Source organism: Campylobacter sp. P255 (assembly GCF_003627915.1).
Lineage (GTDB): Bacteria > Campylobacterota > Campylobacteria > Campylobacterales > Campylobacteraceae > Campylobacter_D.
In genome coordinates this window covers 57,672-115,342 of the sequence record NZ_NREN01000004.1, presented here as the reverse complement: position 1 = coordinate 115,342, position 57,671 = coordinate 57,672, and the positions used below count along the sequence as shown (strand labels likewise).

55 protein-coding genes, 1 tRNA gene, 1 other RNA gene and 1 pseudogene (2 of these 58 cut by a window edge) are annotated in these 57,671 nt (G+C 30.8%); 20 read left to right on the top strand and 38 right to left on the bottom strand.

The window, feature by feature from the left end:
• On the top strand, positions 1 to 1,911 hold the 3' portion of the coding sequence (locus tag CKA54_RS03290; protein WP_120759955.1) for an MMPL family transporter. The gene continues 540 nt to the left of window position 1, outside the view; the window shows 1,911 of its 2,451 coding nt (coding positions 541–2,451); its start codon lies beyond the left edge, outside the window; the stop codon is at positions 1,909 to 1,911.
• Positions 1,912 to 1,946: 35 nt separating this feature from the next.
• Here CKA54_RS03290 and rdgB read toward each other — a convergent pair whose 3' ends face one another.
• Entirely contained in the window at positions 1,947 to 2,564 is a 618-nt protein-coding gene (rdgB, locus tag CKA54_RS03285; RefSeq protein ID WP_043020138.1) for an RdgB/HAM1 family non-canonical purine NTP pyrophosphatase, read from the bottom strand.
• 76 nt (positions 2,565 to 2,640) lie between these two features.
• Here rdgB and CKA54_RS03280 point away from each other — a divergent pair, with 76 nt between their 5' ends.
• On the top strand, positions 2,641 to 3,942 hold the full coding sequence (locus tag CKA54_RS03280) for an MFS transporter (protein ID WP_120759954.1): 1,302 nt from the start codon (positions 2,641 to 2,643) through the stop codon (positions 3,940 to 3,942).
• 7 nt (positions 3,943 to 3,949) lie between these two features.
• Here the strand turns inward: CKA54_RS03280 and CKA54_RS03275 are convergent, their stop codons facing one another.
• Together CKA54_RS03275 and ruvB are read right to left on the bottom strand one after the other, a co-directional pair.
• On the bottom strand, positions 3,950 to 4,993 hold the full coding sequence (locus tag CKA54_RS03275) for an AI-2E family transporter (RefSeq protein ID WP_120759952.1): 1,044 nt from the start codon (positions 4,991 to 4,993) through the stop codon (positions 3,950 to 3,952).
• Entirely contained in the window at positions 4,983 to 5,993 is a 1,011-nt protein-coding gene (gene ruvB, locus CKA54_RS03270) for a Holliday junction branch migration DNA helicase RuvB (RefSeq protein WP_120759950.1), read from the bottom strand. The genes CKA54_RS03275 and ruvB overlap by 11 nt, the downstream gene beginning before the upstream one ends.
• Before the next feature lie 87 nt (positions 5,994 to 6,080).
• Between ruvB and CKA54_RS03265 the strand changes: the two genes are divergently transcribed.
• Together CKA54_RS03265 and ssrA are read left to right on the top strand one after the other, a co-directional pair.
• Positions 6,081 to 6,491, top strand: a complete 411-nt coding sequence (locus CKA54_RS03265; RefSeq protein ID WP_120759948.1) for a histidine phosphotransferase — start codon at positions 6,081 to 6,083, stop codon at positions 6,489 to 6,491.
• Position 6,492: 1 nt separating this feature from the next.
• Positions 6,493 to 6,851: a transfer-messenger RNA gene (gene ssrA, locus CKA54_RS03260) on the top strand.
• Positions 6,852 to 6,976: 125 nt separating this feature from the next.
• Here ssrA and CKA54_RS03255 read toward each other — a convergent pair.
• A complete protein-coding gene (locus tag CKA54_RS03255; RefSeq protein ID WP_120759946.1) occupies positions 6,977 to 7,960 on the bottom strand; it encodes a DUF3800 domain-containing protein in 984 nt (327 codons plus the stop codon).
• Between the two features lie 103 nt (positions 7,961 to 8,063).
• On the opposite strand from CKA54_RS03255, the gene CKA54_RS03250 reads away from it, so the two are divergent.
• Together CKA54_RS03250 and CKA54_RS03245 are read left to right on the top strand one after the other, a co-directional pair.
• Positions 8,064 to 9,086 (top strand): IS1595-like element ISCaje5 family transposase, encoded by a 1,023-nt coding sequence (locus CKA54_RS03250; protein WP_120759944.1) that lies wholly within the window; start codon positions 8,064 to 8,066, stop codon positions 9,084 to 9,086.
• 29 nt (positions 9,087 to 9,115) lie between these two features.
• Entirely contained in the window at positions 9,116 to 10,024 is a 909-nt protein-coding gene (locus CKA54_RS03245; protein WP_002819561.1) for a site-specific DNA-methyltransferase, read from the top strand.
• On the opposite strand, the gene CKA54_RS03240 is transcribed toward CKA54_RS03245, so the two are convergent.
• The 4 genes from CKA54_RS03240 to CKA54_RS03225 all read right to left on the bottom strand — a co-directional run bounded on the left by CKA54_RS03240 (position 10,016) and on the right by CKA54_RS03225 (position 12,490).
• Positions 10,016 to 10,579, bottom strand: coding sequence for a restriction endonuclease (locus tag CKA54_RS03240; RefSeq protein WP_143297921.1), 564 nt, complete (start codon positions 10,577 to 10,579; stop codon positions 10,016 to 10,018). The two genes, CKA54_RS03245 and CKA54_RS03240, sit on opposite strands and share 9 nt — an antisense overlap.
• A gap of 5 nt (positions 10,580 to 10,584) precedes the next feature.
• Positions 10,585 to 10,791, bottom strand: coding sequence for a helix-turn-helix domain-containing protein (locus CKA54_RS03235; protein ID WP_002819558.1), 207 nt, complete (start codon positions 10,789 to 10,791; stop codon positions 10,585 to 10,587).
• Between the two features lie 300 nt (positions 10,792 to 11,091).
• Positions 11,092 to 12,021 carry a ribose-phosphate pyrophosphokinase gene (locus CKA54_RS03230; RefSeq protein WP_120759941.1) on the bottom strand — a complete coding sequence of 310 codons (930 nt, stop codon included), beginning with the start codon at positions 12,019 to 12,021 and terminating at the stop codon, positions 11,092 to 11,094.
• A gap of 64 nt (positions 12,022 to 12,085) precedes the next feature.
• A complete protein-coding gene (locus CKA54_RS03225) occupies positions 12,086 to 12,490 on the bottom strand; it encodes an acyl-CoA thioesterase (RefSeq protein ID WP_039626910.1) in 405 nt (134 codons plus the stop codon).
• Between the two features lie 64 nt (positions 12,491 to 12,554).
• Between CKA54_RS03225 and ciaB the strand changes: the two genes are divergently transcribed.
• A complete protein-coding gene (gene ciaB, locus CKA54_RS03220; protein ID WP_120759939.1) occupies positions 12,555 to 14,390 on the top strand; it encodes an invasion protein CiaB in 1,836 nt (611 codons plus the stop codon).
• A 19-nt stretch (positions 14,391 to 14,409) separates the two neighbouring features.
• On the opposite strand, the gene CKA54_RS03215 is transcribed toward ciaB, so the two are convergent.
• The 20 genes from CKA54_RS03215 to CKA54_RS03120 form a co-directional block, all read right to left on the bottom strand.
• Positions 14,410 to 14,604, bottom strand: coding sequence for a hypothetical protein (locus CKA54_RS03215; RefSeq protein WP_120759937.1), 195 nt, complete (start codon positions 14,602 to 14,604; stop codon positions 14,410 to 14,412).
• Between the two features lie 12 nt (positions 14,605 to 14,616).
• The gene (locus tag CKA54_RS03210; RefSeq protein ID WP_120759935.1) at positions 14,617 to 16,059 is read right to left on the bottom strand and encodes a DNA methylase; all 1,443 of its coding nucleotides are present in this window, start codon (positions 16,057 to 16,059) and stop codon (positions 14,617 to 14,619) included.
• A 155-nt stretch (positions 16,060 to 16,214) separates the two neighbouring features.
• Positions 16,215 to 16,304: transfer RNA gene (locus CKA54_RS03205), tRNA-Ser, on the bottom strand.
• Between the two features lie 48 nt (positions 16,305 to 16,352).
• Positions 16,353 to 16,907, bottom strand: a complete 555-nt coding sequence (locus tag CKA54_RS03200; RefSeq protein WP_120759933.1) for a hypothetical protein — start codon at positions 16,905 to 16,907, stop codon at positions 16,353 to 16,355.
• Positions 16,908 to 16,972: 65 nt separating this feature from the next.
• On the bottom strand, positions 16,973 to 17,683 hold the full coding sequence (pssA, locus tag CKA54_RS03195) for a CDP-diacylglycerol--serine O-phosphatidyltransferase (RefSeq protein ID WP_120759932.1): 711 nt from the start codon (positions 17,681 to 17,683) through the stop codon (positions 16,973 to 16,975).
• Positions 17,680 to 18,297 carry a phosphatidylserine decarboxylase gene (locus tag CKA54_RS03190; RefSeq protein ID WP_120759930.1) on the bottom strand — a complete coding sequence of 206 codons (618 nt, stop codon included), beginning with the start codon at positions 18,295 to 18,297 and terminating at the stop codon, positions 17,680 to 17,682. The genes pssA and CKA54_RS03190 overlap by 4 nt, the downstream gene beginning before the upstream one ends.
• A complete protein-coding gene (ftsH, locus tag CKA54_RS03185; protein ID WP_120760003.1) occupies positions 18,297 to 20,219 on the bottom strand; it encodes an ATP-dependent zinc metalloprotease FtsH in 1,923 nt (640 codons plus the stop codon). Before ftsH ends, CKA54_RS03190 begins: the two co-directional genes overlap by 1 nt.
• Positions 20,219 to 21,055, bottom strand: a complete 837-nt coding sequence (locus CKA54_RS03180; protein ID WP_039664445.1) for a 50S ribosomal protein L11 methyltransferase — start codon at positions 21,053 to 21,055, stop codon at positions 20,219 to 20,221. The genes ftsH and CKA54_RS03180 overlap by 1 nt, the downstream gene beginning before the upstream one ends.
• A gap of 12 nt (positions 21,056 to 21,067) precedes the next feature.
• Positions 21,068 to 21,445 carry a chemotaxis response regulator CheY gene (locus tag CKA54_RS03175; RefSeq protein WP_012661962.1) on the bottom strand — a complete coding sequence of 126 codons (378 nt, stop codon included), beginning with the start codon at positions 21,443 to 21,445 and terminating at the stop codon, positions 21,068 to 21,070.
• Between the two features lie 111 nt (positions 21,446 to 21,556).
• Positions 21,557 to 23,320 carry a UDP-N-acetylglucosamine 4,6-dehydratase (configuration-retaining) gene (pglF, locus tag CKA54_RS03170; RefSeq protein WP_120759928.1) on the bottom strand — a complete coding sequence of 588 codons (1,764 nt, stop codon included), beginning with the start codon at positions 23,318 to 23,320 and terminating at the stop codon, positions 21,557 to 21,559.
• 1 nt (position 23,321) lies between these two features.
• Entirely contained in the window at positions 23,322 to 24,482 is a 1,161-nt protein-coding gene (gene pglE / locus CKA54_RS03165) for a UDP-N-acetylbacillosamine transaminase (RefSeq protein ID WP_120759926.1), read from the bottom strand.
• Positions 24,479 to 25,075 carry a UDP-N-acetylbacillosamine N-acetyltransferase gene (gene pglD, locus CKA54_RS03160; protein WP_120759924.1) on the bottom strand — a complete coding sequence of 199 codons (597 nt, stop codon included), beginning with the start codon at positions 25,073 to 25,075 and terminating at the stop codon, positions 24,479 to 24,481. The genes pglE and pglD overlap by 4 nt, the downstream gene beginning before the upstream one ends.
• Positions 25,062 to 25,664, bottom strand: a complete 603-nt coding sequence (pglC, locus tag CKA54_RS03155; protein WP_120759922.1) for an undecaprenyl phosphate N,N'-diacetylbacillosamine 1-phosphate transferase — start codon at positions 25,662 to 25,664, stop codon at positions 25,062 to 25,064. Before pglC ends, pglD begins: the two co-directional genes overlap by 14 nt.
• Positions 25,657 to 26,784, bottom strand: coding sequence for a N,N'-diacetylbacillosaminyl-diphospho-undecaprenol alpha-1,3-N-acetylgalactosaminyltransferase (pglA, locus tag CKA54_RS03150; protein ID WP_120759921.1), 1,128 nt, complete (start codon positions 26,782 to 26,784; stop codon positions 25,657 to 25,659). The genes pglC and pglA overlap by 8 nt, the downstream gene beginning before the upstream one ends.
• Positions 26,781 to 28,919, bottom strand: a complete 2,139-nt coding sequence (locus tag CKA54_RS03145; RefSeq protein WP_120759919.1) for an STT3 domain-containing protein — start codon at positions 28,917 to 28,919, stop codon at positions 26,781 to 26,783. The genes pglA and CKA54_RS03145 overlap by 4 nt, the downstream gene beginning before the upstream one ends.
• A gap of 1 nt (position 28,920) precedes the next feature.
• Positions 28,921 to 30,021 carry a glycosyltransferase gene (locus CKA54_RS03140; protein WP_120759918.1) on the bottom strand — a complete coding sequence of 367 codons (1,101 nt, stop codon included), beginning with the start codon at positions 30,019 to 30,021 and terminating at the stop codon, positions 28,921 to 28,923.
• Positions 30,021 to 31,088 (bottom strand): glycosyltransferase, encoded by a 1,068-nt coding sequence (locus tag CKA54_RS03135; protein ID WP_120759916.1) that lies wholly within the window; start codon positions 31,086 to 31,088, stop codon positions 30,021 to 30,023. The genes CKA54_RS03140 and CKA54_RS03135 overlap by 1 nt, the downstream gene beginning before the upstream one ends.
• Complete coding sequence (locus tag CKA54_RS03130) at positions 31,085 to 32,779, bottom strand: ABC transporter ATP-binding protein (RefSeq protein ID WP_120760001.1); 1,695 nt, start codon at positions 32,777 to 32,779, stop codon at positions 31,085 to 31,087. The genes CKA54_RS03135 and CKA54_RS03130 overlap by 4 nt, the downstream gene beginning before the upstream one ends.
• A complete protein-coding gene (gene galE / locus CKA54_RS03125; RefSeq protein WP_039664435.1) occupies positions 32,773 to 33,759 on the bottom strand; it encodes a UDP-glucose 4-epimerase GalE in 987 nt (328 codons plus the stop codon). Before galE ends, CKA54_RS03130 begins: the two co-directional genes overlap by 7 nt.
• A 53-nt stretch (positions 33,760 to 33,812) precedes the next feature.
• The gene (locus CKA54_RS03120; RefSeq protein ID WP_120759914.1) at positions 33,813 to 34,598 is read right to left on the bottom strand and encodes a 3'-5' exonuclease; all 786 of its coding nucleotides are present in this window, start codon (positions 34,596 to 34,598) and stop codon (positions 33,813 to 33,815) included.
• A gap of 65 nt (positions 34,599 to 34,663) precedes the next feature.
• On the opposite strand from CKA54_RS03120, the gene waaC reads away from it, so the two are divergent.
• From waaC to CKA54_RS03095, 5 genes are read left to right on the top strand one after another with little or no spacing between them, the layout of a single operon-like run.
• Positions 34,664 to 35,683, top strand: a complete 1,020-nt coding sequence (gene waaC / locus CKA54_RS03115) for a lipopolysaccharide heptosyltransferase I (RefSeq protein WP_120759912.1) — start codon at positions 34,664 to 34,666, stop codon at positions 35,681 to 35,683.
• Positions 35,680 to 36,552: a lipid A biosynthesis lauroyl acyltransferase gene (locus CKA54_RS03110; RefSeq protein ID WP_120759910.1), complete on the top strand. Its 873-nt coding sequence runs from the start codon at positions 35,680 to 35,682 to the stop codon at positions 36,550 to 36,552. Before waaC ends, CKA54_RS03110 begins: the two co-directional genes overlap by 4 nt.
• 8 nt (positions 36,553 to 36,560) lie before the next feature.
• A complete protein-coding gene (locus tag CKA54_RS03105; protein ID WP_120759908.1) occupies positions 36,561 to 38,108 on the top strand; it encodes a glycosyltransferase in 1,548 nt (515 codons plus the stop codon).
• Positions 38,109 to 38,111: 3 nt separating this feature from the next.
• A complete protein-coding gene (locus tag CKA54_RS03100) occupies positions 38,112 to 39,266 on the top strand; it encodes a glycosyltransferase family 2 protein (RefSeq protein ID WP_120759906.1) in 1,155 nt (384 codons plus the stop codon).
• A 55-nt stretch (positions 39,267 to 39,321) separates the two neighbouring features.
• Positions 39,322 to 40,497 carry a glycosyltransferase family 2 protein gene (locus CKA54_RS03095; RefSeq protein ID WP_120759904.1) on the top strand — a complete coding sequence of 392 codons (1,176 nt, stop codon included), beginning with the start codon at positions 39,322 to 39,324 and terminating at the stop codon, positions 40,495 to 40,497.
• A 51-nt stretch (positions 40,498 to 40,548) separates the two neighbouring features.
• Here CKA54_RS03095 and CKA54_RS03090 read toward each other — a convergent pair whose 3' ends face one another.
• Both CKA54_RS03090 and CKA54_RS03085 read right to left on the bottom strand, forming a co-directional pair.
• Positions 40,549 to 41,505 (bottom strand): glycosyltransferase family 2 protein, encoded by a 957-nt coding sequence (locus CKA54_RS03090; protein ID WP_120759903.1) that lies wholly within the window; start codon positions 41,503 to 41,505, stop codon positions 40,549 to 40,551.
• 1 nt (position 41,506) lies between these two features.
• On the bottom strand, positions 41,507 to 42,379 hold the full coding sequence (locus CKA54_RS03085; protein ID WP_120759901.1) for a glycosyltransferase: 873 nt from the start codon (positions 42,377 to 42,379) through the stop codon (positions 41,507 to 41,509).
• Positions 42,380 to 42,476: 97 nt separating this feature from the next.
• Here CKA54_RS03085 and CKA54_RS03080 point away from each other — a divergent pair.
• Positions 42,477 to 43,328, top strand: a pseudogene (locus tag CKA54_RS03080) (alpha-2,3-sialyltransferase).
• Here CKA54_RS03080 and CKA54_RS03075 read toward each other — a convergent pair.
• Positions 43,320 to 44,138, bottom strand: a complete 819-nt coding sequence (locus CKA54_RS03075) for a glycosyltransferase family 2 protein (RefSeq protein WP_120759899.1) — start codon at positions 44,136 to 44,138, stop codon at positions 43,320 to 43,322. The pseudogene CKA54_RS03080 and the gene CKA54_RS03075 overlap by 9 nt on opposite strands.
• A 51-nt stretch (positions 44,139 to 44,189) precedes the next feature.
• On the opposite strand from CKA54_RS03075, the gene CKA54_RS03070 reads away from it, so the two are divergent.
• The 4 genes from CKA54_RS03070 (at position 44,190) to CKA54_RS03055 (ending at position 47,895) form a co-directional block, all read left to right on the top strand.
• Positions 44,190 to 45,104: a glycosyltransferase family 9 protein gene (locus CKA54_RS03070; RefSeq protein WP_120759897.1), complete on the top strand. Its 915-nt coding sequence runs from the start codon at positions 44,190 to 44,192 to the stop codon at positions 45,102 to 45,104.
• A 91-nt stretch (positions 45,105 to 45,195) separates the two neighbouring features.
• Positions 45,196 to 45,498: an HU family DNA-binding protein gene (locus tag CKA54_RS03065; RefSeq protein ID WP_039619003.1), complete on the top strand. Its 303-nt coding sequence runs from the start codon at positions 45,196 to 45,198 to the stop codon at positions 45,496 to 45,498.
• 96 nt (positions 45,499 to 45,594) lie between these two features.
• Positions 45,595 to 46,497, top strand: coding sequence for a cysteine synthase A (gene cysK, locus CKA54_RS03060; protein WP_120759895.1), 903 nt, complete (start codon positions 45,595 to 45,597; stop codon positions 46,495 to 46,497).
• Positions 46,498 to 46,509: 12 nt separating this feature from the next.
• Positions 46,510 to 47,895 carry a replicative DNA helicase gene (locus CKA54_RS03055; RefSeq protein ID WP_120759893.1) on the top strand — a complete coding sequence of 462 codons (1,386 nt, stop codon included), beginning with the start codon at positions 46,510 to 46,512 and terminating at the stop codon, positions 47,893 to 47,895.
• Here the strand turns inward: CKA54_RS03055 and tpx are convergent.
• The 3 genes from tpx to CKA54_RS03040 are packed head-to-tail and all read right to left on the bottom strand — an operon-like array spanning position 47,892 to position 50,919.
• Positions 47,892 to 48,410 (bottom strand): thiol peroxidase, encoded by a 519-nt coding sequence (tpx, locus tag CKA54_RS03050; protein WP_120759891.1) that lies wholly within the window; start codon positions 48,408 to 48,410, stop codon positions 47,892 to 47,894. The genes CKA54_RS03055 and tpx overlap by 4 nt on opposite strands.
• Positions 48,411 to 48,422: 12 nt before the next feature.
• Positions 48,423 to 49,760 (bottom strand): magnesium transporter, encoded by a 1,338-nt coding sequence (gene mgtE / locus CKA54_RS03045; RefSeq protein ID WP_120759889.1) that lies wholly within the window; start codon positions 49,758 to 49,760, stop codon positions 48,423 to 48,425.
• A 1-nt stretch (position 49,761) separates the two neighbouring features.
• Entirely contained in the window at positions 49,762 to 50,919 is a 1,158-nt protein-coding gene (locus CKA54_RS03040; RefSeq protein WP_120759888.1) for a M23 family metallopeptidase, read from the bottom strand.
• Between the two features lie 117 nt (positions 50,920 to 51,036).
• Between CKA54_RS03040 and CKA54_RS03035 the strand changes: the two genes are divergently transcribed.
• Genes CKA54_RS03035 through CKA54_RS03025 form a run of 3 tightly spaced genes read left to right on the top strand, consistent with a single transcriptional unit; the run spans position 51,037 to position 53,950 of the window.
• Positions 51,037 to 51,756 carry a plasminogen-binding N-terminal domain-containing protein gene (locus tag CKA54_RS03035; RefSeq protein ID WP_120759886.1) on the top strand — a complete coding sequence of 240 codons (720 nt, stop codon included), beginning with the start codon at positions 51,037 to 51,039 and terminating at the stop codon, positions 51,754 to 51,756.
• A complete protein-coding gene (locus CKA54_RS03030) occupies positions 51,756 to 53,138 on the top strand; it encodes an FAD-linked oxidase C-terminal domain-containing protein (RefSeq protein ID WP_120759884.1) in 1,383 nt (460 codons plus the stop codon). The genes CKA54_RS03035 and CKA54_RS03030 overlap by 1 nt, the downstream gene beginning before the upstream one ends.
• A complete protein-coding gene (locus CKA54_RS03025) occupies positions 53,138 to 53,950 on the top strand; it encodes a YihY/virulence factor BrkB family protein (protein WP_120759882.1) in 813 nt (270 codons plus the stop codon). Before CKA54_RS03030 ends, CKA54_RS03025 begins: the two co-directional genes overlap by 1 nt.
• On the opposite strand, the gene CKA54_RS03020 is transcribed toward CKA54_RS03025, so the two are convergent.
• The 4 genes in view from CKA54_RS03020 to CKA54_RS03005 are tightly spaced (at most 8 nt apart) and all read right to left on the bottom strand, a layout consistent with a single transcriptional unit that may run on beyond the window.
• A complete protein-coding gene (locus CKA54_RS03020) occupies positions 53,897 to 55,153 on the bottom strand; it encodes a ComEC/Rec2 family competence protein (protein ID WP_120759880.1) in 1,257 nt (418 codons plus the stop codon). The genes CKA54_RS03025 and CKA54_RS03020 overlap by 54 nt on opposite strands.
• Positions 55,150 to 55,713, bottom strand: a complete 564-nt coding sequence (locus CKA54_RS03015; protein WP_120759878.1) for a DedA family protein — start codon at positions 55,711 to 55,713, stop codon at positions 55,150 to 55,152. Before CKA54_RS03015 ends, CKA54_RS03020 begins: the two co-directional genes overlap by 4 nt.
• Positions 55,714 to 55,721: 8 nt before the next feature.
• A complete protein-coding gene (rny, locus tag CKA54_RS03010; protein WP_120759877.1) occupies positions 55,722 to 57,275 on the bottom strand; it encodes a ribonuclease Y in 1,554 nt (517 codons plus the stop codon).
• On the bottom strand, positions 57,208 to 57,671 hold the 3' portion of the coding sequence (locus tag CKA54_RS03005; protein ID WP_120759875.1) for a 5-formyltetrahydrofolate cyclo-ligase. It continues 157 nt past the right edge of the window; only the last 464 of its 621 coding nucleotides appear in the window; its start codon lies beyond the right edge, outside the window; its stop codon occupies positions 57,208 to 57,210. Before CKA54_RS03005 ends, rny begins: the two co-directional genes overlap by 68 nt.

The following is a 57,671-nucleotide window of genomic DNA, read 5'->3' as shown; positions in this document are numbered from 1 at the left end:
AGAGATGAGTTAAAAGATGAAAAAGAAAAGCACCAACTTAGAGTTTTGATAAAAGAACATCAAGAGTATTCAAGAAAATTCAGCGCTCAAAGACTACATGAAATCAATGCACTAGTGGCACAATATAGTCAAAATGGTGATTTTTTACATCTTGGTGGCGTTGAAATGATCGCTAATGATATGATTAATTATGTTAAAAGCGATTTGAAAATTTATGGACTTAGTTTAATTGGACTTTTATTTGTTGCACTTTGGTGGTTTTTTGGCTCTTTGCGTTTAGTATTTTTGGCTTTGGGGATTTGTCTGCTTTCTCTTTTTAGTTCTAGTGGAATTTTTGCGCTTTTGGGTTTTGATATCACTGTGGTTTCTTCAAATTATGTAGCTTTGGTATTGATCATAACTGTTTCTATTGTGATTCATTTAATCGTACATTTTATAGAAAATTTACAAAAACATCCAAAGTCTAGTGTCTATAAAATACTTCTTTCAACTTTACTAGACAAAGCAAAGCCGAGTTTTTTTGCTATTTTAACCACGGTTGTTGGATTTTTAAGTTTTGTTTTTTCAGATATTGAGCCTATCATCAAACTTGGTATAATGATGAGTCTTGGTATAAGTGTGAGTTTGATTTTAGCTTATGTGTATTTTGCTAGTATTTTGGTGTTAATGCCGCGTTTAGAATTTAAAAAGCTTAATCAAAGCTCGCTTTGTTTTTTAAATTTTTGTGCAAATGCGAGCTTAAAACATAGAAAAATCATTTACGGTATTAGTGTTTTATGTGTAGTGTTTGCTTTATGGGGTATTGCTCAAATTAAAGTAGAAAATAGCTTTGTGAGTTATTTTAAAGATAGTTCTAGAATTAAACAAGGTTTGCTAGTTATCGATAAAGACTTGGGTGGGACTATGCCTTTAGATGTGATTGTTCGCTTTAAACAAGAAAGGCAACACCAACAAAGTACTGATGAGTTTGAGCAAGAATTTGATGATCTAGCTAAAGATGATAGGTATTTTTTTAGTAGTGAAAAAACAAGAATAGCTGCTAAAGTACATGGGTTTTTGAGTAAACAAAAATACGTAGGTTCTGTGTTAAGTTTAGAAAGTTTACTAGAACTTGGCAAAAGCATTAATAATGGCAAGCCTTTAGATGATTTTGCTTTGGCTTTTTTGTATGAAAATTTAGACGAGGGTTTTAAAAAGCAGGTTTTAACTCCTTTTGTTAGTGTGGAAAATAATGAGTTAAGATTTAGTGTGCGTATGTTAGATAGCGATCCAAATTTAAGACGCGATGTCTTTTTAAAGCAGCTTGAAAAAGACCTAAACGAGCTTTTACAAAATGACAATGTGCAAGTGCAAATTAGTGGCATAATGCCTTTGTATAACAACATGCTTCAAAGTCTTTTTTCTTCGCAGTTTGATACTCTAGCTTTTGTAGTGCTTGTGATTTTTGCTTTATTTGTGGTGATTTTTAGAAGTTTTGTTTATGCTTTTGTTGCAATTTTAGCTAATCTCATACCTTTGGCTTTGGTGTTTGGCTTAATGGGAATTTTAAATATACCGCTTGATATTATGAGTATTACCATCGCTGCTATTTGTATAGGGATAGGAGTTGATGATATGATTCATTATATTTACCGTTTTAAAGAAGAGTTAAAGCATAAGAGTTTAGAAGAGGCTATAAAGGCTTCTCATCTTGGCATAGGAAGTGCGATTTATTACACGAGTGTTACGATTATTCTAGGCTTTTTGGTAATGGTAAGTAGTAATTTTATCCCAACGATATATTTTGGCTTGCTTACGGTTTTGGCGATGAGTTTACTTTTGCTTGGATCGCTCTTTTTGTTGCCAAGCTTTATTTTGACTTATCATTATTTTAAGCAAAATTACAATAAATCAAAAGCCAAAGCACATTAATGCTAAAATATAAAAAGTACTTGATGAATTGCTTTTTAAAATGCTATTTTTTCAAGTACTCTTAAAATGTAAGTAGAAAACATTAAAGCTTGAGAACGATGTGATATGGCTAGTTTAACTTGTTCTTCTAGTTCTCCTAAGGTTTTATCAAAACCTTTTGGGATAAATAAAGGATCATAACCAAAACCATTACTTCCTCTTAATGTGTCAATGACAAGCCCATGCATATATCCATGGGTAGTAAAATGTCCGTATTTTGAGCTTATAGCTATAGCTGCGGTGTAAAATGCTTTACTTTGATGTAAATTTTTTTCATGCAAGGCTTGAATGAGTTTGTTTCTATTGGCCTCATCAGTGCCTTCTTGAGAGTATCTTGCAGAAAAAATCCCTGGTGCATTGTCTAAAGCTTCTACGCTAATGCCGCTATCATCGCTTAAGGTGATAAATTCATCTTGTTTGTTACCTAGAGCATTAAAAATAGCCTTAGATTTTATCAAAGCGTTTTCTTTAAAGCTTGCGCCATCTTCGATGATTTCAAAAGGAGTGATGACTTCATTCAATGCATAAATTTCATAAGTAGTTAAAAATTTCTTAATTTCTTCTATTTTATGTGTATTGGAAGTAGCTAAAACTATTTTTAATTTTTTTTTCATAAATTACTCTTTTTGTTTAGACTTTAAAAAAAGTTTATCAAAATCATAGTAAAATTATCCTTTATAAGGAGAAAAAATGCTTAAAACAGTTTTGCCTTTGTCCTTTATTGTAGGGACTAGATTTTTTGGATTATTTATAGTTTTGCCGGTTTTAAGTTTATATGCTTTAAATTTAAAAGGAGCTAATGAGTTTTTAGTGGGACTTTTGGTAGGAGTATATGCTCTCACTCAAATGGCGTTGCAAGTTCCTTTTGGAATCATTTCAGATAAAATAGGGCGTAAGAAAACTATGCTAATAGGGCTTATCGTGTTTATCATAGGTTCTTTGGTGTGTTCATATGCAGATGATATTTATACGATGATGTTTGGAAGATTACTACAGGGAGCAGGGGCTATAGGTGCAGTAGCTACTGCCATGATAAGTGATTTTATCAATGAAGAAAATCGTGGCAAGGCGATGGCTATCATGGGATCGTTTATAGGGCTTTCTTTTGCAGCCTCTTTAGTGCTTTCTCCTTTAATGAGTGCTAAGTTTGGACTTTCAAGTTTATTTGATTTAAGTGCTATTTTGAGTTTAATTTGTATCGTGCTTTTATTTAGTGTTGTGCCAAAAGAACATACAATCGTACATGAAAATACCAAAACTCCATTAAAAAAACTTCTAAAAGAAAAAAATCTAGCTTTAATGAACCTTACTAATTGTATGCAAAAAATGCTTATGAGCATCGCATTTTTGAGTATACCTTTGGTTTTGGTACATGAGTTTAACTACCCAAGTGAAAATTTGTGGCATGTATATGTTAGCTCTATGATACTTGGCTTTTTGGCTATGGGGTTATCAGGATCTTTGGGAGAAAAAAGAGGATTAAGTAAAGAGATATTGCTCTTAGGTGTGGCATTTTTTATTATTGCTTATATTATATTTGCTTTTTCACACAATGCTTTAGTGTTTATGGTGGGTGTTGTGGTATTTTTTATAGGATTTAATCTACATGAACCTATCATGCAAAGCTGTGCGAGTAAATTTGCTAAGGTAAATGAAAAAGGCGCGGCTTTAGGTGTGTTTAATGCTTTTGGTTATTTTGGAAGCTTTTTGGGTGGTGTTATAGGAGGGTATTTTTTACATCATTTTAGCTTAGTTACTCTTGCTTTTATTTTAGTTGCCTTGTCTTTGGTTTGGTTTGTGTTGCTTTTATTTTTGCAAAGTCCAGCGGATTTTAAAAATGTCTATTTGTCTTTAGAAACAAAACATGATTTAAATGTATTTAAAAATATAAACGGTGTTTTAGATGTATATAAAAACTCTAAATTTTTAGTGATTAAATACAATAAAAAACTTACAAGCGAAGAAGAAATTTTAGCGATTATTGAAAAATAATCGCTTTTTATACAAAGTGCTTTTCTTTTAAAATTACGTATAATTTTAAGGTAGAGATAAAGAAAGTTAAAATGGCAGGTCCAAGGATAATACCCCAAAAACCAAAACTTGAAATTCCTGCTATCATTGCAAAGAAAATCAAAAGCTCATTGATTTGTGTTGGAATTTGAACTAGTTTTGTATTGATCCATTTGATGATGTAGGGTTTTACTAGGGTATCTGCGATGAAAGATATCATCACTACACTATAGATAAAAATCACCAAAGCACCGCTTAGATTGTTGTTTGCAAATTCATATAAAGAAACAGGTACATAAACCAAAGCCCCTCCCACTACAGGGATTAAAGAACTAAAGCAAAATAATATCCCCATTAAAATCGCATCATAACCATAAAATTTAGTAATGATAGCAAAAAGCACTCCTTGTAAGATAGCATTAAGCACCATAGAGTAAAACACTACAGACATGACATTGCTTACCTCACTTAAAATACCTTGAGTTTCTTCTTTTTTCATAGGGACGATGGTTTTGATATAGCCAATGAGTTGGGCTCCATAGAGATTGGCAAAGAAATAAAACACACAAATTAACACCATATCAGTTAAAAATTTCGTACCTAACTTAGTTGCACTTGAAAGATAAGTTAAGATATTTTTAGAGATAGAATTTAAATCAATACTTGCTAGGGTTTCTTTGATTTTTGGTTCTATAAAGCTTAAAGATTCTGGTAAATGCAAAGAGTAGTTTTTAAAATATTCTATGGTATTGTGGAAATAACTCATATCAAAACCCTTTGCCGCTTTTGCTAATTCGATAATGGCATAAACAAAAGGTATAAAAAACATCGCTAACATAAATGCAGTAGTAGCAGTGGCTGCCATAACTTTTTTGCCTTTAAAGATGTTGAGAAATTTAATATTTACATTAGAGGTAGATACAGCCATTAAGCTCGCGATGGCGATATTCATCAAAAAGGGTTTAAATAAATAAAGCACCCAAAATAAAATGATCAAGATAAAGCTAATCAAGAAAAAGTTACTACTTTTCATCAAACAAACCTTTGTTATATTTTAGTTTTAACACATCAAAGCTTTTTAAACTCGCAATGCGACCTTTGGCGGTTCTTTCTATGTAGCCATTTGCTAGCAAGTAAGGTTCTATCACATCTTCGATAGTGTTTTCATCTTCGCTTAATGCAGCAGCTATGCTAGAAAGCCCTATAGGTTTTCTTTTAGCATCGGTTAAAAGTTCTAGGTATCTTAAGTCCATTGCATCAAAACCTAGCTCATTTACTCCTAAAGAATCCAGTGCTTCTTTGGCTCTTTTTTCGCTAATGATATCCTCATCATTAACATCAGCAAAATCTCTAACACGCTTAAGCAACCTTAATGCGATCCTTGGGGTAGAACGGCTGCGTTTGGCTATCTCTAAAGAAGCTTTTTTTTCACAAGTTTTGTTGAGTTTTAAGGCTGCTTTTTCTAAGATGATGGCAAGTTCTTCATTTTTATAAAATTCTAAACGAAATTGCATACCAAAGCGATCGCGTAAAGGATTGCTTAGCATACCAGCTCTTGTAGTAGCGCCAATGAGTGTAAATTTAGGTAGATCGATTTTTATCGTTTGTGCAGCAGGTCCGCTACCAATGATAATATCAAGACGAAAATCTTCCATGGCAGGGTAAAGTACTTCTTCTATAGCAGGACTTAAACGATGAATTTCATCGATAAATAAAATATCCCCTTCGCTAAGATTGGTTAAAATCGCAGCTAAATCCCCGCTTTTTTCTATCATAGGTGCAGCGGTGGTTTTGATGTTGGCATTCATTTCATATGAGATGATATTAGCCAAAGTTGTTTTGCCAAGTCCTGCAGGTCCACTAAAAAGGATATGATCTAAGCATTCATTTCTTTTTTTAGCGGCTTTGATGAAAATTTCTAAATTTTTCTTAATATTTTCTTGTCCTATATAACCATCAAAATTTGAAGGTCTTAAGCTAGTTTCATATGTTTCATCGGGGGAAAATTTTTCAATCTCTACAATTCTATCCATCTTTTTCCAATTTTGTTTTGTCAAAAATTTGAATTTTATCTAAAATTTGTTAAAATAAACATTTAAACTTAAATTATAGAAGTTTTCATGGGAATTTTAGAGCAATTAGAGATAGAATACGAGCTTGAAGAAATCGAGCGTTTTTTGTATTTTTTTAGAAGTCTTTGTGATGTTTTAGAGCCTTTGATTGTAAAGTTAAGCAGTGATAGCTTAAAATACAAAGAAGCCTTAAAAGACTTAGAGCAAAACATTCACAATGTAGTTTGGGCTGCTAAAAGACTAAATTTAGATGAGATTGCAAATTTTTGCACATTTTGTGAAGAGATTATGCAAGAAGCAGCTAAATTGGATGGCCCTGCTAGTGATGAATTTGTGGATTGGATGTTTTTAGTGGGCGAACAGCTAGATAAGTATTGCAGTGATTATGAAAAAAATGCTTCTTTTTTAAGTGTGTTTAATCCTCAGATTGCAAATGTTCCGGATAAAATTTCTCAATAACGGGGACGACTTGGCTTCGACAGGAGTAGAGTGGCCTTGGTGGCATGTCGCTTTGAGCAAAGCGTATAAAGCTCAAATTAAAATTAAACGCAAACAACGTTAAATTTGCTCCTGCTTACGCTAAAGCTGCGTAAGTTCAGTTGAGCCTGAATTTTAAGTGATACTATCTAGCTTAGAATTTGGTCATTTTTGATAGTGTAGATTGAAATTTGACAAGTTTTGATTGAAGTTAAAGTCTTAGTCTAGCTTGAAATTTTGGAAGGTGAGTTTGGCTAGATGAAGTTTTCACCTTTGCTAAACATGTAGATGCCGTGGTTGTTTTATTTTTGGACAGGGGTTCAATTCCCCTCGTCTCCACCAAATTTAATTTTTCATGTATGTCGATTTATTAGAATTTAATATTTTAATAATATAATTTCATCAAAGGTTCCTTGTTACTGATAAGACTTCAAGGAAGGCTTCTTTTTAGATAGGTAGCGAGGTCTTTAATAATACTTTATTATTCTTTCTTTTGTTACAATTTCTTCATCTAAAATATATTTTTTTATTTTTTCATAAAAAAATATATCATTTTTTTCATATTTTCTTTGTATAGCCCAATTGATGTAGTCAATAAGCTGTAAATTAACACTAGAGGCACTACAATGATGAAAAATATCATATCTTATATTTAAGTTATTATTAGTTATATAAGTATTTACGCCATTTTTTATTGCTTTGATTTGAGTTTGTTTATTTTTTTGAACGGGTAAATTATCTGTTATTACTATAAAGTTTTTTGATATTTTAAGTTTTTCTAGCAGTTTTATGATTGCATAGCTCAAATTTTCAGCGTAAAAATTAGATTTTTCTTTTATTTTTTCAGGTATGACTTTTGGTTTTTCTAATATATAAGAATAAATTTGTATATCATTGTCTTCAAATTTGGAGATTAGGTTGAAAAGATGTTCTCTTATGTACTTATTGTCTTCGCATGCATGAAATTTTTCTATATCTAGTCTATTATTTAAAGGGTTTAGATTTCTCTCAAGTAAAGAATATCTATAAGATGAGATGGCTTCATGTAGCTTAAAAGGGCGTTTTTTAACTAAAAAGCTAAACATGTAATATTTAGAACCTTTTTCACTAAAATCCATATCTCCAGATTCATCTACAAAAAAATACAAAACATCTTCAAAAGATTCCAAAAATGACTTTTCGTTAATTTTAAAATCTATATAATCAACTCTATTAATATTGCTAAAACTAATAAGATTTAAAATTTCTATAATTTCCCCAAGAATATTTTCATCACAATTATTAAGATCAAAAATGTATTTAGGATTTACTTTAAAAGTTATTGTGTCACATATCCCATCAAAGGAATACTTTAAATCCGCACCCTCTAGCTTATCTGCTATATCAAAATATCCTTTTTGTTTTAGTAAATTTTGAATAAGTTTTATAGCTTTATTATCTGATATATCCATGTTTTATCTTTTTTTGAAAGGCTATGTTTTTATTAAGTATTGAAATTTAAGCTTTATTTTGCTAAAATATCTACATTAAAAATAGCACAATAAAGGCGGTAAAATGGCAACTTCTAACGCAGAACTTGAAATCGTAAAACAGCTTTTTAGCACTCTAAGCGATGATGATAAAAAATCATTTCTAAAATCTATCAAAAACAAAGAAAAATCAGAGCAAAATTTAATACTCTCAAAAGAGATAAAAGCGTGTCCGCATTGCAAATCTACTAATTTTGTGAAAAATGGAAAAAAAGATGGCAAACAAAGATTTATGTGTATGGATTGTCATAAGACATTTACTGTTACAAATAACTCAATCTTTTTTAAAACCCAAAAAGACCTTGAAATTTGGCAAAAATATATCCATTGTATGATTGAAAAATACTCACTTAGAAAAACCGCTGAAATTTGTGGCATTGCACTATCTACTGCGTTTTTTTGGCGACATAAAATCTTAGACACATTGCAAAAAATGCAAGATGAAGTAAAACTTAATGGCATAGTAGAAGCAGATAAAACATTTATGCCTATCTCATATAAAGGTCATCACAAGGATTTTAACTTTCCACGCTTAGCAAAAAAAAGAGGAACTGCAAACACTAAGCGTGGCTTATCAAAAGAACTTGTTTGCATACCTTGCGTAGTAAATTTAAATGGCAAATCAATAGCAAAAATATCTAATCTGGGTAAGCCAAATATTGCTAGTTTATCCAAAGTAATACAAGGCAAAGTTGAGAAAGAAAGCGTATTTGTAACTGATAGCCTACGCTCATATTTAAAACTATCAAATGAAATGAGCCTAAACCATATCCGCATACCACGAAACAAACATAGTAACGGCTCGTTTAATATTCAAGTCGTAAATAACTACCATAGTAGACTTAAATCAATGCTTGTGTATAATTTTAAAGGCGTGGCTACTAAGTATCTAAATAATTATCTTGTCTATCACAACTTTGTAAATTTTGCAAAAGAGAGTAGAAAAGATAAAGAACAAATTTTGCTAAACCATATACTAAACACAAATTGCATAAGCCAAAGCATAAGCGTAGCAAATAGACCTGCCGTGCCGTTATTGGTAGCGTAAGCTGTAAAAAATTTAAAAAAGGAATAAAATTGTCATATAAAAAATATTTAAACAATGTTACATTGGGTGATTGCTGTGAGCTAATGAAAAATATTCCTAATAATTATATTTCAGGCTGCATAACTGACCCACCATATAATTATGAATTTTTTGGTAGAAATTGGGATAATGTAGAAATAAAACGCAGAAAAAATAAAGCAAATAACAATAAAAATATATTGGTAAAAAATATACCTTATGGCAGTGGGTTAGCAGGAGGAGTTAAAAATGAAAGATGGTATAAAAAAAATAGGGATAATATTTTAGAATATCAATCTTGGGTGGAGCATTGGGGGAAAGAGTTATATAGAATTTTAAAGCCTGGTGCGTTTATAATGGTATTTAATAGCAATAGGAGTGTGGCACATATTCAAATAGCACTTGAAAACGTGGGTTTTTATACCAAAGATATGTTTATATGGATAAGAAATAGTGGTATTCCAAAAGGCTTAAATGCTTATGAAAAAATGAAAAAAGATGGATATGAATTGGCAGAAAATTGGAAAGGCTGGCATAGTGCAACAAGAAACAATTACGAGGCAGTATCTGTCTTGCAAAAACCAATAGAAAACAATTATGTAAACAATGTAAAGAAATACGGAGTAGGACTTTTAAAAACAGAAGGCTATATAAATCATAATGGCTTTCTATCAAATATATTTGAAGGCTATCAAAGAGATAAAAAAGATGATTTCAATAAGCATATAACGGTTAAACCAATAAAACTTATAGAAAAATTAGCAGAGATGATTGTTCCAAAACAAACAAATAATATTATAATTGACCCTTTTATGGGAAGTGGGACAACAGCATTAGCTTGTAAAAATTTAGGTATTCCATATATTGGTTTTGAATTAAATGAAGAGTATATTAAAATAGCAAATATGCGATTATCTTAAAAAATCATATTTGGCTTTTAAACAAGCCAAATATTGAACTATATCTATTCCACTATAGTTTATGATAAAATTAAAAGCATCTTTGTCAGAGATAATTTCCCAACCGCCGTTTATAGCAGCAGTAATAGCCGCTGGTAGGTTATCGTTTCTTAAAATCAGGAAAACTGGATTATATTCCATTTCTTTTAACATTTTTCCATATAATTTAAATTTTTTCAGCGTTCCACTATCGCCTGAACCAATTCGATATTTAGCATCAATTGCCAAATTACCTATGAAATAATCTACAGGGCGGTCTGTTCCAAAATTAACACTTTCTGGTGGCTTAAATAGTTTATTGGAAGTAAAAAGCTCTTTGGTTATTAATTCCCAAACTTTTCCAAGCTCTCTATTCCAATATTGCATATTTTGCATTTTTGTTTCATAAGTTATATTAAAAAAATCCATTAAAATATCTGAGTCAGAAACAATTGTGTCAAATTTCTTTGATTTAAAATTACTTTTATATTGCGACAAAATATCAATAACATTACGTTCTATTTGCTTTATAACCATATTCATCATTTTAGTAACTCCGACAAATCAGCTCCTAGAGCTTTTGCAATTTTATAAGCATTTATTAGGGTAATATTTTTCTCACATCTTTCTATACTGCCAATATAAGTTCTATGCAGACTAGATAATTCTGCTAACTTTTCCTGAGTAATATTTAGAGCTTGTCGTCTTTTGCGAACATTTTTTGCAAATATGTTTAAAATGGAAATCATAATTTATATTTTATAAATAAGTAACAAAATAAATCAACACTCTATTAATAGCATTTTTTAGAAATCAATACACTATAAAAACAGAGCCTTTTGAAAATAAAAGTGTATTGTATTTAATTCTAATTTAAACTACAATATAAAGCTTGATAAATATTTTTTAAAAAGCAGGTAAAACAAAAGAAACTTATGTAGGGTTAGTTTTAAAATTTTAAGAGAAAATGGGAAATTTAGAGAAAAAGTCTTAAAATATATTCCAAGTTTTAAAGAATAATTCTTTGCAAGATAATCCTTGCAAAGAATTTATACAAATAAAGAATTCACACTTTCGTTGTGATAAACTCTGCGTATTACCTCGCCAAAGATAGGTGCTACGCTTAGGACTTTGATTTTATCCATTTGTTGTTTTAAAGGTATGGTGTCAGTTACGACTAGCTCATCAAGCGCATCTTTGGCTATTCTTTCATAAGCTACACCACTAAGAACAGGGTGAGTGCAGCAAGCTATAACTGACTTTGCACCTTTGCTTTTAAACACTTCAGCAGCTTTTACGATGGTTCCTGCTGTATCGATGATATCATCTACTAAAATCACTTCTTTATCTTTTACACCACCGATGATGTTCATTACTTCGCTTTCATTAGCTTTTTCGCGTCTTTTATCTACTATAACTATATCAAGCCCTAAAGCTTTTGCTACGCTTCTAGCTCTTGCTATACCGCCTATATCAGGACTTGCGATGATAGGGTTTTTATAGTTTTTATTTTTGATATAATCATTAAAAATAATACTTCCATAAAGATTATCCACCGGTATATCAAAAAAGCCTTGAATTTGTCCAGCATGTAAGTCTATAGTAGCTACTCTATCTACTCCTGCTGATTCTATAAGATTTGCTACTAATTTTGCAGTAATAGGCACTCTAGGACTTGCTTTTCTATCTTGTCTAGCATAGCCAAAATAAGGGATGATAGCTGTGATAGAGCTTGCACTTGAGCGACGCAATGCATCTGTCATGATTAAAAGCTCCATTAGGTTATCATTTGTTGGAGCACAAGTGCTTTGTATGATAAACACATCTTTACCACGCACGCTCTCATCGATTTGAATGCTAATTTCACCATCACTAAAACGCTTCACACCTGCATTGCTTAGAGGCAGTGAAAGGTATTTTGAGATTTTTTTAGCAAATTCCTCATTTGCTGAACCAGAAAATATTTTATATCCACGCATATATAAGCCTTAGAAAGTTTTTTGTGATGATATAAAATTTTTTTTAAAAATACAATAAAACTTATCAAAAGCCATGTAATCTTTTTAAATCCGCATCAATAGGGAATTTATTTCCATCTTTATCTACGCTTACATAAGTTACCACAGCTGAAGTTACATGCATACAGTATACACGTCCGTAGTCATTTGCTCTTTGAGTGACCACTTCTACTTCTACGGTAATGGATGTATTGCCTGCTTTGATGATTTTCGCATAGCAAGAAACTAAATCGCCTACGAAAATTGGTTCTTTAAAAATGATCTTATCCACTGCTACTGTAACAACTCTTTGAGGGGAAAGTTCTCTTGCAGCAATAGCCCCGGCTAGATCAATTTGCGACATGATCCAACCACCAAAGATATTGCCAGCAGGGTTTGTGTTGCTTGGCATAGCTATAACTCTTAGCTTAGGTTCTCCCATATCTTTCATACATTCTCCTTGTGTTTTAAAAAAAATATTATAATTAAGTTTTAAAAATAAAGAAAGGTAAAATATGAATGATTTTAAGCAAATAGCAAAAATTGTGAAAAATAGGAAGCAAAATATTAATAGTCTTTATAATATACTTCAAACCAACCAAAGTCATCCTTTGATAGATAGGGCATTAGAATTAGCTAATCTTGAAAATGAAAAAAGTAATGTTTTGGCAATGTTACGCCGTTTAGTGGATTTAAAAGAAGAAAATTTAGTTCAAGAGCTTGAGAAAAAAGGTTTAAGTGAAGAAGAGATTACTCAAATTAAATATAAGGTTTTTTCTTTAGTAAGAGCCTTTTATGAGGTAGAACACCAAGATTTAATTGATGAGATTAAAAGTAAAAATTTACTCGATAAGTTTTATTTAGCTTTGGTTCAGGGTGTGCACAATATAGGCGTGGTGATGAATTCCTTTGAGCTTGTTTGGAGTAAACAAATTCTAGATACAAATAATAAAATCTTAAAAGAACAATTTCCAAATTTAAGTGATGCTTTGGAATTTTTAAAACAAAATGAACTTTATCAGCTTAACCAAGATGGAGAAATTTGCGAAAGAAGCTATGGAGCTTTAGTCAAAATAGGAACTCTTTGGAGGTTTTTACCTTATGCAAAAGCTTTTGAAAATGAAGTTTTAAAACTCGAATATGAGTTTGATAAGCTTTTGGAAAAACTAAGAAATTGCGCATTAGATGATGAAAAAAATGCTTATATTGATTATATAGAAAAATTAAAATTTGCTTTTTGTGAAAAAGATAATAATGAGGTGGTTAAAAAATGGCAAGAAGCAGAGCTTGCATGGATGGAAGTAAAATGCCCATTGCAAATTGGTCATCCTTTGGAATACTATGAAGACTCTTATACTCATGCAGTGGCACTTGAGTGGGATATACGTTTAGAAGATGTGAGTGATTTTAATGGGGGTGAGTTTAAAGATAAAATCAAAGAAAGCTTTGCAATGGTGTATGCAAATTTAGATGAAGAAGATGAAGCTTTGTTTGATGAGGTGAATTTTAATCTTGATAAAACCCAGCTTTATATTTGTATGCCTATGATTTTTTATGGAGCAGAGCTTAAGGGGCTTTTTTCTGCTCAAGTAGTGCCAAATGATGAATATGTAAGCAATATAGCAGGTAAAAAGATCTTTGCTTTTTTGAATTATGTTTATGAAAATGCTAAAACTAAACCTTTCATGAAGCTTTCTTCTATGGTATTTGAAAAAGAATTTTTAGATTATGGGAGAGAAATTTTATTTTATAATGAAAAATTATGGAAAAGAATTTATGAAGTTTCAACCATAGGTCATGAGTTTGGGCATATTTTCTTTGTAGCAAATGATAGTGAAAAGAAAATGAATGAAAGTGGTGTGTTTAAAAATATAGAAGAGTTTAAAGCTACTGCAGGTGGGCTTGTGAATTTCTTTTTACATGAAGAAGATGATTTAAAACTTCCTGTGTTTTATGAGCTTATTAAAAGGGCTATAGGTTTGATTGCTTGGCAAAGAGTAGAAGAGGTTAAGCCTTATTATACTGAAGGTTTAATTCATTTAGCATTGTTGTTTAAATCAGGGGTGCTATCTTTTGCAAATGAGAAATTAAACATTAAATTTGATGAGGAAGCATATGAGAGTTTTAAGGCTGTGTTTATGCAAAATTATTATAAGTTAGCAAAACATTATATGTTGAAAGAAGATGCAAAAAACTATCTAGACGAATTTTGTGTTTTAGAAGATGGGGTATTTTTACCACTTAATGATGAGTGTAAAGAATTTGTAAAATATTACTATGAATTACACAAACTTTATGGTAATGAAATCGATGAAAGCGGAGAGTTTGAGAAGTACTCTAACGCAAGATAATACAACTTCAAGAAGAAAATCAACTTTCTTCTTGATATTTACTTTTTTCTAATGTTTCTTCCATATCTTTTTGTGTTTTTAAAATAGCTTTGCTAAAACCATTTAAGACTGAAAATGGAGCAAATTGTGCTGCTCTTTTTTCTCTTGGCATTGGTGGGAATTGTTTTGATTTTTGATACTTTATGTCTATTATATCTTGATAATCATCATGCATGATGACCTCCTATCAAAGAAGTGATTTCTTTGGTTTCACATCTAAACTTGAAGCTTTAACAATGGCATTTTTACCAAATTTTTGCATGATTTGAAGTCTAGTTTTTTGGAGTTTTTCTTCTTTTGCAAGTTGATTTTGCTCTTGTAAAATTGTATTCAAATCACTAAATAAATTTAGTTCTTGGTAGTTTTCTTGTGCTTTATCTGTGATGTTATTTAAACTTAAGCTGATTTTTCGAATACTTAAGTTTTTATCACTGATTTTGTGAAAAAGTTCTAAGGCTTTTTTGTTGATGATTTTTAAAGAATGAGTAAAATTTTCTAAGGGTATACTTCCATGGGCATTTTTAGGTATAGCTCTTCCATAGCTATCTTTGATAATTGTTCCTTTATAAGAGTTTGAAAAGTTGGAGCTTTCTAGATTGCTTTTGTCATATTGTATATCTAGTGTGATATGATTGGTTTTAAGATCACACTGGATAAGCTCAAGTACTAAGTGATCTACAAGTTCTTTTAGAACTTTCATTGCTTGTTTGTTTTCATAGGCAAAAGGTAGAACTTTAGCCATGACTTTGGAATGATTTTGTGATTTGTAGTTTTTGATATCTTTCATCGTGCATGCTTCAATGCCCCATGCATGGTCGATTAAAAGTTCAGCATTAACACCAAAATGCTTATAAAGCAAAGCTTCGTGTTTTAAAGAAAATCTCGCAAGATCTCCCATGGTGTAAATGTTGAAATTGGCAAGTTTTAAAGCTATCCCTTTACCTATACGCCAAAAATCTTTCAAAGGCTTGTGATGCCACATTTTATAACGATATAGCTTCTCATCTAAGAAGGCTATAAGTAAGCCATTTTCATCTACCTTTTGTCTTTTGGCTAGTATATCCATAGCGATTTTTGCTAGATATAGATTGGTCCCTATGCCTGCTGTTGCCGTGATTTTACTAGTATGTAAAATATCAAGTAAAACTTTGGTAAGTAGTTCATAAGCTGAAAGTTTGTATTTTTCAAGGTAAGAACTAAGATCGATAAAAACTTCATCGATAGAATAAACATGTATGTCTTTAGCATCAAAATATTTTAAATAAATGCTATATATTTTAGCACTAAATTCAATATAAGTTGCCATTCTAGGTTTAGCGATAATATAATCTATTTCTAAATCTAAGCTTTGATCGAGTTGAGTTGCATCAAAACTTTTAGCTTTAAAAGAATGGTATTGGCTTTGTTTTAAGCGTGCTTGATTGAGTGAGTGAATGGTTTGTTTAAACTCAAACAGTCTTAATCTACCGGGTATATGATATGCTTTTAAAGCAGGTGAAACCGCCAAAATAATAGTTTTATCTGTTCTTGACTCATCTGCTACAATGAGATTGGTTGTTAGGGGGTTTAGGTTTCTTAAAATACATTCAGCAGAAGCGTAAAAAGATTTTAAATCAATAGAAGCATACATTGGATTTTAAAACCATGAGTTAATTTTTTAAAAGCAGAGTTATAAAAATGACTTTAATATATGATAACTTCTTAGCAAAATAGAGCATTTTATAACAACCTTATCGAGTTGAATTAGGGTAAATTAAAGATTTTATAAAAGTTGAATTAGTAGTGTGGCGGACAGAGAGGGATTTGAACCCTCGAGACCCGTTAAGATCTGCACCCTTAGCAGGGGTGTGGTTTCAGCCACTCACCCATCTGTCCTTTTAAAAGGGAAAGTATATCTTATTTTTTATAAGATATACCTTAAATTTATACACTAAGATAAGCTATGAGCAAAGTTATGATAAAACCAGCTCCTAAAACAGCAATTTGCTTTGCTCTATCTTTGCGTATAGCAATAAGCGTGATTAAAATACCCGAAATATAAAGCACTACCATAGCTAAAGCAAAGGCTAAACCAAGTACGGAAAAATACCACATACCTTTGTCTTTATGTAGTAAAACCATATTGCCAAGCAAGCTTCTTGTCTTAGTGGTAATCTCATAGTTATTCTCTGAAATTTTAAGAATACTAGCAGTATAGTTGATAATACCAAGCTCTATGGCTCCATTTTTTTTGTTGAGTTTAGGCTCTAGAGATGATGGAAGTTTTAAGTTATTTTTCTGCAAAAAATCAATTAAAAATTCTGCTTCAGCACCTTCTTGGATAATCGCTTGAACTTTATAATTTTGAACCTTAGCACCACTTTCTCCATTAAAACCTGCTATATATGCAAAACCTGTAAGTGCATACAAAAAAGCCAAAGGTAGGAAAAATAAACTAATATAAATGTGAATTTGTCTGAATAATTTGTTTTTATTCATCTTTAACCCCTTTTTAGTAAAATTAATAAAAAGTATATTGTTAAAAAATGAAGTGAAAATAAAATCTAATCTTTTTTAAATTTACGCATTAAAGTAAAAAAGCTACGCACAAGTCCATAGCATACGTATAAACTTGCTACAATTAAGGCACTTTCTAAGAAGTACAAATAAAGCATAGAAAATAAGATCACTAAAAGAATTAACACTTTTAATACATTTGCTCTTTTTAGATCAATCTTTTTGAAACTTGGGTATCTTATGTTGCTGACCATTAAAAAAGCTAAAAGGATTTGAATACATACTATCATTAAAGAAAAGTTATGTAAAAAATCATAATACAAATAAGCGCCAACCCATAATGCGCTTACAACTGCGGCCGTTGGTATAGGAAGTCCTATGAAAACTGAAGGCTCATAAGTTCCTGTGGTTACATTAAATCTTGCTAAACGTATAGCGCCAAATACCACAAATAAACCCGCTATTAAAGAGCCAAAACGACCATACTCATAACCTATACTCATGTAAAAAAGCATAGCAGGCGCAACACCAAAAGCAATCAAATCTGCCAATGAATCAAACTCAACTCCAAATTTAGAAGTTGAATTGGTAGCTCTTGCCACACGCCCATCTAAACCATCGCAAATTAATGATAAAATGATATAAATCAAAGCTTTATCAAAATTTTGATTGATTGAGGCAATCACAGAAATGATACCTAAAAATATTGAAGCTGCGGTAAAAAGATTTGGTAAAATGTAAATTAACTTAAAATTCATGGATTTAAATACCCTATCAATGCGCCTACGCGGACTTTATCATTTTCATTAACACATATTCTAGTGTCTTTTGGAAGTAGTAAGCTTACGCTACCATCAAACATAAAGCCGATGTTTTGACCATGGTTTAAATGATGACCAAACTCATTTAAATGAGTTTTTCGATTGAGTGCACCAAAGATAATTCTCAAAGCCCACTGCTTACCTTTAGAACGAGATAAAAATAACATTCTCTCACCCATTAAATGAGTGTTTTTCATAAATGGACATAAAAAAATTCCATGTCTAATTCTTGTTTCTTCTATATCCATAGGAAGTGGTGCTACAATAGCACCTTGATGAGTAATGTTATTTATAATTTGCACTTCAATGCATTCACCAAGTTCTTTATAAGAGCTTGTTTTAATGCATTTGATCTTTCCTTCTATGGGTGCTATGATGGTATTTGAATCAGCGATGTGATTAATTGTGCTTGATCTAAAAAGACAAGCAAAAAGTATAAAAATACACCATAATAGCCAAGAAAATCCCCATATAAGTTGAGCTATTACAAAGACTATAGCTAGAACTATGAGTAAACCCCAACCCGCCTTTGCAATAAAATCTATTTTCATTAGTTTTCCTTAGCCACTTCTTGTTCTTTTTCTTCTAAGCGCGTTGGAAGATTGTTTTCTTCTTCATAATTTTTAATAATCTCTCTTACTTTTGCACCATCAATGGTTTCTTCTTCATAAAGCGCTTGTACCATTACCTCTATGGCGCCACTATAAGTTTTTAAAGTCTCTTTTACTCCTATATAGCGTTCATCTAGAGTTTTCTTTACATACTCATCTAGATCTTGTGCCATTTTGTCTGAGTAATCTTTAATGGTTTGACCACCACTTAAGAAAGTATTTCTTTGTTTTTCAAGCACCATTAAACCTGCTATTTCACTCATACCATACATAGAAATCATAGCTTTGATGATATCAGTAGCACGCTCAAGGTCATTACTCGCACCGGTTGAAATTTCTTTAATGAAAATCTCTTCGGCTGCTCGACCACCTAAAAGTACATCAACTTCAGCCAAAAGTTCATGTTTTTGCATTAGGAATTTATTTTCTTCAGGAGTATTGAGTGTATAACCCAAAGCCGCCAAGCCACGAGGTATAACAGAAACTTTACTTACTTTTTTAGCGCCTTTTGTGGTTTCAGCGATTAAGGCATGACCACATTCGTGATAAGTTACTATTTTTTTCTCTTTATCATTAATTCTGCGTGATTTTTTCTCAAGTCCTGCTATGGCTCTTTCCACTGCTTCAACTAAATCTTTTTGTTCTACATGTTTCTTAGAATCTCTACCTGCAAGTAGAGCTGCTTCGTTGATGATATTTGCCAAATCAGCACCAGCAAGTCCTGCGGTTAATCTTGCAATATCTTCTACTTTTACTTCAGGTGAAATTTTAACATCTTTCATGTGTACTTTTAAAATATCACATCTACCTTTAAAATCAGGCTTATCTACTAAAACTTGTCTATCAAAACGGCCAGGTCTAAGTAAAGCCGCATCAAGTACTTCAGGACGATTAGTAGCGGCTAATACAATTACCGGAGAACTTTCGGTTCCAAAGCCATCCATTTCTGCTAGAAGTTGATTTAAAGTTTGTTCTCTCTCATCATTTCCACCCATCATGCCGCTTGCCGCACGCGATTTTCCTATAGCATCGATTTCATCGATAAAAACAATAGCAGGAGCTTCTTTTTTTGCATTTTCAAATAAGTCCCTTACTCTTGAAGCACCAACCCCTACAAACATTTCTATAAAAGATGAGCCTGATACACTAAAAAATGGCACATCAGCTTCACCTGCAACAGCTTTTGCAAGTAGAGTTTTACCTGTACCTGGAGGGCCCACAAGTAAAAGACCTTTTGGAATTTTTGCACCAAGATTGATGTATCTTTCAGGATATTTTAAAAAATCTACAATCTCTTTAACTTCTTCTTTTGCTTCTTCTACACCAGCTACATCATTAAATTTAACTTTTGGCTTTTCTGAATTTACAAGTTTTTTAGAACTTCCTATACCAAGTATAGATCCACCCATATTTTTTTGCATACGAGAAGCTAAAAACATCCATATACCAAAGAAAATAAACACTGGTAAAACCCAAGAAAGCAAGATGTCTATAAACCAATTGCTTTCGTTGAAAGCACTATATGAAACATCTTTTGAATCAAGCAAAGGTATAAAAGTGGCATCATTTGCAACTTTTTTAGTGATATATACCATATTTCCTGCTTTGGAAACTGCTTTGATGGTAGTTTGACCTATGTTAACTTGGGCGATTTGATTGTTTTCGATTAAGGTTTTTAATTCAGAATAAGTAACCTTTTTGGTATTTTCTCCGCCCATAATGCCCATGCTACCATCATCTGAAAATCCTTTAAATAAAAGAATCATCACAATAGCAAAAATAGCAAAAATAAAAATAGGATTTCTATTGAAAAAGCTATTATTATTTTGATTATCTTTTGGATCGTTTGACTTTTTATTCATTATTTTATTTCCTTTTTGTAAGCTAAACTCAACCATTCTCCTTTGTGTTTACATTCTAACAAAGTTAAATCTTTGAATTTATCTTTAATTCTTTCTTCGTATTTATTTAAAATACCAGATAAGATTAAAATTCCGCCTTCTTTGGTTTTTTCTTTTAAATCTTTTTCTAGTATGATTAAAATATCAGCGATGATATTTGCTACTACTATATCATATTTATGTAAGCTTTTATTAACAGAACCTACCCAAATATCATCAAAGTTTACGTGGTTTAACTGTGCGTTTTCTTTACTGGCAACTATAGCTAGTTCATCTGTATCGCATGCTTGTACTTTTGCACCAAGTTTTGCCATGATGATGCTTAAAATCCCACTTCCACAACCCACATCTAAACAAAATTTAGAATTATCTGTGTATTTTTGTAAAAATTCTATGCAAGTGTAAGTACTTTCATGATGTCCAGAACCAAAGGCGAGTGCAGGATCTATGACAATATTAATCTTATCTTCTTTAGCTTCTTGCCAAGTGGTATGGATATGAATATTATCTATAGTTAGAGCTTGAATGCCTTTTTTGTATTCTTCTATCCAGTTTTTGTTTTCTTTTTTTTCTAAGCTTGAGCTAAAGAAAATGTTAGTGTTTAACTTTTCACATAATTTTTGATGAAAATTTTTTAAAGCTATCTGAATGAGTTCTAAATCTTCTTCGGAGCGTATATAGACACCATTGTTTTTTTCTTCTATGGCATCTATATCTAAAGAAAAAATAAGATCAAGGAATAATTCTAGATATTCCTCATCTGTTTGAAAAAAAAGTTCGTGATAATGTGTTTGCATAAAAACTTATAATTAGCCTTCGTTTGTCCCTAAAACATCTTCAAGTTTTTCTTTTAATACTTGAGGTGTGAAAGGTTTTACAATGTAGTTATTTACACCTGCTTTTAAGGCTGTGATAACCTCTGCCTTACCACCTTCTGTTGTTACCATGATAATAGGCATATCGGCATATTTTTCTTCCGCTCTTACTTTTTTAACTAGTTCTAGTCCATTCATTTCAGGCATATTCCAATCGGTAATTAAAACCTTAATGTCATCATTTTGTGAAAGTAAATCCCAAGCTTCTACACCATGCTCAGCTTCTAAAACATCTTTATGACCTAGTCTTACAAGAGTGTTTTTGATTATTCTTCTCATGGTAGAACTATCATCAACTACTAATAATTTCACTTTTTTTCCTTTATTTCGATCTAATTACATAAGATGTAATTGTATCGTTTTTATTTTTATTAATCAATTAAAGATTATATTATAACATTTAAAAATAAAATTAGAATTTAATCACTCTCCATTTTTATTATGATTAAATTCAGGTACGATCTCTTTCAAAACTTTAGCAGGATCTGCACTTTGGAGTAATTTTTCTATTTCTTGATTTAAAATATTTAAATCTTTTATCTCACTTGTTGTTACAAAAATACTTTCATATTGGGTTTTTAAATCATCTTCATGAATTAGAAGTTCTTCATAAAGTTTCTCACCTTTTCTAAGTCCTGTGATCTTGATTTCTAGTTTTTTATTAGAAAGCAAAAGCATTTTTTTAGCCAAATCCATAATTTTTACAGGTTCACCCATATCAAGCACAAACAACTCCCCACCTTTTGCAATGGCTGCAGCTTGCAAAACAAGTTGTACAGCTTCATCTACTAACATAAAATAACGTACTATATCAGGATGGGTAAGCGTAAGTGGCTCATTGGCTGCAATTTGAGCTTTAAATTTAGGTATTACACTTCCACTTGAACCCAAAACGTTACCAAAACGCACACATGCTACCTCAAAATTTTCACAACTTGAGCTTAGTGCATAAAGCTCACAAATTCTTTTCGTACAACCCATGATATTGGTTGGTCTTACGGCTTTATCTGTACTTATCATAACAAATTTAGCTACTTTGTAAGTTTTAGCAAGATCGATTAAATTTTTAGTGCCTATGATGTTATTTAAAATAGCTGAGTGTGGATTTTGCTCACACAAAGGCACATGTTTATAAGCTGCTGCATGTAAAATCAAATCTATGTTTTTTTCTTTAATGAGTTTTTCTAAAGCTTCTTTATCTAAAATACTCATCATAATAGGTTCAATTTTTTCTTTATGCAAGCTTAATTCATCGTTGATTTTGTATAAATTATACTCACTATGATCTAGCATAATTAAGTGTTTGGCGCCAAATTTAATACACTGCTTGCAAAGCTCACTACCTATAGTTCCACCAGCGCCGCTAACTAAAACCACTTTATCTTTAATAAAATCAATCACGCAAGCATTGTCTAAGTCTTTTGGTTTGCGTGCTAGTAAATCTTCGATGCTTATATCTCTTGCTTCATTTTGCGTAAAAGAAAAAAGCTTTATATCGTTAATTCCATAAGCGATAAGCTCATCAAAAAGTTTTTTTAATTCTTCTTGTTCGAGTTTTAAAGCAATAATAGCAGTATGAATGCCTTCGGCGGTATATTTTCTAATCGCTTCTTTTTCTTCAACTATAAATTTATCACAATAAGTACCTATTAAATTAGTGCGTTCATCTACTACGGCTACAGGAAAAAGTCCTAAGCTTCCCTCTTTAGCACCTTTTAGCAAATGTAAAGCTTTTGAGGTGGCACCTACTACAATACAAGGATGTTCTTCGTTGTATTTTGGTTTTCTAAAATCTACAATCATTCTTTTACTAATGCGTAAACTTCCAATTAACATACATGATAAAACAAAGTCTATTCCTATAACACTTCTTGGGAAGGGATTAAAAAAATCATCATAAAAATAATAAATCGCTAAAAATACAAGTTCAGCTAAAGCCAAAGCGATAACTAGCTTACGTGCTTCATTTAGAGAAAAAAATCTCCATGCAACTTGATAAATTCTAAAAAAAGCTAGAAAAAGAATTTTAAGCAAAATTAAAATCACAGCACTTTTAAACATTCCCTCATAAAACTCACTTGGGATATCTGCACTAAAGCGTAAAGAAAAAGATAAATAAATACTTATAACAAAAAGTAAGATATCTGCACCTAGAAAAAAACCTAGACGTTTGCTTTTATAATCCATCTTAGTCCTTTAGGGTATTTAAGATTAAAGTAGAAACTTCTTCTACATCAGCTTTACTCATAGTGGTTGCACTTGGAAGGCAAATTCCATTACTAAAGAAAAACTCACTATTTCCATTTAAATAAGCACTGCAACCTTTATAGAGTTCTTGCAAATGCATAGGCTTCCAAAGTGGACGACTTTCGATTTGATTATCTTTTAGAACTTGTATGATTTTTAAAATGTTATCTTGAATTTTGACTGCTTTATGATCACAAATATAGTGTTTTTCACAAGTATTTAATTTATTTGAATCAAAATCAAGCAAAGCAGTACTTAACCAACGGTTAGATTTGGTGTTTTCAAGTTCATCTAAAAAAGTAAAAGTACCATTTAAAAATTCTTTATACCAGCTGTAAATTTCACGCTTTTTACTTACTCTTTCTTCTAAAACCTCCATTTGAGCAGTTCCGATTGCGCCTAGGATGTTACTCATTCTATAGTTATAACCGTATTCTTTATGTTCATAGTGAAGACAGTTTTCTCTAGCTTGGGTACTGTAAAATCTTGCTTTTTCAAGATTAGCATGATTTTCACTTACAAGCATACCACCACCACCTGTTGTGATGATTTTATTGCCATTAAATGAATATACTCCAAAATCTCCAAAAGTCCCTAAAGCTTTATTTTTATAAAAGCTTCCTAAAGCTTCTGCAGCATCTTCGATCAAGAAAATTTCATTTTCTTTGCAAATTTGGACAATCTCATCCATTTTAGAGGCATTGCCATAAAGATGAGTTAAAATGAGTGCTTTTGGTTTTTTAGGACTTTCTTTGATAGCTTTTTTTAATAAATTTACATCTAAATTATAAGTTTCATCACAATCAATAAACACTGGTGTGGCATTCATGTATGAGATTGGAGCTACTGAAGCGATAAAGGTAAAACTTGAGGCTAAAACCACATCGCCTTCTTTAATACCTAAAACTCTTAAAGCTAAGTGAATGGCTGCTGTGGCTGCATTTAGAGCAAGAGCATTAGAGCTTTTTGTGTAGTCTTTAATACTTTGTTCTAAGGCATTTACAAACTCACCTAAAGGTGCTATATAGTTGCTTTCAAAAGCTTTGTGTATGTATTCTAATTCTTTACCACTCATATGTGGTGCTGATAAAAAAAATCTCATTTTGCCTCCTTTATTTTTTTGGCAGGAACTCCAGCATAAATGCCTTTAGATTTTAAGTCTTTAACGACCACTCCACCTGCACCTAAAGTTATATCATCACATAAAGTTACACAAGGAATAACACTTGAGTTAATTCCTAAAAAACAACGCTTACCTATGTTAACTGCTCCAGCGAGTTTAGCTCCAACACTAATATGGCTAAACTCACCTACAAAACACTCATGCTCAACCACACAAGCAGTATTTAAGATCACACCTTTTGCAATGCTAGCTTTAGCATTAACTACTACATTTGGCATGATTAATATACCCTCATCATCTAAAAAAGCACTAGGACTAATAATAGCACTTTTGTGTATCAAATTTACTAATCTAAATCCATCTTCTTTTGCTTTTTTGAAAAGTTTTTCTCGGATATGATTGGCTCCAATAGCAATAAACATATCATGTTTTTCTAAGTTTGAATGGTATTTTAATCCTTTATTATCATCTAGAAAAATGATTTTTTCATATCCTAGATTTTTAGCTACATCAACACAGACTAAACTGTGCCCTCCTGTACCATATATATAAATACTTTTAGTTGTGTCCATTGAATTTATCCGTTGTGGCAACACCTTCTTTGTTGACTCCACTTCTTTTAAGTACTTTAACAATAGTCATAAAAAAGATTTTAAGATCAAATAAAAAAGAGCAATTATGTACATATTCAACATCGTATTTAAATTTTTGCTCCCAAGAGATAGCGTTTCGCCCGTTAATTTGCGCCCAACCTGTAATACCCGGTCTTACATCATGGCGTTTTTTTTGTTCTTGGTTGTATAAGGGTAGGTACTCTACAAGTAAAGGTCTTGGACCTATAAAGCTCATATCGCCTTTTAACACATTAAAAAGTTGTGGCAATTCATCTAAACTCAAGCTTCTAACTAGTTTTCCAAAAGGTTTTAGGCGTAATGCATCAGGAAGTAATTCCCCGTTTTCATCTTTTTCATCACTCATAGTTTTAAATTTATAGATATAAAATATTTTTTCGTTTAAGCCAGGTCTTGCTTGTTTAAAAAGTACGCTACCTTGAACGATTTTTAAAATAATGCCAATAAGCACTATAAAAGGTAAAAAAATAACTAATAAAATCAAAGCCAATATAAAGTCAAATACTCGTTTCAAACCATTTTTATACATTTGCAAAACCTCTATAAAAATCAAGATATTTCAAAGCTATGATATTTTCATCATAATTTTGCGCCCTAAGAAAGGCATTTTGCGCTAAAGTATTTCTTAGTTTTTCATCTTCTAGCAAAATTTGAATTTTTTCTGCTAAATCATCACTGTCTTGGCTTTTACAAACTAGTCCATCTATGGCATTGCTTACCGCTTCTATGCAACCTTCTGCATCGCTAACTACGCACGCTTTTTTACATGCTTGTGCTTCTAAAACGGTTCGTGGATAACCCTCTTTATAGCTTGGTAAAACAAAAATATCACACAGGTTTAATAAATGCGCAATATCACTTCTTGCTCCTAAGTAAAAAACATTAGCCGAGTTTAAAAAATCCATTGGTGCGCAAGATTTATTATCATCAACCCCACCTACTAAGATAAAATTTGCCTTATCTTTTAAAATTTTACTCGCTTTGTAAAATTCTTTAATACCCTTATGCCAAAGCGCTCTTGATATCATTAGCACAATGGGTTTATCAGGCATATGGTGTTCTTTTAAAAAAGCTTGTTTTTCTTCAGTACTAATTTTTAAAGGTAAGAATTGTTTTAAATTAACACCGACGGACTTGATGATCTTGATTTTTTCTTCTTTTAATCCTAGATTTTTCATAAATAAAGCATTGCTATCATTGACAAAGATAAAGCCATTAACGAGTTTAAAAGAAATTTTATAGAGTAGGTTAATGCTTGTTCTTACTAGTTTGCTTTTAAAATCATTATCGATATAAAAACTCCCTAGGCCTTCAACTAAGCCAAAAGTGTATCGAATGCCTGCCATTTTAGCTGCTATGATACCTGTTGTATTGCTTTTGTGTGCACTTGCTTGTAAAAGATCTAAATTTAAATCTTTGAGTATGTTTTTCAAACTTAGTAGGTTTTTAAATACCACCAAAGGATTTACGCTTGATCTTGCCAAATCATAAAAGCAAACCTTGTAGCCTAATTCTTGCAATTTTATGGCAAAATCATCTTTGGGAGTGATGATTATCACTTCATGGTGGTTTTTTTCTAGGGCTTTAATGAGTGCAATGCGAAAATAATACACACTCATTGCACTATGAGTTAAAATTCCTATTCTCATCTTTTTAACCTATAAATTTTTGCTCTTGCATCATTGGTGATTTGTTCAAATAAATCTTGATCATATTGATTAAGTAAAAACATTTGTATATAAGCACTGTTATAAAGACTTTCATCTAAAATAACAAAGCTTTTATATTCTCTTAAAAACAGTAAGTAAATTTGTGCTTTTGGATCAATCTCACTATAGTAGAACTTGCCATTGGTGATTGATTCTATATCTACAAAGGCTTTTAAAGGTATGGTTGTACCTTCTAGATTTAAAGCTCTAAAATCATTGATGATTTCTACGCCATTATCAAGCATAACTGATCCTGTAGTTTTATCTTGTGCTATGGCATTAGCTTGAGAGAAAAACAAGCTTTTTTCTTGTTCGCCACTGTCTGGATTTGTATTGGCAAATTGAGCTACCACAGGCATAATACGCAACATTCTATAAGGCATATAGATGTAAACATCTCTTGTTTTATTAGTGTCAAATTGAAAGTTTTTGTCATTTAAACTCTCTAAAAAGCTTGTGGCATTTGTTTGGTTGTAATCTTTAACCATAGCTTTTAAAACATCAGGATAATGCTCACTAAAGGATTTTTCTGTATATTCTACGCTAAGCCTTGCCATATTAGCAGCTGGTGTTTGCTCTTTACTTAAAACAAAAGAAGAAAAGAAGTTATCTTTTCCTAGGTGTTTACCGCCATCGATTAAGGTTTTGACATCACTATAATAACGGATAGGATATCCATAGTCCCACCATGCAATAACATAGTCTTCTCTTTGTGCTTTGCTTTTTAAATTATTTAAAATTTGAGCTTCATAAGAAGTGAAAACAGTGGAAGACTTATAAGAATATATATGCATTAAAGCAGGGCTAATACTAAAAAATGTGATTAATATTAGTAAGATATTTTTGTTTTTCAAGCTTAGTTTGATTTGTTTTTTTTCTAAAAAATGAAAAAATACATATAAAAAATAACCAAAACCTAAAGCCATAACAGGAACCGCATAAATGGTAAATCGAAGCCCCGCTCTTAAAGCCATAAATCCCAATGCAAGTATAGGTAAAGCTAAAAGCATGCTTTTATGATCTTTACAAAATAAAATAAAACCTACAAAAGAAAGAAGAAACACTAAAACACTAGAGCTAATTCTTTGCATAAATACTTCAGGATCGATAGTATTGATCTCCATGATGGTTTCATTAACATTAAAATATATAAAAGCCGCATCTTTTAAATTTTGCACATCAGCGGCTTTAAAGACATAAAATTTGAGTTGGTATAAAACAGGATCTAAGCCACCGCTTATAAATAAAATCAAAATACTTGCAAAAATCAAAGCCCAAATCATATAAAAATTGATTTTTTCTTCTTTAAAGGCAAAAATAGCAAATAATAATACAATCAATGCAAGTTTATATTGCCATGCTAGCATACTTAAAGCTATGATCATTAAAGCAATGGCAAGGTAAAAAATCTTTTCTTTTCGGTGTAGTATAAGTGTGTATAATCCAAAAAGCCCTATCATGGCAAAATTCAAAGAATAGCTTGAAGGATACCACCATAAATAAATCATGATAAAAATAGGGCTTAAAAGTAAAGTAAAGATATCTTTATTGATGGTTAATCGTATAAAGCTTAATAAAATGAGCATTGGTAAAACCAAAACAAGCATATCAGTATCATAATACCCACTCATTGTACGATTGTAATAGCTATTTGCAATACTAGCAAGCAAAGCTGCTATGAACCCATAAGTGGTGAGTTTGTATTCTCTTGCGATTAGTATAATAGGCACAACAATCAAAGAAGCAAAGAAAGTACTCATATATAAAATAATACTTTCAAAGCTAAAAGGCAATATACTATAAATCCAATAAGTTAAAGTAGAAAGTGAACTTCCAAAATATGATAAATCATTAGGTTGATGAAACCCCGCTATCATATCTCTTGCGCCTTCTGCAAAAGCATAACCATCGTTAGTAGTGATCATGAGTTGATCATTGAAGAAAAACTCATAAAATTCGCTTGCCCAGCTTACCCAATAAAGTCTGCATAATACACTAAAAGCAAAAGCGATAAAAATCAATATACAGGTGTATTTGATAGAATTATTATCCGTGAAATTTTGTTGCAGTTTCATTTTATGCCTTATTAAAAAATTCAAATAACTGTTTTGCTATGTTTATTTTGTCAAATTCTTTTGCACGTAAGAAAGCCTTTTCTCTATAAGTGGCTTTTAATGCCTCATCGTTGCACATTTTCTCTAAGCCTTCTTGTATAGCTTTTTCATCATCTACTTGAACTAAAAGTCCAAATTCATCATCTAAAAACAATTCTCTTGCACCACTTTTATGGTCAGTGCAAAGCACAGCGCTATTGCAAGCTAGACATTCGATTAGGACATTTGAAAAACCTTCAAAGCTTGAGGCAAAAGCAAAAAAGTCACATTTGCTCATATATTTATAAGGATTTTTGTCAAAACCGAGTAAAAAAACCTTGTCTTTTAAATTTAACTCCTCAATTAAAGCCAAAAGTTTATCTTTTAAAATTCCTTCACCTAAAATGACTAGTTTTAAATCAGTCTTAACTTTCGCATAAGCTTTTATAAGCATGGCGTGATTTTTACCATGATCAAGTCTACCAACACTAAGTATAAAAGGTTCTTTAAAGTCGATTGCTTCTTTAGATTTTTCTATAATACTTTCTAAATCTATAGCATTATATAAAATGTCACATTTTTTGGCTTCTATGTTGAAATTGTGCAATAAATCTTCTTTATTTCCTAAGGAATTTGCTAAGATCAAATCAGCTTTGTTGTAAAGTTTTTTGATAAGAAATTTATTGATTATAGAGTTTAGGTTATTATGCTTATAAATCACACTTGGTGTTGTGCACTCATTGATAATAAGGGTTGATTTAAGACCTAGAGATTTTGCCATTAATGCAATATAATTAGGTCTATTTAATAGCACAAATTGCAAATCTATTTTTAAATCTTCACAAAGTTTTTTGTATTTTATAGCAAGTAAAGGAAGCTTTAAAAATTTAGCTAGATTGCTTTCGCTTGGGCTTGATTTTTCAAGATAGTGAATATTTACCTCAGGAATATCATATGAAATTTTATCATTCATTAAAATCAAATGCACTTCGTATTTTAAATTTAACACAGGTAATAAGGTTGAAACAACCCTTTCAGCGCCACCACTTCCTAAAGAATAAATAAAAATTGCTAGTTTTTTCATTATTTAAGCCTTGTTTCATTGATTAAATCAAGCCATTTTTGCACTACATTTGTTACTTCATAGTCTTTACATCGTTGTTGTGCATTAAGTGCTAAAGTTTTTCTTAAATTTTCATCTTGCATTAAAAGCGCGAGTTTTTCACTTAAAGCCTTTTCATCATTTAAATCTACTAAAAACCCATCTTTTTTATCATCGATTAAATCTTTATGGCCGCTTACGTATTTTGTGCTAATACGTGCTACTTGATAGTATAAACTTTCAAGTAAAACCGTTGGTAAGCCTTCTATGAAAGAACAGAGGCAAAGTATTTTTGCTTTTTTATAAAGTTCTTGTATGTTTTCGATTTTACCTAAAAAATGAACTTTGATTTTTAATTTTTCAGCTTCTTGCTCTAGTTCTTGTCTTAATTCCCCATCGCCTGCTATAAAAAAACGATATTGATTTTGTAGATTGATGTCTAGCCTTGCTATGGCTTTTAAAAACATAGAAGCATTTTTATTATGATCAAGCCTGCCTACAAAGATGACATTGTTTTCTTTTTCTAGCTTTTCTTCTGTGAGGTTAAAATGGCAAGGATTTGGCATATTGACAACTTTTTTGACAAAGTTTTCATAATAGCTTTTATCATCATTACTTAGCACGGTTAAAGCATTTGCATATGGAAAGCTAATACGACGTAAAAATTTCCAAATTTTGGATTTTAAATAAGTATGAGAGCTATGTTCGCTGATGATTAAAGGTGTGTTTGAGCCTTTATTTGCCCAAATACAAGCGATATTGGTAGTGTCTAAAAATGAGATAAAAACATCACTTTTATGCTCTTTGAGTGCTTGTTTTAAGGCATTGAATTTTTTAATACGTGAAACTATTTTGTTATAAAGCGTAGAAAAATCAAACTGTTCTAGAGTAAAAAGTTTGATTTTTGGATCAAGCTTATAAAATGAGTCTTCTTTATGAAATTTGATAATATTTATTTCATGGTTTTTACAAAGTTCATTAGCCAAAGTAACCAAAACCCTTTCAGCGCCACCTGAATTTAAAGTGGCTATAATGAAAGTGATTTTCATATTTTTTCCTTTAAATACCCATGATTTACTTCAAATACTCTATCACAACCTTGTATAGTTGAAAGTCTATGAGCTATGATGATAAGGGTTTTGTCTTTTGAAATTTTATAAATTTCTTCCATGATTTTTGCTTCACTTTCTTGATCAAGTGCGCTAGTTGCTTCATCCAGAACTAAAATTTCAGGTTGTTGGTAAAGTGCTCTTGCTATGGCTATTCTTTGTCTTTGACCCCCGCTTAAAAAAGAACCCGAATCACCCACTTTTGTATGTATTCCCTCTTCAAGCGAATTCACAAAGCTTTCAAGATTAGCTTGTTTGATCACCTTGTGTAAAAGCGCTTCATTGATTTCTTCTCCAAAGCTAATGTTTTTTGCAATAGAATCATTAAAAAGATAAATTTGTTGAGGTATGTAGCCGATTTTACTTCTAAAACTTTTGATGTTATTTTCATCGAGTTTGACCCCATCTACCAAAATAGCTCCATCACTTGGTTTTAAAAGTCCTATGATAAGATCAACTAAAGTACTTTTACCACTACCGCTTTTGCCTATAAAAGCGATTTTTTCATTTTTCTTTAGTTCAAAATTTAAATTTTTAAATAAATTTTTCTTACCCTTGTAGGCAAAGAAAAGGTTTTTTAAAACGATTTTTTCTTTAAATTCGATACTTTCATCGCCTAACTTTTCTTCTTTTTCATTAAGCATATTATAAATAATATCTAAAGAGTTTTTATAATATGTGATTTCATTATAACTTGTGATGATGCGATTAGCACTTGGCATAAGTCTATAAAGAGCCACTACAAAAATAGTAATGGTTGCTAAGATAGAGGAAATATCACTTTCATATCTTAAAACCAAATATACCACAATAAAACAAAGCATACAAAAACCTATACTTTCAAGGTAAATTCTAGGTATACTTGCCATGCTTTCGTTGCTAATGTTTGCTTTGGCAAAGAGTCCACTTTGAATTTCATAAAGTTTTTGTATGCTTTGTTCTTTGGTTTTGAGTTTGATGATTTTAAGATTGTTTAAATTTGCATTTAAAATTTCAAAATAATTTTTCATCGCTTCTTCTCTAGCTATGGAAGCTTTTTTTACTAAGGGCGAGAGGATTTTGATCAAAATAAAAGCATTTAAAAGTAAAAAAGCACTTAAAGCTAGGGTGATTTTATAGTTGATAATTAACAATAAAGCATAAAGCAAAAACACCACAAAACTTTCGCTTAACATAAGCAAAAAAGCACTAATTAAAGTACTTAAGTGAAAAACTTCTTGAGTAATGGTTTTTAAAAGTTCTGATTGGTTTTTATTGGTGAAATTTTCATATTCAAGATGTAGATATTTGTCAAAAATACGACAAGCAAGGCTGTGGTAACGCCCTTTAGAAAAGCGTGCTAGTAAATGAAAATAAAAGGCATTTAAAAAGGCTCTAAAAATATAAAAGGCAATTAATATACAGCCAAAATAAGCAACGATCTTGTAACTTGGTAAATTAAAATACTCATATATAGGTTGAAAATAAGAGCTTTTTTCTAAAAGCTCAAAATTACTTGCTACTGATACAAAAGGCATGATCAAAGAAATAGCAAAGCTTTCTATAAATCCTATAAAAATAGAAAAAATTAGCAAAGCAAATAAAAATCTTTTATCGTGAGCATTGAGTATAAAAAAAAGTTTTTTTAACACTGTTTTTCCCACTCATAAGCACTTTTGCAGATTAGTTCTAAATCATCATATTTTGGTTTCCAGTTAGTTAGAGTTTTGATTTTATCCGCATTTGAAATAAGCACAGAAGGATCCCCGGCTCTTTTTGGTGCAAGTTCTACTGTAAAATCTACCCCGCTTACTTTTTTCATGGTTTCGATCACTTCTTTTACGCTAAAACCGTGTCCATAACCTACGTTGAAGATGTTGCTTTCGTTGTTTTCTAAGTATTCTAAAGCAGCTAAATGTGCGCTTGAAATATCATCAACATGGATAAAATCTCTAATACAAGTACCATCTTTGGTATTATAATCATCGCCAAAAATATAAAGTTTTTCTCTTTTTCCTGTGGCTACTTCAGCAGCAACCTTGATAAGCAAAGTAGCTTTTGGATAGCGTTGACCTATAGGATAACTCATGCAAGCACCCGCTACGTTGAAGTATCTTAAAATGCAGTATTTAAATTCAGGATTTGCCATATTAGCATCTTGTAGGACTTTTTCGCTCATAAGTTTGCTTTGTCCATAAGGATTGATCGGTGCTAATGGGCTTTGTTCATCTACGATAGGAGTTTGTGGCTCTCCATAAGTCGCTGCGGTTGAAGAAAAAATGAATTTTTTCACACCTGTTTCTAGACAAGTTTGGATTAGATTACTTGTGTTTGCAGTGTTGTTCATATAGTATTTTAAAGGATTTTCCATGCTTTCAGGAACTTCAATGCTTGCTGCAAAATGCACAATTGCATCAAATTTTTCTTCTTTAAAAAGTTTTTTAATCCCAGTATAATCGCTTAAATCTTGCTCAAAAAATTTAAAAGGTCTGATTTTAGAAAGTTCATCTAAGCTTTTTTTACTACCTTTTGAAAGATTATCTAATACACAAATTTCATGATTTGTTTCTAAAAACTGTTTTAAAGTATGAGAGCCTATGTATCCTGCGCCACCGGTGATTAAAATTTTCATTTTTATCCTTTTTGTGTTATTTAATATTAGTTATTTTAATATACTTTTCTTAATTAATTTAAAACTTTACTCTTTTCTTTTTCTATGGCCTCTAAAAATGGCTTTTGATAGCTTTTATCGCTGTGTTTTTGCAAAAGTTCTTCTTTGAAATTTTCTAAAATATTAAGATAATCTTCTTGGGTTAAGTTACCCTTGATGAGTTCGTATTTTAAAAATAGCATATAAGTGTTTAACACATCACTTTCACAGTATTCGTGAATTTTTTCTAATTTGTTTTGATAAAAGAGTTCTAATACCTCATTTCCATGCACATCATACTTTCCAGGAAGTCCTGCCATGGCACAAAGTGTGTCAAGTCTTAAGCCTTTTTGACCAAAACTCCCTAAAGATTCTAATAAATCACAGTGTTTATTTTCTATAAATTTGCTTTTGTAGTTATTCCATTTATCGCTTGCATCTAAATAAGCACTTGCGTTGATGTTGTATTTTAACGCTCTTATAACAAGTAAAGGCATATCATAGCTTTTGCCATTAAAACTTACAAGGCGAGGTTGGTGTTTGTCTATGAAGTTAAAAAATTCTTCTAGCATTTGTTTTTCGCTTTCGCCTTTGATTTTATTAACTTTGATGAAATTTCCAAATTTATCTGCAATCACTGCGCAAATACTTACAACTTTATGAAAAGGCAGGGGTAAAAACTCGCTTCCGCTTTCTTCTTTTTGTTTTTCTAAAGCTTGCTTGCTAATGCTTAAATCATCACCATTAAAACCATAAAGATGTTTTATTAATTCTACATCAGGAATGCTCTCACAATCAAAAACGCAAATATATTCTTGCATGATAAACCTTTTTTTAAAAAATCTTTGTTAAAATCATAACAGAAAATTTAAAAATAAAGTAGCACATGAAAATAGGTTTGGTTAAATTATCTGCACTTGGTGATATCATCCATGCGGTGATTGTTTTGCAATTTATTAAAAAGCATTATCCTAAGGCGAGTATTGATTGGTTTGTAGATGCAAGATTTGCAGGATTATTGCAAGATCATCCAATGATCAATGAAGTATATGCCCTACCTTTAAAAGATAGAAAATTCAAAGAAGTCTTTGCTATGCTTTTTGAAGCAAGACAAAACAAATATGATGTTGTGATTGATTTACAAGGTTTGATCAAGTCTGCATTGGTGAGTAAATTTTTATGTGCTAATACTTTTGGTTTTGATCAAGAAAGCATAAAAGAAAGCTTCGCGAGTAATTTTTATGCGCATAAATTTGCGTGTAATTATGAAGAAAATATTGTCGTGCGTAATCTTTCTTTGGTGGCTTATGTGTTAAATGAGCATTTTGATCATAGTGATATAGAATTAAAACAAAGTTGCTTTAGCATAGATGATGAGTTAAAGGAAAGCTTAGAGCAAAGATTATCTTTGAATGAAAGTGCGCCTAATATACTCATACATGTAGGATCATCTATGCCAAATAAAATTTACCCAAAAGAGCGTTTGATACTACTTTGTAGAATGCTTTTGGAGCATTTTGCTAATGCAAAAATCATACTTGGCTGGGGCAATGTAGGGGAATTTAATTTTGCTAAAGATATGGTTTTAAATTTAAAACATCTAAAAATAGAACTTGCGCCAAAATTAAGCTTAAGTGAGCTTTGTGCTTTAACCAAGGTAAGTGATCTAATCATCGGAAATGATAGTGGGCCTACTCATTTAGCCTTTGCATTAAACAAACCTTCTATAACGATCTTTGGTGCTACCCCTAGTCAAAGAAATACCTATGAAACCAATATCAATAAAACAATCAATGCAGGTAAAAAAATATCGCAATCAAAGCATATAGATAAGAGTGATTTTTGCATACAAAATATCGATGAAAAAGATATTTTTAAACTTGCTTGTGAGCTTTTAGAAAAATGATAAATTATGTATATTTAAGTCTTTTTTATGCATTAAAGGTGCTTGTGGGAATTTTACCTGCAAAACTTTTAAATTCTTTTGCAAATTTGGTTGCTTTAATCACTTATAAGTTAAATCGTAAGCACCGTAAAATCATCGATGTTAATTTAAAAATTTGCTTTCCTGAAAAAGATCAAAAATGGCGTGATGAAACTAGCCTTAATATCTATAAAAATTTTGCTAAATTTGGGATTGATTTTATCAAAAATCAAAATGCAAGTAAAGAAGAAATCATCAATAAAATTTGCTTTGATGATGAGGAACAAATTCTAAATATAATGCAAAGTAAAAAACCTTTGATCGTAACTACGGCTCATTATGGCAACTGGGAGCTTTTGGCTTTATCTTTTGGAGCTAAGTTTCAAGGAATTTCCATAGTTGGAAGAGCGCTTGATAGTATGGTAATGGATAAAATTTTAAGCAAAAATCGCACGCAGTTTAACATAGAGCTTATAGAAAAAAAAGGCGGACTTAAAAAAATGCTAAAAGCCTTAAAAGAAGGCAAGTCTCTTGGAATTTTAACTGATCAAGATGCAGTAGATAGTGAAAGTATAAAAATACAGTATTTTGATCAAGAAGTAAATTTCATAGCAGGTGCAAGCGTACTTGCAAAAAAAACAAATGCTATGATTTTGCCTTGTTTTGTGTATCAAAAAGATGAAAAATTTTTTGTAAAAACTTTTAAGGCTTTAGATGCAAGTAAGGCAAGTGTAGAAGAGCTTACCAAATACCAAGCAAAATGTTGCGAAGAGATGATTAAATTTAAACCTGATGAGTATTTTTTCTTTCATAAGAGGTTTAAAAGATACAATCATGAGTTGTATTTGTAGGATTTAAAATGGATTTAAAGCAAATTAGCGTGATAATGATGGTTAAAAATGCCCAAAAAACTTTAAAAGCTTGCTTGGAGTCTTTGCAAGAATTTGGCGAGATCGTTTTGATAGAAAATGGTAGCAATGATGATACTTTGAAAATTGCTTATGAGTTTAGTAAAGGTTATAAAAATATCAAGATTTATCAGCATGAATTTATAGGTTTTGGACCTTTGAAAAATTTAGCTATAAGTTATGCTAGTAATGATTGGATTTTTAATATTGATGCAGATGAGCTTGCTAAGAAAGAATTTTTACAAGAACTAAAGCAAATTGAGCCCAATAAAGAAGATATCATAGCCTTACCAAGAGAAAATTTATATAATGGAGAGTGGATTAAAGCTTGTGGGTGGTGGCCTGATCATGTAATGCGTGTGTTTAATAAAACTCATACTAGTTTTAATGAAAATTTGGTGCATGAGAGTTTGATTTTTCACGAAGATAGTAAAAAGATTAAACTGCAAAATGGTTTGAGGCATTTTGCTTTTGATGATATCGATGGATTGTTAGATAAACTTCAAAAATACTCTAAGCTTTGGGCTTTGCAGAATTTACATAAGGACAGTAGTGTTTGCAAGGCTTTGCTAAGAGGAATTTGGACTTTTTTTAGAAATTATATTTTAAAAAAGGGAATTTTTTATGGTTATAAAGGCTTTATTGTAAGTACTTGTAATGGTCTTGGAGCTTTTTTTAAATATATGAAATTATATGAGTTAAAAAAGCAAAAGCCAAAAACTTGTGCTTTAATCATCACAACCTATAATCAAAAAGAAAGACTTGCTTTGGTGCTTGATAGTGTTAAAAACTTAGAACCTTTACCAGATGAGGTTTTAATAGCTGATGATGGAAGCAAGGAAGATACGGCTAAGCTTATACAAGCTTATCAAAAAGATTTTCCTTGCAAGTTAGAGCATATTTGGCAAGAAGATGAGGGGTTTAGACTAAGTGAGATTAGAAACAAAGCTATTAAAGCCTCTAGCGGTGAATATATAATCGTCATAGATGGAGATATGATTTTAGAAAAAAAATTCATTGATGATCATTTGAAATTTGCGCAAAGAAAAGTATTTTTGCAAGGCTCTAGAGTAATTTTAAATGAAAATGAAAGTAAAGAACTTTTAAGTAAAAATGATTTTAGTTTGGCTTTTAATAAAAAGGGTTTTAAAAATCAAAGAAATATTTTTTTAGCTAAATGTGTATATAAATTTTCAAGACTAACTAAGAAAATTTTCAAAAAATCACAGCTCATTAAAGGTATAAGAGGTTGCAATATGAGTTTTTATAAAAGTGATTTTGAAGCTATTGAAGGTTTTAGCGAAAAATTTATAGGCTGGGGTAGGGAAGATAGCGAGTTTGTAGCTAGATTTTTATTTAATAATGGAGTGTTTAAAAGGCTTAAATTTAATGCCCTAGCTTATCATATTTACCATGAAGAAAATAGCAAAAATATGCTTGAAATCAATCATCAAATTTATCTTGATACCATAAAAAACGAAAAAACAACTTGGAGATAAAGTATGAAAACCGTAGGCGTAGTAATCCCCATATATAATGTGGAAAAATATCTAAAAGAATGTTTAGATAGTGTAATCAATCAAACTTATACTAACTTAGAAATCATACTCGTAAATGATGGCAGTACAGATGAAAACTCACTCAATATTGCAAAAGAATACACTCTAAAAGATAAAAGAATCACTCTTTTTGATAAAAAAAATGGTGGTTTAAGCAGTGCTAGAAATGTGGGTATAGAATATTTTAGTGGAGAATACGAAGCACAATATATTGAAGATGAAGATGGATTAAATATTTTTAAGATTATTAGCGATAATCCACAAAATATTTATAAAATTTATAAACACAAAAATGCTTTAGCAAATGAAAGACTAGAAATTCCAAAGATTGATTATATTATCTTTTTAGATTCTGATAATTATTGGGAATTAAACTGCATAGAAGAGTGCGTTGCAAGAATGCAAAATGTAGATGTATTGTTGTTTGACTATAAATGTATTTATGAAGATGGAATTAAAGATAAGGGAAAGGAAACGAGATTTCAAAAATTTTCTTACAATGATGAATGTATTGTTAGCCCAAAAGAATATGCGCAAAGAGCAGAAGATGTTGGTATGAGAGATATTTCTTTTGGTGTTATGGGAATGATAGATTTTGACTTTTTAAGGTCTATAAAATTAAAGTTTATTAATTATATTATCAATGAAGATATACATTTTGGTATGGTTTTGTTTGCTTGTTCAAATTCTATTTGTATTTTACCTAAACCACTATATGTTTGCATTCTAAGATCTAATAGCATATCAAATCATGATAAAAAGGTTACAAAAGCAAATGTATCAGAGTATTTTAAAGATTTATACGAAGCTTTTGGAGAAAATGCTAAAGAGGCAAAAAGCTATTTAAAAGCAGCAAGTAGGATGATAACAGCTTTAGAGTTGATAGAATTTTTTAAAGATCAAAAAAGTGAAAACGCATTAGCTATAAAGGAAACTTTTTTGTCTTTTTATGTAAAAAAGGCTTTAATGATTAAAAAATTTAAAAAAGATCCTTTGAATTTAAAAGAAAAATTACCTATTATCACACCATATATAGAAACACGAATTCCTTATGATCTTTGGAAAATTTGGCAAAAAGTAAAAAGTTTTTTTAAATAATTTAATGTTTTACCTTGATACCATAAAAAACGAAAAAACAACTTGGAGATAAAGTATGAAAACCGTAGGCGTAGTAATCCCCATATATAATGTGGAAAAATATCTAAAAGAATGTTTAGATAGTGTAATCAATCAAACTTATACTAACTTAGAAATCATACTCGTAAATGATGGCAGTACAGATGAAAACTCACTCAATATTGCAAAAGAATACACTCTAAAAGATAAAAGAATCACTCTTTTTGATAAAAAAAATGGTGGTTTAAGCAGTGCTAGAAATGTAGGTATAGAATATTTTAGTGGAGAATATCAACTCAAAAACAAAACTCAAACTATAAAAGAAAATTCTTTAATAGAATTTAACATAGAAGGTAATAATCCTTATGAAATATATACTGTATATAAAAGCTATAAAGCTTTTAATAACGAACAAGATTTAACTAACTTTACCTATCCTATTATAGATTATATTATCTTTTTAGATTCTGATGATTATTGGGAATTAAACTGTATAGAAGAATGTGTACCTAGAATGGATGGGGTGGAAGTGGTTTGGTTTGATAGTATCGAATACCATGATATGGAAAAAAGTTATCTTAGACATCATAGTCGTTTAAAAGATACGGACATAAAGGAGGAATGTAAAATAAATCCTATAGAGTGGCTTGAGTGCTTAATACGAAGAAAAATTAAAGATTTTGCATTTGCGTGGAGTGGTATGATTGATTTTGATTACATAAATGATAAAAAATTAAAATTTAAAGATGGTATTTTTGCCGAAGATCATCTATTTGGAATTTTACTTTTTTCGCAAGCTAAAAATATTTATGTCTATCCTAAAGTATTTTATTATTATAGAATTCGAGCTAATTCTTTGACAAATCAAGATAAAAAAATTACTAAAGATAATATTCTTCCGTATTTTAAAGATATATTTATTGCATTTGAAGAGAATGCAGCTTTAGCAAAAGAGTATTTTAAATACGCCAGTTGGGTGCAAACTAGTTTAGAATTGGTGCAATTTATAGAAAATTATCATGACAAAAAAATTTCATCATTGTTAAAGGATGTTATTTTGTACTTTTATATCAAAAATGCATTTAAAGTTAAAAAATTTGATAAAGATCCTTTGTGTATTAAAGAGAAATTACAACTATTAAAATCTTATAAAATTTCTAAAATTAAATATAAATTACGTAATTTTTTAATTTTAGCAAAAAAAGTAAAATAATTTAATGTAATTTTGATTTAGATTGAAAATATTTATATATTACAATAGAACTTATGAATTAAAACGTTTGATTAAAAATTGTAAAAACATATAATATTTTATCGCTATTTTGTTATATATTTTTTTATACTTATACAGAATGTAGTTGCATTCTAATTTGGCTTTTTTTATCTCCCTATGTAAATTATTTATCATTAAATTGATAATTAAATTTCTTAAAAGCTTACAAATGTTTTTATTTATATTATTTTTGTTGTTTTTCAAAAAAGATTTTAGCAAATCAATTACTTTTTTTTCATCTATTAAATTTTTTTGAATTATCACTATATTTTTTATATTAACTGAACTTTTGCAGTTTTGAAAATAATAATATATATTTTTTGAGCTTGTGATTATTGTTTTGCAATTTAATATAATGAAAAAAAAGACTAAGGCATCTTCTGCCATTGTTAGTTTTGTTTGATTTTGATTTTTTAAGTGTAATAGCGCATCTAGATAGATTTGCTTTTTTATTAATTTTGAGCAAAGATTCCAATAGCATATGCTATTTTTTTGTTTTAATATAAGTTGACAATATTCAGATACGGTATAAAATTTATCTTTTAAAAAGTTATCTTTACTGATAGTACCTTGTTTATCGTATAAAAAGTTAAACCATATTAAATCAACATTTTTTTCTTTTTTTAAAAGTAAATTAATGCATTCTTCACAAGCATTAAGCTCTAGATAATCATCAGGATCTAAAAACATGATGTAAGGTGAAGTTGCTACTTTAGCACCTTCATATCTTGCTCTTAAAAGCTTTAAATTCTCTTCATTGTGTATGATTTTTATTCTATCATCTTTACTAGCATATTCTTTGGCTATGTCTATACTTTTATCACTTCCACAATCATCTACAACAATGATTTCTATATCTTTAAAAGTTTGGTTGATGCAACTTTCTAATGCTCTAGCTATATATTTTTCTACATTATAAGTTGGTAGTATGATGGAAATTTGACTCATTTTATTTTTTCTTGAATATTCTTTTTGGGTGACAAATATAATATTTAATAGTAGGATATATAACAGATAAAAAATAATATTTATCTTTAAATGAAAGTTGATAGTCAAGTTTTTCTATCAAGTCTTTTATTTTGTGTTTTTTTAATAATTTTCCATAAATTCCCTTTTTATAAAAATAGTTTTTATTTAAATTGTATATTCTCCACATTTCTGAAAATAAATGTAAAAATGGTTGATTTTCATCCAAATGCATCTTGTGGTCTATAAATTTTTTTGTTTTTTGCCATGAAAATTGACAAGTTTTTTTGTATTCCCAAAAGTAGTTTTCTAAATTATATTTACTAACTTCTTTTGCTAAGAAGTCAGGTCCTATAACCCCCCATTTAATTAATTTTTGATTGTTTATTATTTTTTCAGCTTGCATGACTAGGTTTTTACCAAATTCACTGTTTTTTGGAAATTTTAAAAAAGAAGTTGTAATTCTTGATGCGTTTTTTTCTTCATCTAATTCTTGTGAAAGAATATATTCTTGGTCTAAATTTATATAATTTAAACAAATCATATCAAGATCAACCCAAATCGCATCTTTTTGATAAAGCATATAATATCTAAAATAATCACTAAAAGCCGCTACGCCTGCTCCTCTATCATCACTAAAATAATTTTCAAAAGGAATAATTTCATTTGCATCTCTTAATTCAAAATCATCAAACAACTCATTTAATTTTTTAAAAATTTTATCGTCAATATTATAAGTATAAAGAATAAATTTATAACCATTATCTATAAAAGATTTTATAGATAAAAGCTCCATTAGCCCTATACCTTTATAACCTTTAGGTGTATACCAAAAACTACTAATTTCTTGTTTCATGTATTTTCTCTTGCAATTAAAGTAAAATTAACTTATATTTTATACGGAACAATATATAATTTTTAAGTTAATAAAATTTCAATGAATTAGGATTAAAATGAACAATGTTGTTGTTGTGGCAGGAAATGGACCTAGTGTAAAAGAAATTGACTATTCTTTGCTACCTAATGATTATGATGTATTTAGATGTAATCATTTTTATTTAGAGGATAATATTACCTAGGTAAAAAGATAAAAGCATGTTTTTTTTATTGCACGGGAATTTTTCGAACAATATTATATGATTCAAAAGCTTATACAAAATGGAGATTATGAGTGTGAAGATATAGTATGCAAGATGTATAATTTTCAAGACAGAAAAGAAAAAATTTTAAGGGAAAATTTTAAATATTTTTTTCCTATGGCTACTAATGGATATGATGCCTATTTTTCAAAGCTGAAAGATCTTAGCGCTGCTATAGATTTTGATGTTTGTTATAATTTTGAACGAGTGGAAATGTTAACAGGCACTTATGCCATATGCTGTGCTGTTGCTAGTGGTTATAAAGAAATTTACCTAGCTGGGATGGATTTTTACGAACAAGGAAATTCGCATTTTTACAGCAATTATAAAATGGATTTAAAAGAGACTGTTATACATCATAAAAACAAAGATGTTGAAATTATTAATTTTTTACAGAAAAAGTATAATGTAAAAATTTATTCTATATGCCCAAAAAGCCCTATTAATAATTTTATTCCTTTGGCAAAAGGTATAAACAATAATACATATAAACCTATAGCTAAGCCGCAAGAAGCTATTAAAAACAAATTGCTCCCAAGTGAAAAAGCTATAAGGAGATATAAAAGGATGTATTTATTATCTAATAGTTTTATCAAATTTATTTACGATGTTTTAAAGACACCGAGTGCTATAAAAAAATATTTTTCTAAGAAGTATTCAAGATAGATAAATTATTCTATTTTTTAGCCCTAAAATTTCTTTCTCTAAGATTTCTAATATTTTTTCATTAAAATGCTTATGTGGAAAAATATTAGCTAATTTTTTAATGTATTTTAAACTCCGTTTTTTATGCTCATAATTTTGCCATAAAATTGCTTTATTTTTGTTTTCATATCTACCATTTTCATTAAATTCATAGCGGTATATACATTCTTGCGATACAAAAAAACTCTCACTTAGCATAAAATTGATATAGTTAAAAAGCACATCTTCTCCATAACAAAGCCTTTCTTTGAAATCAACATACTCAAAACTTTCTAAAATCAAATTTTTTCTATATACTTTTGCCCAAACACTCCAGCAAAAATGCTTTTGATTGAGTAAGAAATTTAAAAAATCATCTTTATTAAAAAGCTCATCTTGCTTAAATCTATAAAATTTTTTAAATTTCACCCTATGTACATATGCATCAAACACTACCATATCGACATTTTTAATTTTTTCAAGCCCAAGCTCACAAGCATTAAGCTCTAGATAATCATCAGGATCTAAAAACATTATATAAGGTGAGCTTGAATTTAATACACCTATATTTCTACTAGCAAAAGTTCCTAAATTCTTTTCATTGTGTATGATTTTAATTCTATCATCTTTATTAGCATATTCTTTAGCTATATCTATACTTTTATCATTACCAAGGTCATCTACCACAATGATTTCTATATCTTTAAAAGTTTGGTTGATGCAACTTTCTAATGCTCTAGCTATATATTTTTCTACATTATAAGTTGGTAGTATGATAGAAATTTGACCCATTTTAGCTCTTTATTTTTTGATATAATTATAGCTTTTATTTTAAGGAAAATCATGAATATTTTTATCAACCTTCCTACTTGGCTTGGTGATGCGGTAATGGCTAGTGCGGCTATTTATGCCATCAAGGAAAAGTATCCTCAAGCTAAATTTACTTTTTATGGTTCTTTTGTCAGCACAGAGCTTTTTAAGCGTTTTGAAAATGCTCAAGTCTTAGTGGAAAATAAAAAGCAAAGATATAGACAAATTTTAAAAGCTAGAAAAAACCTTGGTAAATTTGATCTAGCTTTTTCATTTCGCTCAGCATTTTCAAGCAAGATTATTTTAAATCTAATCAAAGCAAAAAAAAGATTTTATTTTGATAAAAATATCCTAAAAGAAGAACACCAAGTTTTAAAGTACTTAAATTTCATAGAAGAAGCTTTGAATTTTAAAGCCGCTTCAAGTGTTTTAAAACTTCCTATCAAAGCAAAGTCAACTCAAAAAATTTTAGGTATAAATGCAGGTGCACATTTTGGAAGTGCTAAAAGATGGGAGGCAAGCTATTTTGCAAGGGTAGCAAAAGAATTTAGCTCTACGCACCAAATTTTAATCTTTGGAGTAGAAAGTGAGAGAGAAATTTGCAATGAAATTGAACATTTGCTTTCAAAAGCAGGTATAAAGGCAAAAAATCTTTGTGGTAAAACTAGCATTTATACTTTATGTAAAAACATTTCTATGCTTGATTTGCTCATCACAAATGATAGTGGTCCTATGCATATAGGCGCAGTTTATGGGGTGAAAACGGTGGCTGTTTTTGGTTCAACTAAATTTAGCCAAACCTCGCCTTGGCAAGAAAACGCTAAAATAGCTCATCTTGATCTAGCTTGTATGCCTTGTATGCAAAAAGTTTGTCCTTTAAAACATCACAAATGCATGAAAGACTTAAAACCTGAGGTGGTAATAAATTTAGCAAAAGCATTTTTTTAGCGCATTTTTCCCTATGATTTGGGCTTAAACTCTTGCAAAAGCTTGATAAATGTGTTAAACTTAAGAAACATTTTTAATCAAGGAGCTTTTTATGACTAAAGCAGATTTTATTTCTCAAGTTGCTCAAACTGCTGGGCTAACTAAAAAAGATGCAACTGCGGCTACTGATGCAGTAATCGCTACTATTACTGATGTTTTAGCTAAAGGTGATAGCATTAGCTTTATCGGTTTTGGTACATTTTCTGTAGCTGAAAGAGCAGCTAGAGAAGCTAGAGTTCCAAGCACTGGTGCTACTATTAAAGTACCTGCGACAAAAGTTGCTAAATTTAAAGTAGGTAAAAACCTTAAAGATGCAGTTGCTGCTGCTAAAACTGCTAAAAAAGCTAAAAAATAATTCTTACGCAAAAGTTTTTTAACTTTTGCGTTTTTCTTCATAGATTATGTATTAGTTTTCTTTTGATATTGTTTTTAAAAATATTAAAGGAAAAAAATGTCAATCCATCATAGTATCTTAGACTGCGTAGGCAATACCCCGATTATCTCTTTAAAAGAATTTGCACCTAATCTTTATGGTAAATGTGAGTATTTTAACCCAAGTCATTCTATAAAAGATAGAGCGGCTTTAGAGATGATAAAACAAGCTTTAAATGAAGGTAAAATCAATCAAGAAACAACGATTGTAGAAGCCACAAGTGGAAATACCGGCATAGCTTTAGCGATGATTTGTGCGAGTTTGAAGTTAAAATTAGTCATTGCAATGCCTGAGTCTATGAGTATAGAGCGTAGAAAAATGATGAGTTTTTTTGGTGCAAAATTAGAGCTTACTCAAGCAAGCAAAGGTATGCAAGGGGCGCTTGATAGGGCTAATGAGCTTTTGGGTGAAATTCCAAATTCATTTATGATAAGTCAATTTGAAAATATTAATAACAAAAATGCACACAGAAAAAACACGGCTTTGGAAATTTTAAAAGTTCTACCTGATCTTGATATTTTCGTGGCAGGTTTTGGTACAGGTGGAACCATCAGTGGTGTAGGAGAAATTTTAAAAGAACACAATCCTAATATCAAAATCATCGCTTTAGAGCCAGCTGCTTCTCCACTTTTGAGTCAAAACAAAGCTGCAAGTCATAAAATTCAAGGTATAGGTGCAAATTTTATCCCTAAAATTTTAAATCAAAAAATCATAGATGAGGTAGTTTGTATAAGCAATGAAGATGCTATAAATACAGCCTTAGAGCTAGGTAAAAATGGCATCATGGCAGGAATTTCAAGCGGAGCAAATGTTTTTATGGCTAGAAAAATTGCCCTAGAAAACTCTGATAAAAAAGTCTTGACTATGCTAAATGATACAGCTGAGCGATATTTATCAACTGATTTATTTGCAAATTTATAATTTGGAGTATGTATGAGTCAAAATAATGAGCATTTTGATTTGGATCTTGAAAGAGCGATTTTAAGCTCTTGTATTTATAGCGAAGATTCTTTTTTTAGTATTTCTTCAGATATTGAAATCAATGATTTCTCGCTTAAAGCTCATCAGGATATTTATAAAGCGATTTTAGCTTGTGTGAATGCGGGTGAGCCTATAAGCGCAAGTTTTATTAGAAAACATAAAAAAGTTGATGAGCAAATTTTAAGTGAAGTTTTAGCTACGACTTCTATCGCAGATGTAAGTAAATATGCTTATGAGCTTAGAGAAAAATCCATTAGACGTCAGCTTTTAAATTTTGCCTACACTATACCTTCAAGGGTAAATGAAGATAAAAGTATTTCTCAAATTTCAGATGAAATAGGCAAAGAAATTTTTAATCTTACCAATCGTGTAAATAGCAATAGTATCAAAGATATGACTGTTGTTATGTCAGAGTTGATGGAAGAATTTAAAAAACAAAAAGAAGCTGAAAATAAAGATATTTTAGGACTTGATACGGGTTTTAGTGAACTGAATAAAATGACTAAAGGTTTTAAGCCTGGTGATCTTGTCATCATCGCAGCGCGCCCGGGTATGGGTAAGACAACTATTTGTCTTAATTTTATAGAAAAAACACTTAGACAAAATAAAGGCGTTGTAATGTTTTCGCTAGAAATGCCTGCTACGCAAATCATGCAAAGATTAATTAGTGCAAAAACTTCCATTCCTTTGCAAAAAATTCTCATTGCAGATTTAAATGATGATGAATGGAGTAGATTAGGAGATGCGTGCAATGAATATGCACAAAAAAATCTTTATATTTACGATAGTGGCTATGCTAGCATAGCAGATATCCGTTCGATTTTACGCAAAATTAAAGCTCAAGATGAAAGCATTGAACTTTGCGTAGTTGATTATATCGGTCTTATGATGAGTAATTCAGCTTTTAATGATAGGCATTTACAAGTGAGTGAAATTTCAAGAGGTTTGAAGCTTTTAGCAAGAGAACTAAATATGCCAGTGGTTGCGCTTTCGCAATTAAATCGTTCATTGGAAAGTAGGGCTAACAAGCGTCCTATGCTTAGTGATTTAAGAGAAAGTGGTGCTATCGAGCAAGATGCGGATACGATTTTGTTTGTTTATAGAGATGAGGTTTATAGAGAACAAGAAGAAAAAGAAAGAGAAAATAAAGCCAAAAATGAAGGCAAGACCTATGAGAGGAAATTTATGCCAAATCCTGTGCAAGAAAAGGCTGAGCTTATTATAGGAAAAAATAGAAATGGACCAGTAGGACATGTGGATTTGCTTTTCTTAAAAGAAAAGTCGTGTTTTATTGAAGCACCAAAAGAAGATTTTGTGGTTACAAACTTTGAAGGTTAATTCAAAGAGTAACCATAACTTTTATGCATAAAAAGCTCCAAGTCATTAAAGTCAATTTTTCCCATCAATTCTTCAACTAGTTGTTTATAAACAACCTCGCCATCTTTAATCACAAAAGCAGATCTTGCTAGAAGACCTGCAAATATACTATTGTCTATTAACACCCCATAGTTTTTACCAAAATCTTTAAAGGCAAAATCACTTGCAACGATAATGCCATCAATCCCTTCAGTTGCACAAAAACGATCCATAGCAAAGGGTAAGTCCATGCTAATAATAATCACTTCAACATTTTTCATAGAAGCTAGTCTTTTGTTGGTTTCTTTGGCTTGTCTTGAACATACTTGAGTATCCAAACTAGGAAAACTTAGTAAAATTTGAGTTTTTCCAGGGGGTGCTATTTCTACAGGAGCGAGATTTTTAGTTCTTAATGTAAGCCTTGGAGCGCGATCGCCAACTTCTAAATCATCTCCTATGAGTTTTATTTCTTGTCCTTTGTAGCTAATGTATGGCATGCTCCTCCTTTTTTATAGTAGTATCATTTTAGCTAAAAGTAAAAAGCTAAAAAATCCTAATCCATCTGTGATAGCTGTGATCACTACACTTGAACCTACTGCAGGATCAATTTTAAATTTTTTCAATGTCAATGGCACAAAGGACCCTACAAAACCTGCCAGGGCTAGGTTAATTAGCATTGATAGGGCTATCACAAGCCCCAAAAGAGCGGTTTTAAACCATATAAAAGCTATGATACTCATAATGCTTGCAAATACCAAACCATTTAGCAAAGAAATTCCACTTTCTCTTAAGATAACCTTTTTTGCATCTTTAAATTCGACTTCATTAAGTGAAAGCTTTCTAACGGTTACAGCTAAAGCTTGTGAGCCGGTATTGCCTCCCATGGAAGCTACGATTGGCATTAGCACCGCCAAAGCTACAAGTTGCTCGATCTCTCCCGAAAAAAGACTAATGATATTGGCAGATATTAAAGAAGTGGTAAGATTGATCATCAACCAAAATGCTCTTGCCTTAGCTGCTTTAAAGGCGCTTTCTTCTTCAGCATCCTCATCAACTCCAGCTAAGTTATAAATTTGCTCTGTTGCATTTTCTTGGATTAAATCATGGATATCATCATAAGTAATTCTACCTAAAAGTACTCCATCATCATTTACAACTGCTAAAACACTTAAGTCATAATCTTCTACTAAATCAATAGCTTTTTGTATATCTTCGTGATCTTTAATACTGTAGCTTTTATACTTTTCACTATTGTTCTTAATGATATCGGCAAAACTAAGTTTAAAATCCCAAAGTAAAAGATCGCTTAGGTTGATCGCATTGCAAAGTTTTCCATGGCCATCGATGATGTAAACTTGAAAAATTTGATCTACTTGACCTGTATGTTTTAAAATTCTATATCTTTTTATCGCTTTTTCTATACTCTCATCAATAGAAGCGGTAAAAATTTCTGTTTGCATGTAAGCGCCCGCAGTATTTTCATCATAATTCTTAAGACGTAGAATTTCTTCCTTATCTTCAGAGCTTAAGCGGTTTAAGATAGCAAGAGTTTTTTCAAGATTAAGTTCTTCAAAGCGTTTGATCAAGTCAGTTGCATCATCACTTTCAAGTTCTTCAACTGCTTTAGCTATTTCAATAATGCTTAAATATTCTAAAATATCCTCTAAGATGTGATCGGGTGTGATGGTTGCTACATTTGCTAAAGTGAGTGTATCAAAAGATTTGAGGGTTTGAAGATAAAGTTCTTCATCATATCTTTTGATAGTTTTTAGTGCTTCATTGATTTCATAGGTGCTTTGATCTTTAGAAGTGTTTATAAGTTCTTGTGCTTCTAAAAATTCATTCATCTCAAAGCTCCATGGAATTTTCTATATTTTGTTCTTTAGGTGGATTTTGATAGTTTTCATCTACACTTTGTAAACGTTTTTCATAAGCTCTTGCCATTTTTAGGAATTCTTCTTTATTTTTTCCGCTTAGGCTTGATTTTGGAATTTTTACAATAGTTTCAGGATTGATTGCTTTATTATTAAGATAAAGTCCAAAATGCAAATGTGGACCCGTGCTTAAACCCGTAGAACCTACATAGGCGATCACTTGTCCTTGTTTGACTTTTTGACCCCGCTTGATTTTAGCAAAGCGACTAAGATGAGCATATAAAGTCATATAACCTGACATATGTTTAACTTGCACTACCTTGCCATAGCCACCTTTGGTTCCAACAAAACTTACAACCCCATCTCCCGCGCTTTTAACCGGAGTGCCTGTTGGTGCAGCATAGTCAATGCCCAAATGCGCTCTATATCGTTTTAAGATAGGATGATATCTTGCTCTTGTAAAACGATCTGAAATTCTTGTGTATTTCACAGGTTTGGTTAAGAAGAAATTTTCAAGCTCTTTTCCCTGTGCATTATAATAAGAGTCTTTGTATAAAAATACCGAATACTCTTTGCCTCTGATGTTAGCTAAAGCTGCGTGGATGTTGATATCACCAAAAAGCTTTCCTAGTCTTCTTTTTTGTTCATAAATCAAAACAACACTATCGCCTTTTCTAACATTTTTAAAATTAACGGTATTTTTAAATGCACGCACCATAGCTCTAGCCAAAGTTACACTACCGCTTTCATCATATACATCTTGATATGCTGAATTATTAATAGCAACACGTAAGGTTCTTTTTTCTTTAGTGTAAGAAATAGGTGTGAAGCTTAATACGAATTTATTATCTGTATTTTTATAAATGTGAATTTGCAAATCATCGCTAATAGGGATTAAAACTTGCTCAAGTTGACCTTGCTCGTCTTTTAGCATTTGGTATTTAATACCACTTGCAATTTCTGCACTTAGCTCTTTGTCTTCAGCATCAAGATTATAATATAAATTAAGCGGTATAGAATGATCTTGTAAAAAATCAAGTAAAGTTTTGCCATTTTCCCAAGAAAGTTCTTCGATACTTGAAATAGCAAAAAGTTTCATTGAAATAAGTAAAGTTATGAAAATTTTTTTCATGATATTTTAAGCCTTCTAAAATTTAAACATAAATTTGTATTTTACTTAATTTTTCTTACAATTTTGTAAGGAAAAAACAATATAATTTAATTTTTAGACATTTTTAAGGAGTATAAATTGTCAAGAATTATTTTATTGCTTTGTTGTTTTTTAGCATTTTTACAAGCTAAAAATTTTGATTTGATACAGACAAAACTTGAAAAAGTTGATGATATTTACGGCTATGTCAAAGATGATCCTAGAATTTTATTATATTCAAGCGGTATTGTAGTGCATGAGATTGATACGCAAAAATCTATCATTGCAAGAGTTAGTGTGATCGGGCGTGAAAATGGTTATGTTAAATTACAGTTTAAAGTTTTTGACATGCTAGCTCAAGATGCTATGCCTTTGCCAAATGTGTTACCGCAAGTTGGCGATAAGATTGTTTTAAATTATTTATATGATAGAGCTTTGATTATTGCTCCTGATAAAAGTGTATATGATTTTGTAGCACATAAAATGAATGGAATTTATTTTGTTCATCCTGATTTGTTTGGCGCGCACATGATACAAGAATACCGCCAAACACCAAGAAGATCAGATTTTAGATCTTTTTGTTCTAAAAATGCAGTTGGGCTTTTGGTGGTGGCTTTAGAAAAAAGAGCTGAAGTAGTTGATTGTCAAGATTTTGGCAAGATTGAAGAATTTAGCATTCCACCGGCAAAAAGTTTGCAGATACCATTTTACTCAAGAATCACAGGCTACAAAAGCGATATTTTTAGTTTAAATGATGAGGCAATTGGAAATTATTATATATATTATGAAAAATTGATTAGCTTAACTAGAGAAAAATAATGCAAGAAATTCACCAAAAATTTTTTCAAGATCTTTTAGGAGTTGAAAACGCACACTTTGACCCTATTCATAAAAGAGCGTATAGTTATGATGCTACCAAAAAACATTATTTGCCTGATGGGGTGCTTTTTCCAAGAGATGAAAATGATATCAGTCAAATTTTAAAATATTGTAATGAAAATAAAATCATAGTGATCCCTAGGGGTTCAGGTAGTGGTTTTACCGGTGGAAGCTTGGCTATTAATGGTGGAGTAGTGCTAAGTTTTGAAAAGCATATGAACAAAATTTTAGAAATTGATCTTGAAAATTTAGTCGCAGTAGTGCAACCTGGTGTGATTAATATGGCTTTGCAGGAAAAAGCAAAAGAATACGGTTTATTTTATCCACCTGATCCTGCGAGCATGGAATATTCTTCTTTAGGGGGAAATGTAAGTGAAAATGCAGGCGGTATGAGGGCTGCTAAGTATGGTATCACCAAAGATTATGTAATGGCTTTAAGGGCGGTTTTACCTAATGGAGAAATTATTAGAGCGGGCAAAAAAACCATAAAAGATGTGGCAGGATATAATCTTGCTGGAATTTTAATCGCAAGTGAAGGTTCTTTGGCTGTACTTAGTGAGATTACTTTGAAGTTAGTCGCTTTGCCAAAATTTAAAAAAACCGCAATGGGAATTTTTAATAGCATTGATGAAGCTATGAATGCGGTTTATAAAACTTTAGCTAAAGGCGTTACACCTGTTTCTATGGAATTTTTAGATCAACTTAGTATACAAGCATTAGAGCAAAAATTTCAAAAAGGCTTGCCAATGGATGCGGGTGCGATTTTGATTGCTGATGTAGATGGTAATGTGGAAGAAGCCATAGAAGCAGATCTTAAAATCCTACAAGAAAGTTTTTATGAGTCAGGTGTAAGAGAATTTAAAATAGCGAAAAATGAGCAAGAAGCAGCTGATATTTGGTTTGCTAGAAGAAACTGTTCTCAAAGTATAGCAATGTATGGCAATTTAAAGCTTAATGAAGATATTACAGTGCCGCGTTCAAAGCTACCAGAGCTTTTAAAAGGTATAAGCGAAATTTCAAAAAAATATGGTTTTAAAATTCCTTGTTTTGGGCATACTGGTGATGGAAATGTGCATACAAATGTTATGGTGAGTGATAAAAACAATCCTGAATTAGTTAAAAAAGGCTATGAAGCTGTGGAGGAAGTTTTTAAGCTTACGGTTTCTTTGGGTGGGACTTTAAGTGGAGAGCATGGCATAGGAATTTCAAAAGCTCCTTTTATGAAGCTAGCTTTTAATGAAGCTGAAATGGAGCTAATGAGAAATATCAAAAAGGCATTTGATCCAAATAATATACTTAATCCTTTTAAAATGGGACTTTGATGACTTTTAAAAACATAATCAAAATTCTTTTTGCACTAAGAGATAAAGAAATTTTAAATTATGCAGCAGCTTTAAGTTTTTATACGATTTTGTCGTTAATACCACTTTTATTTTTATGCTTTTGGGTTTTTACGCAAATTCCGAGTTTTGAAATTTATCAAGAAAAAATTAAAAATTTAATTTTCACTTTTTTGATTCCAACACAGCAAGATTTGATTACACAATACATCAACACTTTTTTAAAAAATAGTGTCAATTTAGGGCTGATCGGGCTTTTGGCTATGGCATTGACTTCGTTGGCATTTTTTTCAGGTTATGATTATGTGATCAACAAGCTTTTGCAAGAAGATTCAAAAAGTCTTTGGCATAGTATTAGTTCTTATTGGACTTTGGCAACTTTAACTCCACTTGGGCTTGGAGTGAGTTTTTATATCTCAGGTTTTATACAACAAACTTTAGATGAATTTAATATTGCTTTGAATTTTTTTGAAGTATTGCCTTATGTGATTATCTGGGCTTTATTTTTTGTATCTTATTCAAGTTCGGTTAGCAAGAAAGGGGATTTAAAAGCTTTACTTGTTAGCTCTTTTGGTGCTTCTGTGATTTGGTATATTTCTAAAATGGTATTTGTTTATTATGCGGTGTATAATAAGACTTATTTAAATGTGTATGGTTCTTTCTCGGTGATTTTATTTTTCTTTTTGTGGATTTATATTTCTTGGATTATTTATCTTTTAGGCTTGAAAACATATTTGTTTTTAAATCAAGAAAACAAAGGGAATAAACCCAAGAGAAACTACAAAAAGAGCTAGGTATCTAGAAAAAATACTCATTAAGGATAAAACCAAATAGACTATATAATAAGTCGATGAAATAGGAAAATTGACACTAGGCATTTTAAATTCAAAAAAATACAACAACAATATATCTAGCAAATTCCCATAAGAGAAAACATGTAAAAGTAAACTAAGTGGATAAAAAACAATAAAAGCCAAGCTAAGTGGTATGGCTAAAAACTGCTGAAAACTCAACAAAGGAAAGAAATACAATACAGGGATAATCATAGCAAGAAAGGTCCAAATATTAATTAAAACAGCATGAGTAAAGTTTGAAAAATAACTTTTAAAATGATGAAAATATAAATAAATATAAAAAACACCTAAAATAGAAAATAAAAATCCTATACTAAAAAGTAGTTTTGGAAAGATACTCACACAAAACGCCACACTTAAAAACAAAAATTTAAAGCTTAGTATTTTGATATGTTTGCTATAAAGATAAAAGGCAAAAAGACTCATAAGCAAAGCTCTTATATAAGAAGGGCTAAAGTCGATTAAAAAAGCATATAAAAATAAAAGTGAAAAAGCAATAATGCTAAGATCAAGTTTTAAGCTTCTGTAAGGAAAATACCGCTTGTGAAAAAAAGCATACAGCGGAGCAAGAATGAAAAAACAAAATCCAAATAACAACCCTAAATGGTATCCACTAATTGCAATTAAATGAGCAATATTGTAAAAATTCACATCATTTCTAAGTTCATTTGATATGCCTTTGGCAAAAAATAAAGCCCCATAGAATTCTTTAATTTTTTCATTTGTATGTTGATGGAGAAAATACTCCACAATAGCTTTTTCTTTTTTGTTTTGACTTTTAATCCAACCATAACTTGGCGCAAAAAAACTTTTACTTAGATACTCTTTGAAGCTGATATTTTTGGTAATAATTCTAAGATGAATCGTATCGTTTTGACTTAGGTTAAGATCCTTAAAACTTGTGGTGTAAAAAATAAATTCCGAATTTTTAAGTTTTATTACATGGTATTTTTTACCTTTTTTGTTGCTTTTTGGGTAGTAAGATAAAACAGTGTTGTCTTTTAATAGCAAATGCTTACTAAGTTTAAAATTTTGATATTTTTTATACTCATAAATAAGATTTAGACTAAAAATGATCAAAAAACACGATAATAAAATCAAAAATTCTCTATAAGGGTGTTTTATAGAGAACTGAAAAATCATTTTTTCTTAGAAAAACGTGATAAATATAACCATATAATAAAAATTAAAGTGATTATAAAAGCAGGTGCGATATAAGGATAGTTTGAAAATACTTCAAAAGCTTCTTTTAAAGTGTTACCAAAAATAAAACCAGCATATCCTAAAGCGATAGCCCAAATTAAACTTGCTAAAGTATTGATGATGAAAAATCTTATAAAACTAAATTTACAAAGTCCCGCCGCGATAGGAATGATGGTTTTTACCCCATAGATAAATTTTTGCACCACTAAGAGTATATCACCGTATTTTTTGATTTTCATCATGGCTAGGGCTATTTTTCTTCGGTGATTTTTAAAATAAGGCATAATATCTTTTTTATAATATTTACCTAAAATAAAAAGCAAGGTCGAACCTATGGTATTAGCTAAGAAAGCTAAAAAAATACACCAGTGTAAATCAAGCTTAGTAGAGCTTGCACAAAGTACACCTGCAGCAAGTATGGCCACCATACCGCCGCCAAATGAATAAAAAAATAAAATCAAATAGCCATAAGTGCTAAGATTATTTATCATTTCTTGCATGAGTGGCCTTATTTTGCAAAATCAATAGCTCTAAGTTCTCTGATGACATTGACTTTAATTTCACCAGGATATTGTACTTTTTCTTCGATTTCTTGGGCGATTTCTTTTGCTAAAAGTACAGACTCATCATCATTGACTAATTTGGCATTTACGATAACTCTAATTTCTCTACCGGCATTGATCGCATAAGCTTTTTTAACACCTTCTTTGCTTTTTGCTATATCTTCAAGTTCGCTTACTCTTTTTAAGAATGCTTCAAGTACTTCACGTCTTGCACCAGGACGCGCAGCGCTTAATGTGTCAGCTGTGCAAACTGCGGCAGATTCTATACTCGTTGCTTCTTCGTGTCCATGGTGGGCATAAATAGCATTGATAACTACAGGGTGCTCTTTATATCTTTTGCAAAGTTCAGCTCCTAAATCCACATGCGAGCCTTCAAATTCATGGGTTAATGCTTTGCCAATATCATGTAAAATTCCCGCTCTTCTTGCTAGTTTTTCATCTCCACCGCATTCTGCAGCTATGATTCCTGCTAAGTGTGCTACTTCTAAAGAATGTGCTAGCGCATTTTGTCCATAACTTGCTCTATATCTTAGTTTTCCTATTAGTTTTACAATTTCAGGGTGAATTTGATTTAAACCTAGATCCATTACGATAGTTTGACCTTCTTCTAAAATACTATCATCAAATTCTTTACAAACTTTTTCATGAATTTCTTCTATTTTTGCAGGTTGTATTCTTCCATCTTCTACTAAAAGTTCAATCACCTTTGTAGCTATGGCGCGTCTATAGAGATTAAAACAGCTTACAATAATCGCTCCTGGTGTATCATCGATGATGATATCAACTCCTAAAACCATTTCTAATGTTTTGACATTACGGCCTTCTTTACCTATAATACGCCCTTTTAGCTCATCGTTTTTAATATTAACCACATTGATCAGTCTTTCAGCGGCAAATTCTCCTGCAAATCTTGAAGTAGCTTGTGCTAGAATGAAATTAGCTCTTCTTTTAGATTCATTTCTTGCTTCTTCTTCGTGTTTTCTTACAATATGCGCGATTTCAGCTCTTGAATTTTCTTCAACCTTTTGTAAGACTATAGCTCTTGCTTCTTCTTGTGTAAGACCTGCTGAGTGTTCAAGAATTTTTAGCACCTCATTGAGTTTTGCTTCGTAGTTACGTTTTAAATTATCGTTTTCTTCATGCAATGCTTTGATGACTTGTTGTTCTTTGATGAGTTTGTTTTTATTTTCTTCGTGAAGTTTTTCTTGATAGTGTAAACTTTGTTCTTTTTTGTGTAACTCTTCTAACTTTAACGAATGTTCTTTTTGCAGTTTTTGAATTTTTTCATCGAATTTTTTCTTAGCGGCAAATTCAGCTTCAGCTACTGAATTTTTAGCATCTTTAAGCGTAAGCTCGGCTTCGTATTCTATGGCTTTTGCTTTTGCTTTTGCTTGTTCTAAAAAGATGTTGAAATTTGCATCGTTAATCTTTTTAGCGACTACATACCCAATCCCTCCGCCTATAAAAACGGCTATTAATGCTACTAATATTTCTATCATGATTTTTAACTTTCCTAAAATATTTTTTATAAGGGTTTATATAAAAATTTCCTTTTACATCGTGTTCTTGGCTAAAAGCTTTTTCGCCCTTTGCGTTTAACATTTGTGTAAAAATCACCAAGGGTTTTTGATAAGAAATAGATTCAAAAAATCTATCGTAAAAGCCTTGACCATGACCAATTCTTCCTAAATTTGCATCTACTCCTATAACAGGAATAATCGCAACATCAATGCGAGTTTGCAAAAAAGAATCTTTTGGCTCATATACCCCAAAACTCTTTTTATCAAGAGTTAATCTTAATTTTACTACCTTTAAACTTTTATCTTGCATAAATGGAACGAAAATTTGATATTTTTTTGCTAAAAGATGTCTGAATTTATAAAGATTGATTTCGT

Bases quoted from the DNA above. Each gene is read 5' to 3' on its own strand.
- rdgB (WP_043020138.1), bottom strand. From the start codon at position 2,564: ATGAAAAAAAAATTAAAAATAGTTTTAGCTACTTCCAATACACATAAA.
- CKA54_RS03280 (WP_120759954.1), top strand. From the start codon at position 2,641: ATGCTTAAAACAGTTTTGCCTTTGTCCTTTATTGTAGGGACTAGATTT.
- CKA54_RS03275 (WP_120759952.1), bottom strand. From the start codon at position 4,993: ATGAAAAGTAGTAACTTTTTCTTGATTAGCTTTATCTTGATCATTTTA.
- ruvB (WP_120759950.1), bottom strand. From the start codon at position 5,993: ATGGATAGAATTGTAGAGATTGAAAAATTTTCCCCCGATGAAACATAT.
- CKA54_RS03265 (WP_120759948.1), top strand. From the start codon at position 6,081: ATGGGAATTTTAGAGCAATTAGAGATAGAATACGAGCTTGAAGAAATC.
- CKA54_RS03255 (WP_120759946.1), bottom strand. From the start codon at position 7,960: ATGGATATATCAGATAATAAAGCTATAAAACTTATTCAAAATTTACTA.
- CKA54_RS03250 (WP_120759944.1), top strand. From the start codon at position 8,064: ATGGCAACTTCTAACGCAGAACTTGAAATCGTAAAACAGCTTTTTAGC.
- CKA54_RS03240 (WP_143297921.1), bottom strand. From the start codon at position 10,579: ATGGTTATAAAGCAAATAGAACGTAATGTTATTGATATTTTGTCGCAA.
- CKA54_RS03235 (WP_002819558.1), bottom strand. From the start codon at position 10,791: ATGATTTCCATTTTAAACATATTTGCAAAAAATGTTCGCAAAAGACGA.
- CKA54_RS03230 (WP_120759941.1), bottom strand. From the start codon at position 12,021: ATGCGTGGATATAAAATATTTTCTGGTTCAGCAAATGAGGAATTTGCT.
- CKA54_RS03225 (WP_039626910.1), bottom strand. From the start codon at position 12,490: ATGAAAGATATGGGAGAACCTAAGCTAAGAGTTATAGCTATGCCAAGC.
- ciaB (WP_120759939.1), top strand. From the start codon at position 12,555: ATGAATGATTTTAAGCAAATAGCAAAAATTGTGAAAAATAGGAAGCAA.
- CKA54_RS03215 (WP_120759937.1), bottom strand. From the start codon at position 14,604: ATGCATGATGATTATCAAGATATAATAGACATAAAGTATCAAAAATCA.
- CKA54_RS03210 (WP_120759935.1), bottom strand. From the start codon at position 16,059: ATGTATGCTTCTATTGATTTAAAATCTTTTTACGCTTCTGCTGAATGT.
- CKA54_RS03200 (WP_120759933.1), bottom strand. From the start codon at position 16,907: ATGAATAAAAACAAATTATTCAGACAAATTCACATTTATATTAGTTTA.
- pssA (WP_120759932.1), bottom strand. From the start codon at position 17,683: ATGAATTTTAAGTTAATTTACATTTTACCAAATCTTTTTACCGCAGCT.
- CKA54_RS03190 (WP_120759930.1), bottom strand. From the start codon at position 18,297: ATGAAAATAGATTTTATTGCAAAGGCGGGTTGGGGTTTACTCATAGTT.
- ftsH (WP_120760003.1), bottom strand. From the start codon at position 20,219: ATGAATAAAAAGTCAAACGATCCAAAAGATAATCAAAATAATAATAGC.
- CKA54_RS03180 (WP_039664445.1), bottom strand. From the start codon at position 21,055: ATGCAAACACATTATCACGAACTTTTTTTTCAAACAGATGAGGAATAT.
- pglF (WP_120759928.1), bottom strand. From the start codon at position 23,320: ATGGATTATAAAAGCAAACGTCTAGGTTTTTTTCTAGGTGCAGATATC.
- pglE (WP_120759926.1), bottom strand. From the start codon at position 24,482: ATGAGATTTTTTTTATCAGCACCACATATGAGTGGTAAAGAATTAGAA.
- pglD (WP_120759924.1), bottom strand. From the start codon at position 25,075: ATGGACACAACTAAAAGTATTTATATATATGGTACAGGAGGGCACAGT.
- pglC (WP_120759922.1), bottom strand. From the start codon at position 25,664: ATGTATAAAAATGGTTTGAAACGAGTATTTGACTTTATATTGGCTTTG.
- pglA (WP_120759921.1), bottom strand. From the start codon at position 26,784: ATGAGAATAGGAATTTTAACTCATAGTGCAATGAGTGTGTATTATTTT.
- CKA54_RS03145 (WP_120759919.1), bottom strand. From the start codon at position 28,919: ATGAAACTGCAACAAAATTTCACGGATAATAATTCTATCAAATACACC.
- CKA54_RS03140 (WP_120759918.1), bottom strand. From the start codon at position 30,021: ATGAAAAAACTAGCAATTTTTATTTATTCTTTAGGAAGTGGTGGCGCT.
- CKA54_RS03135 (WP_120759916.1), bottom strand. From the start codon at position 31,088: ATGAAAATCACTTTCATTATAGCCACTTTAAATTCAGGTGGCGCTGAA.
- galE (WP_039664435.1), bottom strand. From the start codon at position 33,759: ATGAAAATTTTAATCACCGGTGGCGCAGGATACATAGGCTCTCATACT.
- CKA54_RS03120 (WP_120759914.1), bottom strand. From the start codon at position 34,598: ATGCAAGAATATATTTGCGTTTTTGATTGTGAGAGCATTCCTGATGTA.
- waaC (WP_120759912.1), top strand. From the start codon at position 34,664: ATGAAAATAGGTTTGGTTAAATTATCTGCACTTGGTGATATCATCCAT.
- CKA54_RS03110 (WP_120759910.1), top strand. From the start codon at position 35,680: ATGATAAATTATGTATATTTAAGTCTTTTTTATGCATTAAAGGTGCTT.
- CKA54_RS03105 (WP_120759908.1), top strand. From the start codon at position 36,561: ATGGATTTAAAGCAAATTAGCGTGATAATGATGGTTAAAAATGCCCAA.
- CKA54_RS03100 (WP_120759906.1), top strand. From the start codon at position 38,112: ATGAAAACCGTAGGCGTAGTAATCCCCATATATAATGTGGAAAAATAT.
- CKA54_RS03095 (WP_120759904.1), top strand. From the start codon at position 39,322: ATGAAAACCGTAGGCGTAGTAATCCCCATATATAATGTGGAAAAATAT.
- CKA54_RS03090 (WP_120759903.1), bottom strand. From the start codon at position 41,505: ATGAGTCAAATTTCCATCATACTACCAACTTATAATGTAGAAAAATAT.
- CKA54_RS03085 (WP_120759901.1), bottom strand. From the start codon at position 42,379: ATGAAACAAGAAATTAGTAGTTTTTGGTATACACCTAAAGGTTATAAA.
- CKA54_RS03075 (WP_120759899.1), bottom strand. From the start codon at position 44,138: ATGGGTCAAATTTCTATCATACTACCAACTTATAATGTAGAAAAATAT.
- CKA54_RS03070 (WP_120759897.1), top strand. From the start codon at position 44,190: ATGAATATTTTTATCAACCTTCCTACTTGGCTTGGTGATGCGGTAATG.
- CKA54_RS03065 (WP_039619003.1), top strand. From the start codon at position 45,196: ATGACTAAAGCAGATTTTATTTCTCAAGTTGCTCAAACTGCTGGGCTA.
- cysK (WP_120759895.1), top strand. From the start codon at position 45,595: ATGTCAATCCATCATAGTATCTTAGACTGCGTAGGCAATACCCCGATT.
- CKA54_RS03055 (WP_120759893.1), top strand. From the start codon at position 46,510: ATGAGTCAAAATAATGAGCATTTTGATTTGGATCTTGAAAGAGCGATT.
- tpx (WP_120759891.1), bottom strand. From the start codon at position 48,410: ATGCCATACATTAGCTACAAAGGACAAGAAATAAAACTCATAGGAGAT.
- mgtE (WP_120759889.1), bottom strand. From the start codon at position 49,760: ATGAATGAATTTTTAGAAGCACAAGAACTTATAAACACTTCTAAAGAT.
- CKA54_RS03040 (WP_120759888.1), bottom strand. From the start codon at position 50,919: ATGAAAAAAATTTTCATAACTTTACTTATTTCAATGAAACTTTTTGCT.
- CKA54_RS03030 (WP_120759884.1), top strand. From the start codon at position 51,756: ATGCAAGAAATTCACCAAAAATTTTTTCAAGATCTTTTAGGAGTTGAA.
- CKA54_RS03025 (WP_120759882.1), top strand. From the start codon at position 53,138: ATGACTTTTAAAAACATAATCAAAATTCTTTTTGCACTAAGAGATAAA.
- CKA54_RS03020 (WP_120759880.1), bottom strand. From the start codon at position 55,153: ATGATTTTTCAGTTCTCTATAAAACACCCTTATAGAGAATTTTTGATT.
- CKA54_RS03015 (WP_120759878.1), bottom strand. From the start codon at position 55,713: ATGCAAGAAATGATAAATAATCTTAGCACTTATGGCTATTTGATTTTA.
- rny (WP_120759877.1), bottom strand. From the start codon at position 57,275: ATGATAGAAATATTAGTAGCATTAATAGCCGTTTTTATAGGCGGAGGG.